31 protein-coding genes (1 of these 31 running past the window's edge) are annotated in these 57,671 nt (G+C 74.6%); 13 read left to right on the top strand and 18 right to left on the bottom strand.

Annotation, left to right across the window (positions count from 1 at the left end):
• Window positions 1-287: the final stretch of a DUF4360 domain-containing protein gene (locus ACGF12_RS15740; RefSeq protein WP_393029239.1), read on the top strand. Its footprint begins 355 nt before the window's first position; only the last 287 of its 642 coding nucleotides appear in the window; its start codon lies off the left edge, out of view; its stop codon occupies window positions 285-287.
• Between the two features lie 206 nt (window positions 288-493).
• Entirely contained in the window at window positions 494-2,125 is a 1,632-nt protein-coding gene (locus ACGF12_RS15735; protein WP_393029236.1) for a purple acid phosphatase family protein, read from the top strand.
• Window positions 2,126-2,171: 46 nt separating this feature from the next.
• Here ACGF12_RS15735 and ACGF12_RS15730 read toward each other — a convergent pair whose 3' ends face one another.
• The 5 genes from ACGF12_RS15730 to ACGF12_RS15710 form a co-directional block, all read right to left on the bottom strand.
• Complete coding sequence (locus ACGF12_RS15730) at window positions 2,172-3,638, bottom strand: cytochrome P450 (protein ID WP_393029233.1); 1,467 nt, start codon at window positions 3,636-3,638, stop codon at window positions 2,172-2,174.
• A 39-nt stretch (window positions 3,639-3,677) separates the two neighbouring features.
• The gene (locus ACGF12_RS15725) at window positions 3,678-4,295 is read right to left on the bottom strand and encodes an ATP/GTP-binding protein (RefSeq protein ID WP_393029231.1); all 618 of its coding nucleotides are present in this window, start codon (window positions 4,293-4,295) and stop codon (window positions 3,678-3,680) included.
• A complete protein-coding gene (locus ACGF12_RS15720) occupies window positions 4,276-4,635 on the bottom strand; it encodes a DUF742 domain-containing protein (protein ID WP_380616703.1) in 360 nt (119 codons plus the stop codon). The genes ACGF12_RS15725 and ACGF12_RS15720 overlap by 20 nt, the downstream gene beginning before the upstream one ends.
• Before the next feature lie 63 nt (window positions 4,636-4,698).
• On the bottom strand, window positions 4,699-5,085 hold the full coding sequence (locus ACGF12_RS15715) for a roadblock/LC7 domain-containing protein (RefSeq protein WP_393029226.1): 387 nt from the start codon (window positions 5,083-5,085) through the stop codon (window positions 4,699-4,701).
• Window positions 5,086-5,102: 17 nt separating this feature from the next.
• Complete coding sequence (locus tag ACGF12_RS15710) at window positions 5,103-6,761, bottom strand: ATP-binding protein (protein WP_393029223.1); 1,659 nt, start codon at window positions 6,759-6,761, stop codon at window positions 5,103-5,105.
• 438 nt (window positions 6,762-7,199) lie between these two features.
• Between ACGF12_RS15710 and ACGF12_RS15705 the strand changes: the two genes are divergently transcribed.
• The 8 genes from ACGF12_RS15705 to ACGF12_RS15670 all read left to right on the top strand — a co-directional run bounded on the left by ACGF12_RS15705 (window position 7,200) and on the right by ACGF12_RS15670 (window position 14,367).
• The gene (locus ACGF12_RS15705) at window positions 7,200-8,135 is read left to right on the top strand and encodes a class I SAM-dependent methyltransferase (RefSeq protein ID WP_393029220.1); all 936 of its coding nucleotides are present in this window, start codon (window positions 7,200-7,202) and stop codon (window positions 8,133-8,135) included.
• A gap of 4 nt (window positions 8,136-8,139) precedes the next feature.
• The gene (locus tag ACGF12_RS15700; RefSeq protein ID WP_393029218.1) at window positions 8,140-8,652 is read left to right on the top strand and encodes a GNAT family N-acetyltransferase; all 513 of its coding nucleotides are present in this window, start codon (window positions 8,140-8,142) and stop codon (window positions 8,650-8,652) included.
• 285 nt (window positions 8,653-8,937) lie between these two features.
• On the top strand, window positions 8,938-9,351 hold the full coding sequence (locus ACGF12_RS15695; protein ID WP_393029215.1) for a hypothetical protein: 414 nt from the start codon (window positions 8,938-8,940) through the stop codon (window positions 9,349-9,351).
• 15 nt (window positions 9,352-9,366) lie between these two features.
• Entirely contained in the window at window positions 9,367-10,542 is a 1,176-nt protein-coding gene (locus ACGF12_RS15690; RefSeq protein WP_393029212.1) for a sensor histidine kinase, read from the top strand.
• Window positions 10,539-11,147, top strand: coding sequence for a response regulator (locus tag ACGF12_RS15685; protein ID WP_393029209.1), 609 nt, complete (start codon window positions 10,539-10,541; stop codon window positions 11,145-11,147). Before ACGF12_RS15690 ends, ACGF12_RS15685 begins: the two co-directional genes overlap by 4 nt.
• A gap of 83 nt (window positions 11,148-11,230) precedes the next feature.
• Window positions 11,231-12,010, top strand: coding sequence for a class I SAM-dependent methyltransferase (locus tag ACGF12_RS15680; RefSeq protein ID WP_393029206.1), 780 nt, complete (start codon window positions 11,231-11,233; stop codon window positions 12,008-12,010).
• A 52-nt stretch (window positions 12,011-12,062) separates the two neighbouring features.
• Window positions 12,063-12,977, top strand: coding sequence for a hypothetical protein (locus tag ACGF12_RS15675; RefSeq protein WP_393029203.1), 915 nt, complete (start codon window positions 12,063-12,065; stop codon window positions 12,975-12,977).
• A gap of 67 nt (window positions 12,978-13,044) precedes the next feature.
• A complete protein-coding gene (locus ACGF12_RS15670; RefSeq protein ID WP_393029200.1) occupies window positions 13,045-14,367 on the top strand; it encodes a HEAT repeat domain-containing protein in 1,323 nt (440 codons plus the stop codon).
• Between the two features lie 82 nt (window positions 14,368-14,449).
• Here ACGF12_RS15670 and ACGF12_RS15665 read toward each other — a convergent pair whose 3' ends face one another.
• From ACGF12_RS15665 to ACGF12_RS15610, 12 genes are all read right to left on the bottom strand, one after another.
• Window positions 14,450-15,457 (bottom strand): NADP-dependent oxidoreductase, encoded by a 1,008-nt coding sequence (locus ACGF12_RS15665; protein WP_393029197.1) that lies wholly within the window; start codon window positions 15,455-15,457, stop codon window positions 14,450-14,452.
• A gap of 81 nt (window positions 15,458-15,538) precedes the next feature.
• Window positions 15,539-16,003, bottom strand: coding sequence for a cupin domain-containing protein (locus tag ACGF12_RS15660; RefSeq protein ID WP_393029194.1), 465 nt, complete (start codon window positions 16,001-16,003; stop codon window positions 15,539-15,541).
• Window positions 15,996-16,850: an NAD(P)H-binding protein gene (locus tag ACGF12_RS15655; protein ID WP_393029192.1), complete on the bottom strand. Its 855-nt coding sequence runs from the start codon at window positions 16,848-16,850 to the stop codon at window positions 15,996-15,998. The genes ACGF12_RS15660 and ACGF12_RS15655 overlap by 8 nt, the downstream gene beginning before the upstream one ends.
• A 17-nt stretch (window positions 16,851-16,867) precedes the next feature.
• Complete coding sequence (locus ACGF12_RS15650; protein ID WP_393029190.1) at window positions 16,868-17,404, bottom strand: PadR family transcriptional regulator; 537 nt, start codon at window positions 17,402-17,404, stop codon at window positions 16,868-16,870.
• A gap of 238 nt (window positions 17,405-17,642) precedes the next feature.
• A complete protein-coding gene (locus tag ACGF12_RS15645) occupies window positions 17,643-18,308 on the bottom strand; it encodes a hypothetical protein (protein ID WP_393029187.1) in 666 nt (221 codons plus the stop codon).
• A gap of 151 nt (window positions 18,309-18,459) precedes the next feature.
• Window positions 18,460-19,500, bottom strand: a complete 1,041-nt coding sequence (locus ACGF12_RS15640; protein ID WP_393029184.1) for an LLM class flavin-dependent oxidoreductase — start codon at window positions 19,498-19,500, stop codon at window positions 18,460-18,462.
• A gap of 224 nt (window positions 19,501-19,724) precedes the next feature.
• Complete coding sequence (locus tag ACGF12_RS15635) at window positions 19,725-20,114, bottom strand: SCO5389 family protein (protein WP_393029181.1); 390 nt, start codon at window positions 20,112-20,114, stop codon at window positions 19,725-19,727.
• A 319-nt stretch (window positions 20,115-20,433) separates the two neighbouring features.
• Window positions 20,434-21,318 (bottom strand): branched-chain amino acid aminotransferase, encoded by an 885-nt coding sequence (locus tag ACGF12_RS15630; RefSeq protein ID WP_393029178.1) that lies wholly within the window; start codon window positions 21,316-21,318, stop codon window positions 20,434-20,436.
• Window positions 21,315-22,598 (bottom strand): ATP-grasp domain-containing protein, encoded by a 1,284-nt coding sequence (locus ACGF12_RS15625; protein ID WP_393029175.1) that lies wholly within the window; start codon window positions 22,596-22,598, stop codon window positions 21,315-21,317. The genes ACGF12_RS15630 and ACGF12_RS15625 overlap by 4 nt, the downstream gene beginning before the upstream one ends.
• A 17-nt stretch (window positions 22,599-22,615) precedes the next feature.
• Window positions 22,616-23,593, bottom strand: a complete 978-nt coding sequence (locus ACGF12_RS15620; RefSeq protein WP_393029172.1) for an EamA family transporter — start codon at window positions 23,591-23,593, stop codon at window positions 22,616-22,618.
• A 38-nt stretch (window positions 23,594-23,631) separates the two neighbouring features.
• Complete coding sequence (locus ACGF12_RS15615) at window positions 23,632-24,924, bottom strand: DUF6421 family protein (protein ID WP_393029170.1); 1,293 nt, start codon at window positions 24,922-24,924, stop codon at window positions 23,632-23,634.
• A complete protein-coding gene (locus tag ACGF12_RS15610) occupies window positions 24,921-25,499 on the bottom strand; it encodes a bacilysin biosynthesis protein BacA (protein WP_393029167.1) in 579 nt (192 codons plus the stop codon). The genes ACGF12_RS15615 and ACGF12_RS15610 overlap by 4 nt, the downstream gene beginning before the upstream one ends.
• 402 nt (window positions 25,500-25,901) lie before the next feature.
• Between ACGF12_RS15610 and ACGF12_RS15605 the strand changes: the two genes are divergently transcribed.
• Window positions 25,902-26,939 carry a GDP-mannose 4,6-dehydratase gene (locus ACGF12_RS15605; protein ID WP_393029164.1) on the top strand — a complete coding sequence of 346 codons (1,038 nt, stop codon included), beginning with the start codon at window positions 25,902-25,904 and terminating at the stop codon, window positions 26,937-26,939.
• Between the two features lie 51 nt (window positions 26,940-26,990).
• Here the strand turns inward: ACGF12_RS15605 and ACGF12_RS15600 are convergent, their stop codons facing one another.
• Complete coding sequence (locus ACGF12_RS15600) at window positions 26,991-27,305, bottom strand: hypothetical protein (RefSeq protein ID WP_393029161.1); 315 nt, start codon at window positions 27,303-27,305, stop codon at window positions 26,991-26,993.
• A 272-nt stretch (window positions 27,306-27,577) separates the two neighbouring features.
• Here ACGF12_RS15600 and ACGF12_RS15595 point away from each other — a divergent pair, with 272 nt between their 5' ends.
• Together ACGF12_RS15595 and ACGF12_RS15590 are read left to right on the top strand one after the other, a co-directional pair.
• On the top strand, window positions 27,578-55,591 hold the full coding sequence (locus ACGF12_RS15595; protein WP_393029390.1) for a type I polyketide synthase: 28,014 nt from the start codon (window positions 27,578-27,580) through the stop codon (window positions 55,589-55,591).
• A gap of 10 nt (window positions 55,592-55,601) precedes the next feature.
• Window positions 55,602-57,671 (top strand): type I polyketide synthase (locus ACGF12_RS15590; RefSeq protein WP_393029158.1); only part of this gene is annotated, 2,070 nt, incomplete at its 3' end.

Genomic DNA, 57,671 nt, shown 5'->3' with positions numbered 1-57,671 from the left:
GCATCCAGCGGGCCGGCTACTACTTCCAGGGCGATCCCGGGACCACCTACCGGAGCCACCGCTTCGACGGCCCGACGGACGACAACTGGCAGGTGACCGACACCGTCGACGTCGCTGCCCTGGTCTTCGCCCCCTGCGGAGAGGAGCGCAACTTCAACGTCAACACCGAACTGCGCGTCGGCGCCGGCACCTCGGACCCGGCGCACACCACCAGCTTCATGACGATGGACTCGACGGACGGCAGCATCAACACCGTCTACCACCTCGCCTGGAAGCAGTGCCCCTGATCCCCGATCCCTGATTCCCCGACCCCTGAATCCCCGACCCATGGGCCCGTCCCGGCCCCGGCGGAGCCCCGGCCGCCGGGGCCGGGGCGTGTTCGCAACCGTGCTGCCGCCAGGACATGAGTATCCGTCAGAAAATCGATCGCCTTTGCATGCTCATGTCGCTAAAGTGCTGCGGTTCACAACCCCCACACGGCAGACGGAGCGCCATGACGATCGCGCGCAGGTCCATCCTCAAGGGCACGTCGGCGGCCGGAGCCGCGCTGGTCGCGGGCGCCGCGGCCGCCCAGCCGGCCGCGGCGGACGATCCGGCGCCGAGCCCCCTGCTGCAGACCACCCCGCACCGGGTCGGGGCGCCCAGCGTGAGCGGAGTGCACCTGCAGTTCGGCACGGACCCCTCCGCCGAGATGACCGTCTCCTGGATCACCCCGCAGTCCGTCCGCCGCCCGCTGGTCCGGCTGGGCTCGCCGGACGGCGGCCACGGCCGGGGCGTCGAGGCCGAGACCCGCACCTACCGGGACGCCCTCGGCAAGGACGAGGTGTACGTCCACCACGCACGGCTCACCGGACTGCGCCCGGCCACCACCTACCTGTACACCGCGGGCCACGACGGCGCGAGCCCCGAGAGCGGCAGCTTCACCACCGCCCCGCGCGGCCGGGCACCCTTCACCTTCACCAGCTTCGGCGACCAGGCCACCCCCAACCTCCGCCGCCAACTCGTCCTCCCCGACGGCATGCCCTCACCGCTCGGCAAGTACCCGGTGTACACGAGCAGCCAGATCGGCTCCCCGCACGCCGCCGACATCGTCGCCGCCGTCGAACGTGTCGGCCCGCTGTTCAACCTGATCAACGGGGACCTCTGCTACGCCTCCTACAGCGGCCGCCACGGCCAGAGCCGCACCGCCACGTGGGCCGACTGGTTCATCAACAACAGCCGCTCGACCCGGCTGCGCCCGTGGATGCCCTGCGCCGGGAACCACGAGAACGAGAGCGGCAACGGCCCGATCGGCGCCCTCGGCTACCAGACCTTCTTCGCTCTGCCCGACTCCGCCGCCGACCGCGACGAGGAGACCCGGGGCATGTGGTACGCCTTCACCGTCGGCTCGGTGCGCTTCATCAGCCTCGCCAACGACGATGTGGCCATCCAGAACTCCGGCGAGACCTATCTGCGCGGCTACTCGGGCGGCGCCCAACAGCGCTGGCTGGAGCGGGAGTTGCGCACCGCCAGGAGCAACCGGGCGATCGACTGGATCGTGGTCTGCATGCACCACCCGATGATCTCCAGCTCCAAGCACGGCTCCGGCAGCGACCTCGGCGTGCGCGAGGCCTGGGGGCCGCTGTTCGACGCCCACGGGGTCGACCTCGTGGTCAGCGGCCACGAGCACTACTACGAGCGCTCCCACCCCGTCCGCGGCACCCTGCCCAACGACACCCGCACCCCGGTGCCCACCGGCACCGACCCCCGCCTCGCCGACACCGGCCGGGGCACCGTCCACATGGTCATCGGCGCCGGCGGAAACGCGGCCACCACCCAGGACGACCTGTTCGACCGGCCCCAGGGCCGGGTGGTCGTCGGCCTGGAGGACAAGCCCGCCCCGGGCGCCCCCTACCGGCAGTCGATCTGGCTCACCGAGGACGCGCCGTGGGCCGCCTACCAGGACCGCGTCCACACCCACGGCTTCGCCGCCTTCGAGATCGACCCCGGCGACCGGCGCGGCGGCACCACCACGATGCGGGTCACCTACTACACCTTCGACGGCCCGCACGGGGACCTCACCCCGGTGGACACCTTCACCCTGCACCGCCGCCGCACCGACGGCGAGAGCGGCGACGAGGACTGAGCCCGGGCGGGCGGCGGCAGGGCGACCACCGCCCGCCCCGGCGGGTTCAGCGTCGGAAGAAGCCGGTCAGCGCGTCCCACCAGCTGCGTCGCTGCGCCGGAACGGCCGCCGCCGGCGGAGCCGATGCGGCGGCCGCCGCCCGCTCGGCGGCCTGGAGCTCCTCCTCCGCCCGGGCGGCCCGCTCCTCCGCCGCCCGCTCCGCCTCCGCCACCGACTCCGGGTCCGGCTCGATCTCACGCGGGGTGAACTCCACCGGCAGCGCCGTCAGATGGCGGGAGATCCAGGCCGAGCTCCAGGTCAACTCCTCCTCGGGGACGGCCAGTCGGAGATCCGGAAGCAGGGTGAGCAGGATGTCGATCCCGGCCTCGGCGACGTGCCGTCCGATGTCCTGCCCGGGGCACTCGTGCGGTCCGGCGCCGAAGGCCAGGTGCGAGCGGTTGCCGTACAGCGGGGTGGCCAGATCGGGCCGGACCACCGGGTCGACGTTGCCCGCCGCCAGGCCGAGCAGCAGGAAGTCCCCGGCCTTGATCTGCTGCCCGCCGAGCTCGGTGTCGGCGGTCGCGCAGCGCCCGGCCACCAGCGACATCGGCGGGGAGTCCCAGAGCACCTGGTCCAGCGCCTCGCCCAGGGTCATCTGGCCGCCGGACAGGTGGGCGCGGAAGCGCGGGTCGGTGAGCACCATCTTCAGCGAGTCGGCGATCAGGTTGACGGTCGTCTCGTTGGCCGCCAGCAGCACCACCCGCAGGTGTTCCATCACCTCGTCGTCGGTCAGCCCGGCCGGGTGCGCCAGCAGCCGACTGGTCAGGTCGTCGCCGGGGTGGTCGCGCTTGACCGCGATGGTCCGGCGCAGGCTCGCCACCACGTACTCGTTGCTGGCGATCGCCGTCTCGCTGCCCTTCATCAGGTCCCGCGCGGCGTCCACCAGTTGCGGCCCGTACTCGTCCGGCATGCCGATCAGCTTGGTCATCACCAGCATCGGCAGGTGCTCGGCGAACTGGGAGATCAGCTCGGCCCGGCCGGTGGTGCCGACCACCTGGACGAGGTCGGTGGTGAAGCGGCGGACGTGGCGGCGGACACCGCGCCGGTCGAAGCCGTTCAGGCCGTCCAGGACGGCGCCGCGCAGTCGGCGGTGCTCCTCGCCGTCCGCGAACACACAGATCGGCTGCCAGGCGACCACCGGCAGCAGTGGGGAGTCGGCCGGGACCTCGCCGTTGCGGAAGGCACTCCAGAGCCGGGAGTCGCGGGAGAACAGCGAGGGGGTGCGCATCGCGGTGATGTTGGCGCCGTGGCCGAGGATCAGCCAGACCCGGTGGTCGCCGTGCAGCAGCACCGGGGCGACCTCGCCGTACTCGGCGCGCAGCTTCTCGTAGAGGCCCGCCGGGTCGGCCTCGGCTTCCGGGCCGTACAGGCGCCGCAGGCCGCCGGGACCGATCGGCTCGATGCCCCGGCCGTGAGCCGGGCAGCCGGGCAGCGGGACGGGGGCGGCGGCGTCGCCGGGGAACGGGGTGGTCACAGGATCTCCGGTCACGAGGTAAGGAAGGGAGTGGGGGAGTCAGCCGACGCGCGGGGCGGCGAGTTCGTACAGGTAGCGCATCAGCGTCATCAGGGTGTCCCGGCTGGACCGGCGGCTGCGCGCGTCGCAGGCGACGATCGGCACGTCGGCCGGCAGGTCGAGCGCCTGGCGCAGCTCGTCGAGCGGGTAACTCGGCGCCTCCGGGAAGCCGTTGACGGCCACCACGAAGGGCACACCGCGGTCCTCCAGCCGCCCGATCACCTCGAAGCTGACCTCCAGCCGACGGGTGTCCACCAACACCACGGCGCCGAGAGCGCCTTCGAACAGGCCGTTCCAGAGGAACCAGAACCGCTCCTGCCCGGGGGTGCCGAAGACGTACAGCACGAGCTTGTCGCTGATGCTGATCCGGCCGAAGTCCATGGCCACCGTGGTCGAGGTCTTGCGTTCGACCCCGGTCGGGTCGTCCACGCCGACGCCGGCCTGGGTCATGGTCTCCTCGGTGGTCAGCGGGCGGATCTCGCTGATCGAGCCGACCAGGGTGGTCTTGCCGACGCCGAAGCCGCCGACGATCACCACCTTGACCGCCGTGGTGACGGTATCCGGCAGCAGGTCCGCGCTCGCCGGGCCGACGACCGTGTCAGAGCCGCTGAAGTCCATGGATCACCGCCTCCAACAGGGCACGGTCGGGGAGTTCCGCCGCCGGGACGGCGGCGCGGGCCTCGATCAGCCCGTCGTCGAGCAGGTCCGCCAGCAGGACGATGACCACGCTCGTGGGCAGTTCGAGGTAGGCGGAGACCTCCGCCACCGAGAGCGGGGAGCGGCACAGCCGCAGGATGGCCGCGTGCTCGGGCTGCATGGCGGGGGTCGGCTCCGCCCGGGAGACGATCAGGGTGACCAGGTCGAACACGCCCGGCCCGGAGGGGCCGCTGCGGCCCCGGGTGATCACGTAGAGGCGGTCGGGCTCGGGTCCGTCCCAGCCGCCCTGGTCGGCCGTCATGTCACCGCCTCACTGCGCTCGTTCATGTGTCCACCCCACCGCCGTACCGGGCCGGGGGCCGCTTCACGCGACCACCTCGGGGTTGCGCGGCGGCGTGGACAGGTGCTCGCCGATCCGGTCCACCAGGTCGCGCATCTGGTGGCTCACCAGCCCGGCGTCCACGCCCTCGTCGGCGAGCACCGCGAGGAAGGCGCGGTCGCCGGCCGACATCAGGTAGAAGTAGCCGCCGTCCACCTCGATGACGACCAGCCGCATCGAGCCGTTGCCGTGCGGGAACTCGTGCCCGACCGCGGCGGCCAGGCTCTGCAGCCCGGCGCAGGCGGCGGCGAGGCGGTCGGCGGTGTCCGGGTCGGCGCCGTACTGGGCGATCCGCAGGCCGTCGGCGGACAGCACGATGACGTGGCGCACGTACGGGACGCTGTGTGCGAGGTCGTTGAGGATCCAGTCCATGTTGCTGCGGTGCGGAATCACTGCTCGCCCTTCCCTGCCGTCTCTTCACTGGTCTGTCCGGCACTGCTCTGCTCGGCACCGCTCTGTCCGGCCGGACCCGCCGACGCGCCGGTGCCCTTGTAGCCGTCCATGAACGCCTCCAGCCACAGGCCGGGCTCCTTCTTGGCCGGGCGTGGTGCCTGGGCCGCCGGGCCCGCCGCCGGCCCCGCGGTGGGGCCGTTGGGCTGGGTGGTGCGCGGCGGGGGCGTGGCGAAGGCGGCCCGCCCGGTCGGCCGGCTGCGCCGGCGCTGCGGCAGGCCGTTGGCCGTCCGCTCGGTGACGATCACCTCGTCGACGATCACCTCGTCGTCCCCGGCCCCCGGGCCGGAGGGCCCCCACGGGTTGGTCGAGCCGTAGGACGGACCGACACCGGAGGACGGCGCGGCGTTCCGCGCGCCCCAGGGTCGGGAGGGGGCCGCGTGCCGGGGCGGGGTCGCCGGGAGCGGGCGCGGGCCGGAGAAGGCGCCGATGCCGTGCGCCCGCCCGGTCGGGGGAGCGGTGGTGAGCAGCTCCTGCGGTACGACCAGCACCGCGCGCACGCCGCCGTACGCGGAGCGGCGCAGCGACACCTGGAAGCCGTACGCCTGGCAGAGCCGGCCGAGGATGGCGAAGCCCAGCCGGGGGGACTCGGTGAGGTCGTCGAAGTCCTTGGAGACCATCGCCTCGCGCATCGAGCGTTCGGCGCGGACCCGGGCCTCGTCGGTGAGTCCGAGGCCGCCGTCCTCGACCTCGATCGCTATCCCGCTCTGCACCTCGGAGGCGCTCAGGTGGACGTGGGTGTGCGGCGGGGAGTAGCGGGTGGCGTTGTCGAGCAGCTCGGCCACCGCGTGGATCAGCGGTTCGACGGCCGGGCCGGTGACGGAGATCTGGGCCACCGGGTGGAGGTCGACCCGCTGGTACTCCAGGATCCGGGACATGCCGCCGCGCAGCACGCTGTAGAGCGCGATCGGCCGGGTCCACTGGCGGCCGGGCCGGGCGCCGGAGAGGACGGCGATGGAGTCGGCGAGGCGGCCGACCAGGGCGTTGCCGTGGTCCAGGCGCAGCAGGTCGTCGAAGACCGCCGGGTCGTTGCCGTGCCGGTCCTCCATCTCCCGCAGGTCCTTGGCCTGGCGGTGGATGATCGCCTGGACCCGGCGGGCCAGGTTGACGAAGGCGCGCTCGGCGGAGTCGCGCCGGCTGACCTCGTCGTCGACGGCCTGGGCGATGCCGCGCACCACCATCTCCATCGACCCGCGGAACTTCCGGGAGAGCAGTGGGTTCGGTCGCTCGAAGGGCTTGAGCAGTACGTCGATGGAGGAGCCGTACCGGGCGCCGCCGACCACCTTGCGCAGCTCGGCCGAGGCCAGCCGCTCGATCTCGTCCTCCTGGCCGGCCAGCTTGCGCTGCAACTCGTCGACCCGTCGGGTGTGTTCGTCGCGCAGTTCGGCGAGGGCCCGGCCCCGGCGGGCGGACTCGGCCGTCACCACGGCCACCAGCACGGTGGCGGTGGCCCCGCACCACAGCACCTCGGCCCGTGCCCCGACGGACACCACCACCGCGGCGGCCGCCACCGCCGCCGCCGTGACGGCGGCGGGCAGCAGCCAGCCGAGCAGAGGCGCGGGGCGCCGTCTGGTGGGTGACGATCCAGCTCGAAGCATTCGGCATCCTCAAACGATCGGAACAGAACGGGGACGGGCGACGACCGGCTCCGGAGGCGTGGTGCTGCAGCATAGCCAAGTTCAGGACAATCCTGACGGAAGCTCAAAAATACTGTCCGTCAACCGACTTGTGGCAACTTGCCGGACATGGCAGACATCTCGCACACCAGTCGCAGTCCGGGTCGACCACCGCCCGGCCACCAAGCTTCTCGCCTCGGCGCGCCCGCACCGGCAACCCGGCCGGGATTCGCTCATGCGAAGGGTTTCCGGCCCAAGTTGCCGCGCGTGGTGGTGAGTTCGTGCTAGGTGCAGCGCGCGGCGGTCCGCCGTCACTCGTGCGGGGGCCTCGGGCCTGCGCTCGGCGTGGCGCAACACTCGTTGCCTTCGAAGGCAATGGATGTTGACGGTTCGCATGCCCGGTGCCTACAGTGCGGGGCCATGAACACGGACGATCTTGGTCAGCGGGTGGCGGACGATGTGGCCGACGGGGGAGGACTGGACGGCCTGCGGCGGCTGTCAGGGGTGATCGCGGCCCTGGAGGAACGGCGCACCGGACTGGTCGAGGAGCTGCGGCGCGGAAAGGCGGCGACCTGGGAGGAGATCGGCCGGGCCTGCGGAATGACCCGCCAGGGCGCGACCCGGCGCTGGGCCGGGCGACTGCAGGCCCGCTCCTTCGGCGTCGCCGCCGACTCCTACCAGCACGGCCGCCCCGGCTACCCGCAGGCGCTGATCGGCTCGGCGGTGCCGCGCGAGGCCCGCAAGGTGCTCGATCTCGGCGCCGGGACGGGCAAGTTGACCCGGCTGCTGGTCGAAGCCGGCCTGGACGTGGTCGCGGTCGAACCCGACGAGGGCATGCGCGCCCGACTCGCCGCCGCCGTACCCAAGGCGGCCGTCCGGGCCGGATCGGCCGAACACATCCCGCTGCCGGACGGCAGCGTGGACACGGTGGTGGTCGCCCAGGCCTGGCACTGGTTCGACCAGGCGGCCGCCGTCCCCGAGATCGCCCGGGTACTCGCCCCCGGCGGAACACTCGCACTGGTGTGGAACGTCCGGGACGAGTCCCAGCCCTGGGCCGCCGAACTCGGCGCCCTGATGCACCGCTCCACCCGCCAGCAGATCGACACCGCACCGCTGCTCCCGGCCCCGTTCGGCACGCCCGAGCGACTGGAGATCCGCTGGGAGCACCCCACCACCCCCGCCGGGATCATCGACATGGTCGCCTCGCGCAGCTACGTCATCGCCCTGCCCGAGGCCGAGCGCGCCCGCCTGCTGGCCGACGTCGAGCAGCTGCTCGCCACCCACCCGGACCTGGCCGGCCGGGAGCGGATCGCCATGCCGTACGTGACGAGGTGCACCCGTGTCCGTCTCGGCTGAGCCCGTGACCGTTCGCCGCCTGGGCCGGGTGGACGCCGAACCGTACCGGGCCTTCCGGCTCACCGCCCTGCGGGAGGCGCCCAGCGCCTTCACCTCCAGTCACGCCGAGGAGAGCGCCAAGCCGCCGGCCGACACGCTCCAGCGCCTGGCCGAGGCCGAGGACGGGCCGGGCGCCCTGCTCGGCGCCTTCAGCGGCGACGGCACCCTGCTCGGCACCGCCGGACTGCGGGTCCACCGGCGCGACCAGGAACGGCACAAGGCCACCCTGTACGGCATGGCGGTGGCGCGCGCCGCCGGCGGGCGGGGGATCGGCCGCGCCCTGGTCGAGCGGGTGCTCGCGACGGCTGCCGAGGACGGGCGGCTGCGCCAGGTGCTGCTGACCGTCTCGAAGGGCAACGAACCGGCGCTGCGGCTCTACACCTCCTGCGGGTTCGAAGTGTGGGGTCGGGAGCCGCGGGCCGTCCTGGTGGACGGGCAGGCGGTGGCCAAGCTGCACATGGTGCGCCTGCTGGACTGACGCGAGGTCGATCCCGGCCATCCGGTTACGCCGGGTGGCCCGCCCGGCTTTGATCTCCCAGCATCGGGTGGGACATTGGGGGTCGCTCCCGGTCCCGCCCGCCGGCTCCGGGGATCCAGCGGAACATGCCTTCGAGCGGAGTCGTGATGTCTCTTCTCGTGTTCATTGAGGGCGACAGCGTCGTCCTCTGCCTCGGTGTGGGAGATCCTGGGCTGACAATTGTCATGGTGCGACGGTGTGCCGGCACACTGCCGGGCGGGCCGGCCCCGCGGCCACGATGAGGGCATGACCTCAACCGATCTGCACCACCCCGACACCCGTCGGGCCTTCCGCACCGTCCGGCGGTTCGTGACCGCCTACCTCGGCCTCAGCGTCCTGACGCTGGCGGCCGTCTTCGCCCTCCGCTCCCACCCCGACGTCGTGACCCCGGCGGTCTGGATCCGCGGGACCCTCGTCGTGGCCGGCGCCGCCGTTACCCTGCTGCTCGCCGTCCGCGCGGCCGGCGGCTCCCGCGGCGCCTTCCGGCGGCTGCGGATCGTCTCGGCCGTGATGATCGCCGCTATCGTCGCGATCATCGCCGTGCCGGGGACCTTCCCGGTCTGGATGAAGATCGAACAGGGCCTGTGCGGCGTCGCGCTGCTGGGTGTGGCCGTGGTGATCAACGGACGGCAGCTGCGTACGCTGTTCGCCACGCTCTGACAGGGGGACACGAGGGTGACCGACCTCGACCATGAGACCGCGCCGAGCCCCGCCCAGCAGTGGGCGGAGGGCTGGCGGCGGCTCCTGCTGGGCACCGGGATGCTGGTCTTCCCGGCGCTCACCGCCGTGGCCCTGGCCGGCGACGTCTCCGGGGCGGCCGCGGTCGCCGGGTACGCCGTGGTCGCCGCGTTCTGCCTCTGCTACGTGCTCACCGCACTCGCCCTCGGACGCGACCAACGGCAGTGGATCAAACCGCTGTTGGTGGTGATGACCGTCCTGTTCCTCGCCGCACTGCCGTTCGCCCACGGGGACGCCTTCTACCTCGCCACCGTGATCGTCTCGGAGATCGCGGTGCTCTGGCGGACGTACGCCGCCCGGGCGGTGACCATCGGCACACTGGCCGCGCTGCTGCTGCCCTGGGTTGTACCCGCCTGGCACACCGGGCCCGGCGGATTCCAGGCGCTGGCCCTGCTGTTCACCGCGCTCACCTGCGGCGCCTTCGCCGAGATCGCCGCCACCAACCAGGCCCTGGTCGCCGCCCGGGCCGAGGTCGCGCGGCTCGCCTCCGAGGCCGAACGCAACCGGATCGCCCGGGACCTGCACGACCTGCTCGGGCACTCGCTCACCGCGATCACCGTCAAGTCCCGGCTCGCCCAACGCCTGGCGGGCAAGGACCTGGAGCACGCGGTGGCGGAGATGGCGGCCGTCGAGACACTGTCCCGCCAGGCGCTCTCCGACGTGCGCGGCGCCGTCACCGGCTACCGCGAGGTGAGCCTGGCCGGCGAAGTGGCCCGCGGCCGCGAACTGCTGCGCGCCGCCGGGGTGGTGGCCGACCTGCCGCGGGCTGCGGACGCGGTCGGGCCGGAGCACCGCGAGCTGTTCGGCTGGGTGGTGCGCGAGGGCATCACCAACGTGGTCCGGCACGCCCGGGCGGCCCGCTGCTCGGTGGCCCTCACCGCCTCCTCGGTGGAGATCCGTGACGACGGTACGGGCGGTGGCGGAGCCGGGGTCGGTGTCGGGGGCGGCAACGGCCTGACCGGCCTGCGGGAACGGGTCGCGGCGGCGGGCGGTACGGTCGAGGCCGGCCCGCTCGACCCGCGCGGGTGGCGACTGCTGGTCACCGTCCCGCAGTCCGACACTGACACCGACTCCGGCCCCGGCCCCGGTTCCGCCTTCGAAGGGACGACATGACGATCCGCCTGCTGCTCGCCGAGGACCAGGAACTCGTCCGCACCGCGCTGCGCGCCCTGCTCGACCTGGAGGACGACTTCGAGGTGGTCGCCGCCGTCGGACGCGGCGACCAGGTCGCGGAGGCGGCCCGCGAGCACCACCCGGACGTCGCCCTGCTGGACATCGAGATGCCCGGACTGGACGGCCTGGCGGCCGCCGCCGTCCTCGCCCAGCAGGCCCCCGGCTGCCGGGTCGTCATCCTCACCACCTTCGGCCGCGCCGGCTACCTGCGCCGCGCCATGGAGGCGGGCGCGCTCGGCTTCGTGGTGAAGGACGCCCCGGCGGAGATGCTCGCCGACGCCATCCGCCGGGTCGCGGTGGGGGAGCGGGTGGTGGACCCGGAACTCGCCGCCGCCACCCTCGCGGCCGGCGCCTCCCCGCTCACCGCCCGCGAGCGCGACGTCCTCGACGCCTCCCGCTCGGGCGCGGGAGTCACCGAGATAGCCGGAATGCTCTACCTCTCGGAGGGCACGGTCCGCAACTACTTCTCCTCCGCCATCGCCAAGACCGGCACCCGCAACCGCACCGAGGCCCTGCGCGTCGCCGACGAGCGCGGCTGGCTCTAGCAGCCCGGCAGCACTGTCGGGTGCCGGCCGCCGAAATGGCGAATACGGTGACCGCCCGCCCGTCGCACGGTTAGCTTGACGGTGTGAGTCATGACGAACAGTTACTCCACGCCTCGTCGTTCGGTGCGGCGGCGGCCGCCTACGCCGAGCACCGTCCGGACTACGCGCAGGACGCGGTGCGCTGGGCGCTCGCACCCGCACCCGGCCCGCGCGTGCTCGATCTCGGTGCCGGAACCGGCAAGCTGACCGCCACGCTGATCGCGATGGGCGCCGAGGTCATCGCGGTCGAGCCCGACCCGGCGATGCTCACCGAGCTGCGCCGTTCGCTGCCGACCGTCCGCGGCCTGTCGGGCAGCGCCGAGTCGATCCCGCTGCCGGACGCCTCGGTCGACGCCGTACTGGTCGGCAACGCCATGCACTGGTTCGACATGGTCGTCGCGGGGCCGGAGATCGCCAGGGTCCTCGCACCCGGCGGCGTCCTGGCCGGCCTGTGGAACCTGATGGACGACCGGGTCGACTGGGTGGCCGGACTGGCGAAGGTCAGCGGTAGCGCGGCCGTCGGCCCGCGTGACACGCCCGCCAGTTGGCGCCTCCAGACGGCCGCAGCGCACCTTCCGAAGGACGGCGGGCCCGCCCGGTTCGGCTCGTCGGAGCAGGTCGAGTTCGCGCACGGGCAGCGCCGCACCGCCGACTCGCTGGTCGCGACCCTGGCGACCCGCGCGGGGGTGCTGGTCCTGCCGGAGCGGGAACGGGACGCCCTGCTGGGCCGGATCCGTGAGTTCCTCGCCGGTCGACCGGAGACCGCCCACGGCGAGTTCACCCTGCCGATGCTGACCGGAGTGCTGCGCACCCGGCGGCTGTGAGGCGTCGCATCGACGGCGGAGTCTGTCAGAGCCGGCTGTGAAGATCACGCCCATGGATCCCGCTGACACCCTCGCCGACCTCGACGCCCACCCCTGGGCCTCCGTCTCGCACGCCTACGGTCCCGCCGAGGACCTGCCCGACCTGCTGCGTGCCCTCGCCGAGGGCGGCGGGGACGCCGAGGAGGCGATCTCCGAGCTGTACTCGTGCATCCTCCACCAGGGCACGGTGTACGCCGCCAGCGCGGACGCCGTCCCGTACCTCGCCCGGATCGCCGCCGCCGCCGAGTACGGGGCGGCCGAAGTCCTCTGCCTGCTGGGCGGATTGGCCGAGAGCGAGGACGAGTGCGAGGTCGCGCCGGGCGCCGTCCGGGCCGCTGTGGCCGCTCAGATCCCCGTGCTGAAACCGCTGTTGGCGCACGAGGAGGCGGACGTCCGGTCGCTCGCGGGCGCCGAGCCGACCACCCCGCAGCTGGACCTCGACATCGCGATCGCCACCGCCCTCTGGCAGATCGTCGGCGAGGCCGAGGAAGCCGTCACGATCCTCGCCTCCGTCCTGGACCGTACGGCCGGCAGCCAGCTCTGGTATCGCTGGACCGTCGTCCGCACACTCCGCGCGATCAGGAACCTCGGCACGGCCGCCCGGCCCCTCGTCCCCCGTCTGGAGCAGCTACTCTCCGACCCCGAGAAGGCCCCGGCCGCCGTCCTCGCCCTGCTGGACGTCGCCGACCCCGATACCGTCGACCTCGACCGGCTCGCCGAGGCGGCCCTCCACTCCGCGGAGACCGGAGCGGACGTCGCGGGCGCCTGCGAGGCCCTCCAGGCCCTCGGCGCCGCCGCCCTGAGCACCCACCAGCGCCTGCGCGTCGCCGAACTCGCCGAGGGTGACCGGCGGATCGTCGGTTTCGGCCTCGCGAACAGCATCGTCCGCGAGGACGAGCGGCTGCGCGCCGTCCTGGCCGGCATCTGAACCGTGCGTCGGGGCGGTCGATTAATCGATCGCCGCCCCGGCCCGCTTCCGGATAGCGTGCTGCCGGATGGATCTGAACGAAGCTGTGATCGCCGGGGACGCTGCCGCCGTGCGCTCCCTGCTGGAGGACGGTGCCGACCCGAACGCCCTCGGTCCGGACGGTCTGCCGCTGCTGTGCGCCGCCGTGGCCGGGTTCGACCACGGGACGGCCGAGGTCCTGGTGGAGGCCGGTGCCGATGCCGACCGCGAACTGCCGGACGGTACGACCCCGCTGCTGCGGGCCGTCGACCTCGGTTCCCCGGCGCTGGTCGGGGCCCTGCTCGGCAGCGACCCGGGCGCCGGACTGCCGGAGACCTCCCGGCGACGGTTGCTCGACTCGGCCCGGCACTGGTGGGAGGTCGGCGAGGAGGAGGAACTGCGCCGCCGTACCGGGGCGTCCGGCCCGGCCGTCCGGCGATGGGTCGAGGACGAGTACACCGACGTCGAGGAGGTCTCGCTCGGCGACCTGGCCGTGCGGGTCGGCCACAGCGGCGTCCTCACCGCGCTGGAGCAGGCGTTCGGCATCGCGGCGCCGGTGACGGAGCTGGTCGCGCGGGCCGTCCCGTACCCGGAGGCGTGCCACGCCAACTGGTCCGCCGCCCGCTTCGCCCTCGGCGGGCGCTCAACCCCGCAGGACTGGTCGGAACTGGTCGTGCTGCGCCACCATCCCGATCCGGTCCACCGGCGGCTGCTCGCGGACGTTCTGGGGTGCCGTCACTTCTTCGCCGGCCACCGGGCCCGCCCGGACACGGACCACGATGTGGAGTTCCTGGCGGACTGGGTGCTCGACGAACCGGACGGCAGTGTCCTCGCTGTGGTGCTGGGGGTCTACACCGACTGGGGCCACGCCGGGCAGGAGGCGGTCGGACTCCGGTACGCGGACCACGCCGATCCGCGGGTGCGGAGCGAGGTGCCGTACTGCCTGAGCCGGGACGGGATTCCGCCGAGTGAGGCCGCCACGGCCGCCCTGCTGGCGTTGTCGTACGACCCCGACCCCGCTGTCCGGGCCGTGATCGCCCAAGTCCCGGGCCACCCCGGTGAGTTCACCCCGAACTTCCGGGCAGCGCTGCTCAGGCTCATCCAGGACCCCGACCCCGGTGTCCGTGTCCGGTCCGCCGAGACCCTCTCCGCGTCCCCCGACCGTACGCCCGAAGTCACCGAGGCCCTCGCCGCTCTCCTGGACGAGGAGGACCAGCTCATGCGCCTGGAGGGCGCGTGCGCCCTGGCCCGCCGTGACGACCCGCGCACCGAGGAGGCGTACGAGCGGGTCGGCCCGCTCGGTCCCGGGTTCGGGATTGACCACCGGGTGAACGCCCTCTGGCACTACCGCTCCCGCAGCCGGCTCTCCTGACCGTCCGGATCGTCGAGCCGGGCCGCCGTTTTGATCGGGTCTCGGGCGGCCGCACGGGGGTGGCGGCCGCCCGAGGAGTCCGTCACGCCAGGCGCAGCACCAGCTTGCCGGTGTTCTCGCCGCGGAACAGCATGCCGAGGGTCTCCGGGAAGTCGTCCACGGTGCCCTCGACCACGTGCTCCTTGACCTTGATCCGGCCGTCGCCGATCCAGCCCGCGAGCTCGGCGGCCGCCTCCGCGTAGCGGCGGGCGTAGTCGAAGACCACGAAGCCCTCCATGCGGGCCCGCCGCACCAGCAGCGACAGGTAGTTGGACGGGCCCTGCACGGCGTTCTCGTTGTTGTACTGGCTGATCGCGCCGCAGATCACCACGCGGGCGTGCATCGCCAGCCGGGTCAGCGCGGCGTCCAGGATCGGGCCGCCGACGTTGTCGAAGTAGACGTCGATGCCGTCCGGGGCGTGGGTGCGCAGCGCCTTGCGGACGTCCTCGGCGTGGTAGTCGATCGCCGCGTCGAAGCCGAGCTCGTCGGTGAGCAGCGCGCACTTCTCCGGACCGCCCGCGATCCCGACCACCCGGCAGCCCTTGATCTTGGCGATCTGCCCGACCAGGCTGCCGACGGCCCCGGCGGCGCCGGAGACCACCACGGTCTCGCCCTCCTTGAGCGCCCCGACCTCCAGCAGTCCGAAGTAGGCCGTCATCCCGGGCATTCCGAGCGCCCCGAGGTACGTCGACAGCGGCGCGAGCGCGGGATCCACGGTGAGTGCTCCCTTGCCGTCGGACACCGCGTACTCCTGGACCCCGAAGGTGCCCACCACGTGGTCGCCGACCTGGAATTTCGGGTGGTTGGACGCGATGACCTCGACCACCGACCCGGCCCGCATGACCTCGCCCAGGCCCACCGGCGGCAGGTACGAGGGCCGGTCGTCCAGCCAGCCGCGCATGGCCGGGTCGAGCGAGATGTACCGGGTCCGCCCCAGGAACTCGCCGTCGCCCGCCACGCCCACGGGCTCCTCGCCGTGCGCCCAGTCCTCCGCCCGGACCTCCCCGACCGGTCGGCGGGCGAGGCGGATCTGGCGGTTCACTCCGGTCATGGCATCTCCTGGGGCGTGCTCGGGTTCAGCAGGGCAGGGACATGAGTGTAAGCAAGCGCTTAGTCATCTGGTCAGGGCTGGTCAGGGTTCCCCGTTGACCAGCTCCTGGTCGTAGGTGGCGAGGATCGACTCCATCAGTCGGCGGTCCGGGCGCCCGGAGGCGGCGAGGGTGGCCGCCTGGATGAAGAAGTGCTCGAATCCGGCCGGGGTCAGGGTCACCAGAATAGTGGCCGGGGTGTCGCCGATCGCGGTGAAGGAGTGCGGACGGGTGCGCGGGACGTGCATGAACCCGCCCGGGCCCGCCTCGATGACCCGGTCGTCGCAGCGCAGCCGGAAGGCGCCGCTGACCACGTGGAAGATCTCGTCGTGGCCGCGGTGCAGGTGCAGCGGAGCGCCCTCGCCGTGCTGGAACGTGGACTCCAGCACGGCCAGCGAGCCGCCGGTCTGCTCACCCGCCAGCTTGATCACGTACGGGCCGCCCGGTACGTGGAAGCGGCCGCCGCACCCGGGCGGCAGGATGACCGGTTCGCGGCGCGCCTCAGCCATGGCCGAACTCCTTCCGGTGGCGCTCGGCCCAGGCCCGGAACGTCGCCGCCGGACGGCCGGTCAGCTGTTCCACCGTCGGGGTGACGGTCGCGGCGAACGGCTCAAGCGAGGCGGCGCGCAGCGCCGTGATCGCGTCCGCCATCTCGGGGGAGACGCCGCGCCCGAGGATCGCCTCCCGGGCGGCCGCCGGTGACACCTCGGTGAAGGCCAGCGGCAGGCCCAGCACCTCGGCCAGCGTCGCGACCATCTCACCGGGCGAGAGCGCCTGCGGGCCGGTCAGCAGATGGGCCCGGCCGTCGTGCCCGTCCTCGGTCAGGGCGCGGGCGGCGACGGCGGCGATGTCCGCCGGGTCGATGACGGCGACCCGTCCGGCGGCGAACGGCGCCTCGACGGTGGCGGTCGCGCGGATCGGCCCGGCCCAGGCGAGGGCGTTGGACATGAAGCCCATCGGCCGCAGGAACGTCCACGCCGATCCGGCGTCCAGGACGGCCTGTTCACCCGCCCGGTGCCAGCGCGGGACGGGATCGGCGGCGCTCGGATCGGCGACCCGGCCGGAGGACAGCTTCACGACGGCGTCGACGCCGGCCCGGGCGGCCGCGCGGGCGAGGTTGGCGTCATGGCGAGGGATGTCCGGCCCGTCGGAGAGCAGGAACACCCTCCGGACGCCGCGGAGTGCGGCGGCCAGCGAGTCCGGCTCGCCCAGGTCCGCGTAGACGACGTCCACGCCCTCGGGCAGTGCGGCCCGGTCGGGGTGGCGGGTGGCGGCGCGCACGGGCGCGCCGAGGGCGGTCAGCTGGTCGACGAGGGCGCGGCCGACCGTGCCGGTCGCGCCGGTGACGAGTATCACGGGGTCCTCCGGGAGTTTCACTCGTTCCGTTCAAGGGAGTTGAGCAGGTCGTCATGCCAGGCGAGGTCGGCCCGCAGCCGGGCCAGGCAGTGCTCGAAGATCCACGGTTCGAGGCCGGTCAGATCCGGCTTGGCGGCCTCGAACTCCGCCTCGAACAGAGTGATCTGACCGGCCACCGCCTCTCGGCGCGCGGCGACCGCCTCGACCAGTTCCGCGCCCGAGAGGTCCGAGGTGTACTGCAACGCCAGGTCCACCAGGTCGGGCAGCAGCCGCACCCTGCGCAGCGCCGCGTCCCGCAGGGCGGCCAGCTCCTGCCGCCCCCGCTCGGTGATCGCATAGACGGTCCGCTCCGGCGGATTGCCCACCTTCTCACTGCGGACCACCTCGACCAGCCCGTCCCCGGCCATCCGGTGCAGAACGCTGTAGAGCGACCCGGGCTTGACGTCCGTCCACAGCTCGGTGCGGTCCAGCTGCGCCGCCTGTCGGATCTGGTAGCCGTGCATCGGGCCGCCCCGGGCGAGGGCGCTGAGTGCGAAGAGTCGAGAAGTGCTCACGCAGTTAGTCGAACACGACCACGGATTCGTAGTCAAACGCGACTATGGAGGGGTCGGGCCCCGCCCCGGCATGACAGATCGGGCCGCGGACGCGCGAGAGGGGCATGCCGGCCGGCTCCGGCGATCTCGACCTGCCGGGTACGGCGAACTTCTACGGGGGCCGCACCCGTTCGGTGTTCCGGTGCGGCTCCCCGAGCCCTTCCCGCTGGACCTTGACACTGCCGAGTTCTGAACCGCCTCAGGCCCGGAACCGGTCCAGCAGGTGTCCGTACCCTCCCGCTGTCCAGACGCGGTGGCGGAACTCCAAGAGGCTGAGCGCGCCCGCGCCCTGGCCTGCTGCGGGTGGGAAGTGGACGGTCCCGCAGCGGGCGCAGTACCAGGCCTGGGACCAGAGGCGCTCGGCCTTGGGTCGGTCGGCGAGTTCGCGGGCTGCCGCGGCGCGCAGCAGGCCGCCCGTCAGGAGAAGGGCGAGGGCGGCGACCAGTGCGGCGGTGGAGAGGCCGTGGAGGAAGTCGACGTCGGGGAAGGAGTCGGACCACGCGGGATCGGGCTCGGTCGTGAATCGGCCCCGGCCCGAATGGAAGCGCTCCTCGCTGTTGGCGACGAAGAACGCGGCGGCGGCCCCGACCAGGGCGAACACGCCCAGGGTGAGCGGAATGCGTCCGGGCTGCCGGTCCGGGGCGGGGGCCAGCGCCCGGGCGAGGTCGCTGACGACCACGCGGGTCTCGGTGCGGCGGCCGTCCCGTCGGGACCGGACGGTCACGGTGGTTCGCCCGGCTCGGTAGACGGCCGGGACGCTGCGGACCTGGTCGGCGAGCCCGCAGTGCGGGCAGGGCTGCAGCGGTGGCTGCGGTGGCTGCGCTGGCGGTGGTGGTGGTGTGGGTGTGGCGTCGTGCGGTCCCATCGTGTCGTCCCCCCGGGTCGGCGCCCGGCCGGTCGGCCGTTCGTACCGGCTTGGGACGCCGCCCGGCTGGGTCTGGTTGCGGCTCAACTCGCCGAGATCGACGTGGTGTTGGTGGGGACGATGGGGTGCATGCCCGCGACGGGTCGGCCGCTCAGCCCTGCCCGGGAGTCGACGGCGTCCACCCGAGGGCGGGCCCGAGCCGGGTGGCGAGGTCGGTGAGGATCTGCACGTAGTCCTCGTGCTCGAAGCTGAACGGTAGTGCGACGGCCACCTCGTCCACCTCGCGGAATCCGGCGTGGGCGTGCAGTCGTTCGACGAGCTCCGCGGAGCTGCCGACCAGGTCGGGTGCGAAGAGCAGCCGGTTGGGACCCTGCGGGGTGAGGGTGCGCGGGGTGCGGTCGAGGGCGTAGGCCTCGTACTTGGCGCGCTGTTCGGGGGTCGCGCTGTCGGTGGGGATGATCACCAGGCCCTGGGAGACCCGGGCCCGCTCGCGGTCGGGGTGCAGGGCGCGGAACGTGCGGATCTGCTCGGCCTGGACCTCGGCGAAGTCCGGTACGGAATCCGTCTGTTCGGGCTTGACCACGCTGCTGGTGAGCAGGTTGAGCCCGTGTTCGCCGGCCCACCGCGCCGAGCGCAGACTGCCGGCGCCGTACCAGAGCCGGTCGGCCAGGCCGGGGGAGTGCGGCTGGACACGGCGCGAGTACACCTCGATGCCCTCGGTGCCGGCGAAGTCGGAGGCGTCCTCGCCGCGGATCAGGGCGAGCAGCCGTTCGGCCCGGAGGTAGCCGAAGTCCTCGTCCTCGCCGGTGTCGGGGTAGAGCGCGCCGCGCACCTGCTCGTAGTGGACGGGCGGGCCGACGCTGAAGCCGGGGTTGAGCCGGCCGCCGGAGAGCAGGTCGACGGTGGCGAGGTCCTCGGCGAGCCGCAGCGGGTTCTCCCAGCCGAGCGGGGTGACGGCGGTGCCGAGCTGGATGCGGCTGGTGCGCTGGGTGGCGGCGGCGAGGACGGCGACGGGGGAGGAGATCCCGTACTGGAGGTGGCGGTGGCGCAACCAGGCGCTGTCGAGGCCGAGCTGCTCGCCGAGGGTGATCAGTTCCAGGGTGGTCTCGTGGCCGCGGCGCGGGTCGGCCTCGTCGAAGAGCCCGATGGTCAGGAAGCCGAGTTTCCGCAGCGGGCGGGGGGAGGGCGGCATGGTGGCGGCTCCGCGTGGGATCGGGCGGCCCCGGGAGGGCCGGTCGGGGGTGGTGCCCGTCGACGGTACGCAGACGGCGCGCGGTGCCACAAGATCGACGCGCGATCCGGCCATCGGACCGCAATGGTCCGCAATCGACCGCAACAGGGCGTAACAGCCGGCCGGCCGCGCACGCGGCGGGCCCCCGCCCGGTGGAGCGGGGGCCCGCCGTGACCGCCTCGGGTTCAGCAGCTGCGCAGCTCCGGGCTCTGGTTGCGGATCTGGTTGTGCAGCGAGGTGAACTCGAGGTACGCCTCGCTGTCCTCGGCGCCGGGCCGGAAGGCGCCGACGCGGTGGCAGTTGACGAAGGCGAGCTTCACGCCGAAGTGGTCCTCCAGGCTGCCCCGGATGGCGTTGCTGGCCAGCGCGCGCAGCAGCTGGGCGCGCTGCTCGTCGCTGGGGGTGGTGTTGTCGGTGGTGAACTCGGCGTCGGTGGCGGAGAGTTCGGTGCTCAGCCCGGCGACGACCTGGTAGGCGTACGGGAGCGAGCTGCGGACGGTGTCGAGGAAGTCGGCCTCGTCCACGCGGCCGTTGCGGGCCTGGTCGAGGAGGGCGGGGGAGACGTCGAGCGACATGGGTGTCCTCTTTCGCGGGGCGCGCGGGTACGCGGTCGGGGATAGTTGGCGAAGATGAAAACCATTTGCGTAAAGGACTGTCCTGGACACCCCGACGATCTGTCAAGTACCGCCCCCCGAAGGCGCACCCCCGAGGGGGCCTGGCGAGGCGGCGCCACCCGCTATGACGGGACTCCCGCGAGCCACCTCGCCAGCCTCCACCTTCACGGCGCAATGATCTGGACCAAAGACCCCACCGGAGCCACCGCTTGATCACGACCACATCCGTGCCCTGATGCCACGTAGATCTTGCCCGGCTGCGAGTCACCGGGCGCCACGGCTACCGCACCATGGCGGAACGAGTCAGACCGGTGTACGCCTTGGACAACATCGTGGTGACGCTGCCGAGCTCGAAGGAATGACCGTCTACGGCACGCACCGGCTGCACTTCGTAGGCCGTGCCGGTGAGAAAGACCTCGTCGGCATGTTGCAGTTCCTCGGGCTGGATGTGCCTTTCGTGGACGGAAATCCCCAGCTCCTGGGCGAGGGCCAGGACCGTCTGCCGGGTGATGCCGTTGAGGAAGGTGTCCGCGGTCGGCGTGTGCAGGGCTCCGTCGATCACCAGGAAGAGATTGGCTCCGGTGGCCTCTGCCAGGTATCCGCGGAAGTCCAGGAGAAGGGCGTCGTCGCAGCCGGCCGCCTCCGCCTCGTCGCGGGCGAGGGTGCAGATGTTGTACAGCGACGCCGCTTTCGCCCGTACCGGCGCAGTGTCAGGAGAAGGACGCCGCCATCGGGACGTGTGCAGCCGAATACCACGGCTGTGCGCGTCGCCGGAGAACACGTACGGCCACTCCCACGCGGCGATCGCGACGTGGACGGATGTCCCCGCCCCGGACACGCTGATCTGCTCGCTGCCCCGCCAGGCCACGGGCCTGACGTATCCGTCGACGATTCCCTGGTGCCGGATGGTCTCCCGCATGGCGGCGTCCAGTTCCGTGGGACTGAAAGGGATGCGGAAATTCAGTTCCCGTGCCGAGGTGTGGAGACGCTGGAAGTGCTCGACGGCCTTGAACGGCCGGCCGTCGTACACGCGAATGCCCTCGAAGATGCCGCCGCCGTAGTGCAGGCCATGGGAGAGGACGTGCAGGTGGGCGTCGCGCCACGGCACGAACGCTCCGTCCAGCCAGATCACGCCGTCACGGTCGTCGAACGGAACGGAGGTCACGCCTGCCCCTTGTGGTCGGTGTCGTCTGCGTAGTCGATGCGGATGGACTGTTCGAGGAACCGGTGGAACTCCTCGGCCTCGGCGATGTTTGCGTGACGGGACAGGACGAACGCCGGATAGCCGGTGAAGTCCGGATAGGGCCGCACGACGTCTCCGGGGAAGAGCATCTGCACGACGTGATCGACCCTGGGGTCGTCGCCCAGTTCGGCCAGGCCGTGGATCGTGGTGATCCGTCCGGAACCGCCGCAGGGGACGATGTAGTTGGCTGCGGCCGCCAAGGGCGTCGGCAACGGGCCGGAGCCCAGGGATTCGGTGGCGGCCCCGGCTGCGATCCGCAGTGCCTGCGCGGCGAAGTCGATACCGGTCACCCCGGAGGTGATGTAGTGGGACACCCCGGAGCCCCCGATCCGGGCCCCCATCTCCAGCAGGTACGGCGTCACGCCACCGCGCAGGCGCAGTTCCGTGTGGGTGGGCCCGTCCGTGATGCCGAGGGCTCGGTGCGCGGCGACTACCTCGCGCCGGATGTCCTCCTGAACAGCCTCGGGCAGAGCGGCCGGTGCGCGGTAGACGCCCTCCTCGAAGTGGGGCCCCTGGGGGTCGCCCTTGTAGCCGATGGCCAGGACCCGGACGTCGCCGCCGTGGGCGAGGGACTCGACGGCGAACTCGGGGCCGTCCAGGTACTCCTCGACCACCAGGCCGTCCGTGCGGCCGAGCTTGCTCGCAGAGGTCTGCCACACCTCGTCCACGACGCTCTTCAGGTTCTGCGGGGACTCCGCTTTGGTGACGCCGAGGCTGGAGAAACCGTGTGCCGGCTTCACCACGACGGGAAAGGCCAGGCGCGCCGCCTTCTCCCAGTCGGCCGGGTCGTCCAGCCGGACGAACCCCGGCACGTTGAGGCCCGCCTCGGCCAGACGCTCCCTCATGACGCGCTTGTCCTGCGCGCCGAGCGCCACGTCGCGGCCGATACCGGGAAGTCCGAGCAGTTCGGCGACCTCGGCGACGAATGGCACGGCAGGGTCGTAGAGGGTGACGATGCCCTGGAAGGCGTTCTCCTCGTAGCGTCGCCGCAGGGCGTCCAGCGCGCCGGCCCGGTCGGCTTCGACGTCCAGCCGCAGTACGTCCACCACGGCGGGCGGCAACCGGTCCTCGGACACCGCTTCGTCGGGCCGGGGCACCAGCACGAGGTCGATCCCGGCTCGTTCGGCACTCTCGAAGACCCAGGGGAGCGAGGTGCGCTGGTAGACCAGTACGAGGGTGGGTTTGGGGCTGTTCGCTGTCATCACGAGGTCCTTTGCCGTCACGATGTTCCTTGCTGGGTGTGAACTTCGGGTCCCTTCCTGGTGTGCCTCTCGTCCGAAGCCGCCTCGACCGCGGCGCGCCCGGCAGGGCGGGCACCGCCGATGGTGAGCCACACACCGACCCCGCACAGCAGGAGCAGCAGGAGCACGAGCGGTCGAGGCGCGGCCTCCCGGCCCATGGCCCACTCCCCCAGGCGCACCAGGAACGGCACCACGAGTGCGAGCGCGGAGGTGAACAACGGCCCCTTGCGCAGGATGAGTTCGTGCGAGATGAGGAAGACCGGGGCGGTGAGGACCGCGCCGAGAACCGCGATGCCGCCCCAGTCGGCCAGGGAGACGCCGCCGAGCGGGACGAACAGGACGACCGTCAGCCCCAGCATGACCGTGCCCGCCCCGGTGACGGCGGGCAGCGCCGCGACCGGAGTCAGGTCCGCCATGCGTCGCCGGTAGACGTAGCCGTACACCGCGTACGTGAAGGTGCCGCCGAGTGCCAGCAGCCCTCCGCCCACCAGGGCGCCCCCACCGGCCCCGGAGCCTGCGCCGCCGGCCGCGGAGGCGTCGGCCAGGGCGTACCCGCAGGCCGCGACCACGGCCAGCACCGTGCCCAGGACCTTGCGAAGTGTGGAGGGCTCGCGGAAGGCGGCGACTCCGATCACGAAGGTGATACAGGGCAGCAGGGAGACGATCAGGCCGACCCGGGAGGCTCCGATGAAGCCGGTCCCGAGCAGCGTTCCTGAGTAGTACGCGAAGAAGCCGAGGAAGGCCAGCAGCGCGACACTTCCGCCGCGGGCGGTCGCGGCCCGGACGTCGGACCGCGACCGCGGGTACAGCAGGGCGATGACGGTGATGACCACGAAACTGGCCGCTGTCCGCCCGGCCGCCACCGCCAGCGGGGGAACGCCGTCGACCAGACGCCCGGCGAGCAGCCAGCCGGCGGCCAGCAGGGCGATCATCAGTGCCGAGAGGGCGGGCACCACGAGGTGCCCGCCCCGGCGGGGGCGCGGGGGTGCGTCCCTCACCATTCCGCCCGCTCGAACTCCAACGCGGGCATCCGGTCCAGCCCCTGCTTGGCGCGCAGCAGGACCCGCTGGTCCTCGGTGAAGGCGTACCGCTGCCGTGCCGTACCGGCAGCGGCGGGCTCGGGAGCCGGAAGGTACCTGCGGACCAGTTGCTTGGCCGCCGAGCGGTACTCGTCGTCGGTCGTGACGTTCGCCTCCAGCTTTTCGACCGTGGCGACGAACTCCCGTAGCGCGTCGAGAGCCTTGTCCCGGTCGAAGCGCAGCAGTTCGCCGTCGGCCGGGGAGCCGGCCAGCGCACCGTGCTCGCGCAGCCAGGAGTAGAGGAGGACCCCGGTGCCCGAGTCGAAGTTGCGGGTGGCGTCATCCGCCTGCGGGTAGCGGAAGACCCGCTCCAGCAGGATCATGTCGACCTGTTCCGCCGCGAACGGGACGACACCGCTGTCCGCACAGGCCAGAACGGTCTTGGCGTCGACCTTGATCTCCTCCAGCAGGCCGACGAACCAGTTCATCTTGAGCGAGATGTGCTGGTCGAACGGCCAGAGCCCCTGGTAGTGCATCGAGTCGTGCAGATAGCCCCAGATGGCGCGGGCCTCGAAGCACACGTCGGCGTCCAGGCCCGTGGACGCACGGGGCAGGGACTCCGGAGTCAGGACGGCCGCCGCACCGGGAAGCGCGTAGGTCTCGTGGATCTTCCGCATCTTGTTGTAGAAGAACATGGCGTACGGCTGCTCGGTGATCTTGTCGTGAGCGGCCACGTTCTCCGGGAAGAACACCAGGCAGTTGCCCTGCCTGAAACCTGCGCTGCCGGTGATCAGAACGAGCGACTGGCAGTTGTTCTTGGGATGCGGGTACGACACGGCCAGCTCCGGCAGCGCGGCAGGCTCCTTGCGCAGTGCGAAGAAGCAGTCCAGTCGCTTGCCGACGGGCGGCGCGCTGTTCGTGCTCTGCAGCGGTGCGAGGAAGAAGACGGCCGAGCCGTCCTCGGGTACGCGCAGGGCGTCTCGCGAGCGTGCGAAGTGCGGCAGTGTGTCGAGGCCGGCCGCGAGCCAGCCGTCGACATCGGCGGCCAGCGCGGCCGCCTGGCCGTCCCGTCCACGCCGCGCGTACCAGGCACACGCCTCGTCGCGGATACGGCCGAGCAGCGCCCGGTCCTCTTCGGTCGCTCCGGGAACGGTGCCGTCGTCTGCCTGACGCTCCCGGAAGCGGTCGACCTTCGGGATGAGAGACCCGGCCAGTTCGTCGGCATCGGAGAGCAGGTCTGCGTGGACCGGAGCGGTCGCGATGGTCACAGGGCGGCTCCCACCGGGAGCCGCTGCTCGTCCTCGGCGCCGACCGCCAGAACCTGATGGACGGTGAACACCATGGGCACGGCGCCGAAGTCCCGTACCACGCGCAGTCCGTGGTTCTCGGCCGCGACGATGGTGGTGATGCAGCCCTCGACGCGACCTTCGGCACACTCGATGGCCGCCCGGGAGTTGCTCAGGACCTCCTGGATCTCCGTGCCGACGGGCACAAGACCCGTGGGCGCCGGGTGCGAGGCGACCGCGGCGGGCATGTCGACCCCATTGGTGGCGAGCACCATGTTGTGCGTCGGCATGATGAAACTGTCGACCATGTGCAGGCGGTGCAGGTTCCCGAACACTAAGGTGTGCAGCTCCGGATAGACCGCGCAGGCGACCAGCGCATGCTGTCCGTCGTCCGGAACGGCGTCGAGCGCGGACTCGATGGAGGAGTGCAGCTCCACCGTTCCCCGGACTCCCCGCCGGCGCAGCCATTCGTGGGACGCGGCTTCCAGATTGGTGCCGTGCGGGCCAAGCGTGTGCAGGTGCCGGACGCCGTCCGCCCCGATTTTCGTATGCCTCATCGGCTCTCCCTCCCCCAATGAAAGATCAAAGCGACCGTGCCAGGTGGTTCCTGGAGGTCTTGGACAGGAGAACATGCCCGATGAAAGTGATCAAGTGAGTGCAGACGTGATCTCGGATGATGGCCCCGGGTGATAGGGAACACAACCGTTCATTGCGGATGTGCAGGTGCTTCCCGGGGCATGATGGTCAATCAGTTCGAAATCATGCCATCGGGGCCGGGTGCCGTGGTGGGTGTTGCGAAGCTCGCTCTCCCGCATCGCTGTCGCCGGAGCGACGACCTGCCCGCGGACAGGGGCGTTCAGGGGCGGCGTGCGTCGGAAGTCTCGCAAATTCCTTAGCCTCACCTCTGGTTCGCTGGCCGTGCCGAGAGCGCTCCGCGAGCAGTGGCTGAAGGGGAACGGATGTCCAAGCGTGCACTGATCACCGGGGTGACCGGTCAGGACGGGTCGTACCTGGCCGAGCACCTGATCTCCCTGGGATACGAGGTCTGGGGCCTGACCAGGGGGCAGGCCAACCCGAGGAAGGGCCGGGTCAGCAGGTTGATCCCGGACCTGCGGTTCGTCGACGGCGACCTGATGGACCAGAGCAGTCTGGTCTCCGCGGTCGACACCATCCAGCCCGACGAGGTGTACAACCTCGGGGCGATCTCCTTCGTGCCGATGTCCTGGCGCCAGCCGGAACTCGTCACCGAGGTCAACGGCACCGGCGTGCTGCGGGTGCTGGAGGCGATCCGGATGGTCAGCGGGATCAACAAGCCGGCCGGTGCCGCCGGCGGTCCCGGGCGGATCCGGTTCTACCAGGCCTCCAGCTCCGAGATGTTCGGCATGGTGGCGGAGACCCCGCAGAACGAGCGGACCACCTTCCACCCGCGCAGCCCGTACGGCGTGGTGAAGACCTACGGTCACTACATCACCCGCAACTACCGTGAGTCCTACGGGATGTACGGTGTCTCGGGGATCCTGTTCAACCACGAGTCGCCGCGCCGCGGGGCCGAGTTCGTGACCCGGAAGATCTCCCTCGCGGTCGCGCAGATCAAGCTCGGCCTGCAGGACCGGCTGCTGCTCGGCAACCTCGACGCGGTCCGCGACTGGGGCTTCGCCGGGGACTACGTCCGGGCGATGCACCTGATGCTCCAGCAGGACGAGCCGGGCGACTACGTCATCGGCACCGGGCGGATGCACTCGGTGCGGGACGCGGCCCGGATCGCCTTCGAGTGCGTCGGGCTCGACTGGGAGCGGTACGTCGAGGTCGACCCGGGGCTCGTGCGGCCCGCCGAGGTGGAGACGCTCTGCGCCGACGCCGGCAACGCGCGGGAGACGCTGGGCTGGGAGCCGAAGGTCGACTTCCCCGAGCTCATGCGGATGATGGTCGAGTCCGACCTGGCACAGGCGCGCGTGGCCCGCGACTACGACGAGGTGCTGGCCGGCGCCCGCTGGTGACACCGGCCGGGCACAACGGAAGGGCGGTGGGGACGCGAAATCCCCACCGCCCTACCGTTGTTCGACGGCCCGCCCGCTCGGCGGCCGGGAGAGCTCCAGGATCGCCAGCGCGATCCCGGCGCCCTGGTCGCCGAGCCGGGCGGCGTAGCGGCGCAGCATCGCGTTCTCCTGCGCGAGGCTGGTGGTCGGCAATCCGGCGGCGCGGCGGCTGAGTTGGTGGCCGCGGGCCAGCCGGATACGGTGGACCAGCTGGGCGATCAGCTGCTCGTCGAGCTCGCTCAGCTCGGCCGCGGCCGGGTCCGTGGAGCCCTCGGTGGAGGGCAGCGGCACTCTCGGTGCGTCGCCGTGCGGGAAGGGTTCGGGCATGGCGGTGATCCTCGTCGACGTCGGGGCGCTCGGCCCGGTCGGGCCGCACCCATGGCTCGCGCAACTGACGATCCAGCCGAACGGCCCGGCAAATCCCTAGAGTCCGGCGGCCGTTCGGACATGATCGACAGACCCTAGGGAAATTCGGCGCGGCCCCGATCGAGACTGGGCGCTGGAGTGCGGGAATGCGAGCGCCGCGCGTGCCGGGCACGCGGGCCGTCCTCAAGCGGATCCCTGCCGTTCGCCGGTCTTCCAGATGGGTTGCGTCGATGATGGACAAGGAACAGAAGCTCCGGGACTACCTCAAGCGGGCCAGCGCGGACCTCCAGCGCTCCCGGCAGCGGGTGGACGAGCTGGAGGCGGCCGCCCGGGAGCCGATCGCCATCGTGGGGATGAGCTGCCGCTTCCCCGGCGGGGTCGCGGCTCCCGAGGACCTCTGGGCGATGCTCGTCGCCGGCGAGGACGGCATCACCGGCCTGCCCGCCGACCGCGGCTGGGAGCTCGACCCGGCGGACGGGCCGGTCGACGTCCGGGGCGGGTTCCTGCAGGGCGCCGCCGACTTCGACCCGGGCTTCTTCGGCATCTCGCCACGCGAGGCGCTGTCCATGGACCCGCAGCAGCGCGTCCTGCTGGAGGCGTCCTGGGAGGCCATCGAGCGCGCGGGCATCGACCCGAGCAGCGTCCGCGGCACCCGCACCGGCGTCTTCGTCGGCGCGATGCCGCAGGACTACCGCACCGGGCCGGACGACGACGTCCAGGGCTTCGTGCTGACCGGCAACGCGACCAGCGTGATCTCCGGCCGCCTCTCCTACGTCCTCGGCGCCGTCGGCCCGGCCGTCACCGTCGACACCGCGTGCTCGTCGTCGCTCGTCGCGCTCCACCTGGCCGCGCAGTCGCTGCGCGCGGGGGAGTGCGGCATGGCGCTCGCCGCGGGCGTCACCGTCATGTCGACCCCCACCACCTTCGTCGAGTTCGCCCGCCAGGGCGGCCTGGCCTCGGACGGCCGCTGCCGCTCCTTCGCCGACTCCGCGGACGGCACCGGGTGGGCCGAGGGCGTCGGCGTGCTCGTCCTGGAGCGGCTGTCGGTGGCCCGGCGCAACGGGCACCGGGTGCTGGCCGTCGTGCGCGGCACCGCCGTCAACCAGGACGGCGCCTCCAACGGGCTCACCGCGCCCAACGGGCCGTCCCAGCAGCGCGTCATCGAGCAGGCGCTGCGCAACGCGCGGCTCTCCGCCGACCAGGTGGACGCGGTCGAGGCACACGGCACCGGTACCGTCCTCGGCGACCCGGTCGAGGCCCAGGCGCTGCTCGCCACCTACGGGCGCGGGCGGGACCCGCAGCGCCCGCTGCTGCTCGGCTCGGTGAAGTCGAACCTGAGCCACACCCAGGCCGCGGCGGGCATGGCCGGGGTGATCAAGACGGTGCTGGCGCTGCGGCACGAGCTGCTGCCACGCACCCTGCACGTGGACGAGCCGTCGACGCACGTCGACTGGGAGTCCGGCGCCGTCCGGCTGCTGACCGAGGCGACACCGTGGCCGCAGGGCGCCGAGCCGCGCCGGGCGGGCGTCTCGTCCTTCGGCCTCAGCGGCACCAACGCGCACGCCATCATCGAGGAGGCGCCGGCGGCGGAGGAGGCGCCCGCGTCCGAGGCCGTCGAGGCCGGGATGCTGCCCTGGCTGGTCTCCGGCCGCACCCCCGAGGCGCTGCGCGCCCAGGCCCAGCGGCTGGTCGCGTTCCTGGCGACGGACGCCGAGGGCCCCGACGCCGACCTCGCCCACGCGCTCGCCACCACCCGCGCCGCCCTGGAGCACCGCGCCGTCGTCACCTCGGCCGGCCGCGCCGAGGCCGTCGCGGCGCTCACCGCGCTCGCGGAGGGCGAGGGCGACGGCCGGGCGGTGCTCGGCACCACCCAGGGCCGGGGCAAGCTCGCCTTCCTGTTCGCCGGCCAGGGCTCGCAGCGCCTCGGCATGGGCCGCGAACTGGCCGCCCGCTTCCCGGTGTTCGCCGCCGCGCTGGACGAGGTGCTCGCCGGGCTCGACGTCCGGCTCGAAGGCCGGCCGGGCGGGCAGCTGCGCGAGGTGATCTGGGGTTCCGACGAGGACGCCCTGAACCACACCGGTCACGCGCAGCCCGCGCTGTTCGCCGTCGAGGTCGCGCTGTACCGGCTGCTGGAGTCCTGGGGCGTGCGCCCGGACTTCCTGGCCGGCCACTCCGTCGGCGAGATCGCCGCCGCGCACGTCGCCGGGGTGTTCACCCTCGCCGACGCATGCGTCCTGGTCGCCGCCCGGGCCCGCCTGATGCAGGCCCTGCCGGCCGGCGGCGCCATGGTCGCGGTGCAGGCGAGCGAGGACGAGGTCCTCCCGCTGCTCGGCGACGGGGTGTCGCTGGCCGCCGTCAACGGGCCGCAGAGCGTGGTCGTCGCGGGCGAGACCGCGGCGGCCGAGGCCGTCGGTGCGCACTTCGCCGAACTCGGCCGCAAGGTACGGCGGTTGCGCGTCTCGCACGCCTTCCACTCGCCGCTCATGGACCCGATGCTCGACGAGTTCCGCGCCGTCGTCGCCGGGCTGGACCCGCAGGCGCCCGCGATCCCGGTCGTCTCGACGCTCACCGGCACGCTCGCCACCGTCCAGCAGCTCACCTCCGCCGACTACTGGGCCGACCAAGCCCGCCAGGCCGTCCGCTTCGCCGACGCCGTCGGCTGGCTCGGCGGCCACGGCACCGGGCAGTTCCTCGAACTCGGCCCGGACGGTGCCCTCGCCGCGCTCGCCCAGGGCGTCCTCGACGAGGCGGCCGGCGAAGGCTGCACCGCCCTCGCCGCGCTGCGCCCCGGCCGCGACGAGACCGAGGCGCTCACCGAGGCCCTCGCCGGGCTGCACGTGCGCGGTGTCCCGGTGCGCTGGGACGCCTACTTCGAGGGCACCGGCGCCCGCCGTGCCGACCTGCCCACCTACGCCTTCCAGCACAAGCGCTACTGGCCGAAGAGCGCGCTCTCGCGCACCGGCGACGTCCGCGCCGCCGGGCTCGGCTCGGCCAACCACCCGCTGCTCGCCGCCGCCGTCTCGCTCGCCAACACCGACGGCCTGCTGCTGACCGGCCGGCTCTCGCTGCGCACCCATCCGTGGCTGGCCGACCACGCCGTCGACGGCACCGTGCTGCTGCCCGGCACGGCCTTCCTGGAGCTCGCCGTGCGCGCGGGCGACGAGGTCGGCTGCGAGCGCGTCGAGGAGCTGACGCTCACCGCGCCGCTGCCGCTGCCCGACCAGGGCGGCGTGCAGGTGCAGGTGTGGGCCGGACGGGCCGACGCGAGCGGGCGGCGCACCGTCGGCGTCTACGCCCGCCCCGAGGGCGATGAGGACGCCCCGTGGACCCAGCACGCCGACGGCATCCTCGCGCCGGGCGACTCGGCGGGTGAACAGCGGGTCATCGCGGAGGAGTTCACGCAGTGGCCGCCGGCCGGCGCCGAGGCCCTGGACCTGGAGGGCCTGGACGAGCGCCTCGCCGGTGCGGGCTTCCGCTACGGCCCGGCCTTCCGCGGGCTGCGCGCGGCCTGGCGGCGCGGCGAGGACGTATTCGCCGAGGTCACCCTGGACGAGGGCGCGAGCGGCGAGGCCGGCGCGTTCGGGATCCACCCGGCGCTGCTGGACGCGGCGCTGCACGCTACGGCGTTCCTGGGGCTCGGCGGGGTGCCGTTCTCCTGGCAGGACGTCAGCCTGCACGCCGCGGGCGCCTCGGTGGTGCGGGTGCGGCTGTCCGCGACCGGCGACGACTCGGTCGCCGTCGAGGTCGCCGACGAGGCGGGCGGCCCGGTCGTCTCGGTCGGCTCGCTGCTGCTGCGGGCGCTCCCGGCGCTGGCCGGTGCGGGCGCCGGGCCGGTCCGGGACGCGATGTTCGAGCTGCGCTGGTCCCGGCCGCGCGGCGGCGCGCAGGCGCCCGCCTCGGTGGCCGTCCCGGACACGGACCCGCTCGGCCTCGGCGTGCTGCCGACGGCGGGCGAGGACCCGGCCGAGGTGGTGCTCGTGCCGCTCGCGGGCGACCCGGCCGACCCGGTCGGCTCGGCCCACGCGTTGACGGCTCTGGCGCTGGCCCGGCTCCAGCAGTGGCTCGCGGAGGACACGGCCGGCCGGCTGGTCTTCGTGACCCGGGGCGCCGTCGCCACCACGGCGGACGAGGAGGTCACCGACCCGGCCGCGGCCGCCGTGTGGGGCCTGGTGCGGTCCGCGCAGGCCGAACACCCGGGCCGCTTCGGCCTGGTCGACCTGGACCCGGCCGGCGGCCCGCTGCCCGAGCGCGCCCTGGGCGGCGACGAGCCGCAGCTGGCCGTGCGCGGCGGCGCCGTGCTCGCGGCCCGGCTGGCCCGCGCGGGCGCGGTGGCCGTGACCGGCGCCGCATGGAACCCGGACGGGACCGTCCTGATCACCGGTGGCACCGGAGGCCTCGGCGCCGTCCTCGCCCGGCACCTGGTGGCCGAGCACGGCGTCCGTCGCCTCGTGCTCGCGAGCCGCCGGGGAGCCGCGGCCGAAGGCGCCGCCGACCTGGCCGCGCGGCTCACCGAGGCGGGCGCCGAGGTCGCCGTCGAGGCGTGCGACCTCACCGACCGCGCCGCCGTCGAGCGCCTGATCGCGGGCGTGCCGGCCGGACACCCGCTGACCGCCGTGGTGCACGCCGCCGGCGTGCTCGACGACGGCGTCGTCGAGCAGCTCACCCCCGAGCGGCTCGCCGCCGTCCTGCGGCCCAAGGCCGACGCCCTGTGGCACCTCCACCAGGCCACCCGCGCCCTGGACCTCGCCGCGTTCGTCGTCTTCTCGTCCTTCTCCGGCACCGTCGGCGCGGCCGGGCAGGCCAACTACGCCGCGGGCAACGCCTTCGCGGACGCGCTCGTGCGCACCCGCCGGGCCGCCGGACTGCCCGCACACTCGCTCGGCTGGGGCCCCTGGGCCCCCGTCGGCGGAATGACCGGAGGGCTCACCGACGCGGACCTCGACCGGCTCGCCCGGCTCGGCACCCCGGCGCTCTCCGAGGCCAACGGCACCGCGCTGTTCGACGCCGCCCTCGCCCGCCCCGAGGCCGTCCTGCTGCCCGTCCGCCTCGACCTCCCGGCGCTGCGCGCCCGGGGCGAGGTGCCGCCGCTCCTGCGCGGCCTGATCCGCACCCCCGCACGGCGCGCGGCCGTGACCGCCACCGAGGCGGCCGGTGCCCTCACCCGCCAGCTCGCCGGGCTGGACGAGCGCGCCCGCACCGAGGCCGTCGTCGACCTGGTCCGTGCCCAGGTCGCGGCCGTGCTGCGGCACGCCGACGCGTCCGAGGTCGACCCGCACCGCCCGTTCCAGGACCTCGGCTTCGACTCGCTGACCGCCGTCGAGCTGCGCAACCGCCTGAGCGCCGCCACCGGCCTGCGCACCTCCGCGACCGTCGTCTTCGACTACCCGACCGTCACCGCCCTCGCCGGGCACGTCCTGGACGGCCTGACGGGCGCCCAGGCGCCCGCCGCCGCGGCCCCCGTGCGCGCGGCGGCCGACGACGAGCCGATCGTCATCGTCGGCATGAGCTGCCGCTACCCCGGCGGCGTCGCCTCGCCCGAGGACCTGTGGCGCCTGCTGCGCGAGGGCACCGACGCGATCTCCGGCCTGCCTACCGACCGCGGCTGGGACGTCGAGTCGCTCTACCACCCGGACCCGGACCACCTCGGCACCAGCTACACCCGCTTCGGCGGCTTCCTGCACGAGGCCGCCGACTTCGATCCGGGCTTCTTCGGCATGAGCCCGCGCGAGGCGCTGGCCACCGACGCCCAGCAGCGCCTGCTGCTGGAGGCCTGCTGGGAGGCGGTCGAGCGGGCCGGGATCGACCCGGTGTCGCTGCGCGGCAGCCGCACCGGCGTGTTCGCCGGCGTGATGTACAACGACTACTCCGCGCTGCTCGCGGGCGGCCGCTTCGAGGGCCACCAGGGCAGCGGTACGTCGCCCAGCATCGCCTCCGGCCGCGTCTCCTACACGCTCGGCCTGGAGGGCCCGGCCGTCACCGTCGACACCGCGTGCTCGTCGTCGCTCGTCGCCATGCACTGGGCCATGCAGGCCCTGCGCGCCGGCGAGTGCACGCTGGCCCTGGCCGGCGGCGTCACCGTGATGTCCACCCCGACCTCGCTGATCGAGTTCTCCCGCCAGCGCGGCCTCGCCCCGGACGGGCGCTGCAAGGCGTTCTCCGACCGGGCCGACGGTGTCGGCTGGTCCGAGGGTGTCGGTGTGATCGCCCTGGAGCGCCTGTCCGACGCGCGCCGCAACGGGCACCCCGTCCTCGCCGTCGTGCGCGGCTCCGCCGTCAACCAGGACGGCGCCTCCAACGGGCTCACCGCCCCGAACGGGCCCTCCCAGCAGCGCGTGATCCGCCAGGCCCTGGCCACCGCCGGGCTCGCCACGGCCGACGTCGACGTCGTCGAGGCGCACGGCACCGGCACCTCCCTGGGCGACCCGATCGAGGCCCAGGCGCTGCTGGCCACCTACGGCCAGGACCGCGAACTCCCGCTGCTTCTCGGCTCGGTGAAGTCCAACCTCGGCCACACCCAGGCCGCCGCGGGCGTCGCGGGCGTGATCAAGATGGTGCTGGCGATGCGACACGGCGTCGTGCCCCGCACCCTGCACGCCGCCGAGCCGTCCTCCCACGTGGACTGGGACGAGGGCGCGGTGGAGCTGCTGACCGAGGAGGCGGACTGGCCGGAGACCGGCCGCCCGCGCCGGGCCGGCGTGTCCTCCTTCGGCTTCAGCGGCACCAACGCCCACGTCATCCTCGAACAGGCCCCCGTCGTCGTCCCGCGGGATGCCACCCCGGCCGTCGCGGAGCCCGTCCTGCTGTGGCCGCTGGCCGGCCGCAGCCCGGCCGCGCTGCGCGACCAGGCCGCCCGCCTGCGGGCCTTCGCCACCGCGGACCCGGCCGCGAGCCCGGCCGACCTCGGCCTCTCGCTCGCCACCACCCGCTCCGGCTTCGACCACCGCGCCGTCGCCGTCGGTGGCGACCGCGACGAGCTGCTCGCCGCCCTGAGTGCCCTCGCCGCGGGCGAGTCCGCCGCCGGGCTGGTCGCGGGCGAGAGCGGCGCCGGCAAACTCGCCGTGCTGTTCGCCGGCCAGGGCGCACAACGCCTCGGCGCCGGACGCGAACTCGCCGGGCGCTTCCCGGTGTTCGCCGAGGCACTGGACGAGGTGCTGCGCGAGTTCGGCCCCCGGCTGGAGCGCCCGCTGCGCGACGTGCTGTGGGGCGAGGACGAGGAGCTGCTGAACCGCACCGGCTGGGCCCAGCCCGCGATCTTCGCCGTCGAGGTCGCGCTGTTCCGCCTGGTCGTCTCGCTCGGAGTGCGGTCCGACGTGCTGCTCGGCCACTCCGTCGGCGAGATCGCGGCCGCGCACTGCGCCGGGGTGCTCCCGCTCGCCGACGCGTGCGCGCTCGTCGCCGCGCGGGCCCGGCTGATGGACGCGCTGCCCGAAGGCGGCGCCATGGTCTCCGTCGAGGCCACCGAGGACGAGGTGCTGCCGCGCCTGGTGCCCGGCGTCTCCGTCGCGGCCGTCAACGGGCCGCGGGCCGTGGTGATCTCCGGCCTGGAGGACGAAGTCCTGCGCATCGCCGGGGAGTTCGCGACCGAGGGCCGCCGCACCAAGCGGCTGCGGGTCTCGCACGCCTTCCACTCGCCGCTGATGGAGCCGATGCTGGAGGAGTTCCGGCGCACCGTCGTGGAGCTGGACTTCCGCGCGCCGGTCATCCCGCTGGTCTCCGACACCACCGGCGAGCTCGCCACCGAGGCGCAGCTGTGCTCGCCCGAGTACTGGGTCGAGCACGTACGCCGGGCCGTCCGCTTCGCCGACGGCGTCCGCGCCGCCCGCGCGGCCGGCGCCGCCACCTTCCTCGAACTCGGCCCGGACGGCGTGCTTTCCGCGCTCACCGAGGAGATCCTGGCCGACACTGTTCCGGCCGGTCATGGCGCAGTGACGGCCGTCCCGCTGCTGCGCGCCGGGCGCCCCGAGGAGCGGACCGCCGCCCTCGCGCTGTCGGTGCTCCATGTGCGCGGCCACGCCCTGGACTGGGCCGCGCTGTACGCGGGCACCGGCGCCGGCCGCACCGACCTGCCCACCTACGCGTTCCAGCACGAGCGCTACTGGCCCGAGGCCGAGCCCGGCACCGCCGCCCAGGCCGCCGACCCCGCCGACTCCGCCCTGTGGGGCGCAGTCGAGCGCGGCAGCGCCGCCGAACTCGCCGGCCTGCTCGGCCTGCGCGACGAACAGCACGCCGGCCTCTACGCCCTCCTGCCCGCCCTCGCCGACTGGCGCCGCACCCGGCACGAGAAGGCCCAGCTCGACGCCGCCCGCTACCGCGTCCACTGGCGGCCGGTCCGTCCGGCGGCCGCGCCCGTGCTGGACGGCACCTGGCTGGTCGTCACCACCGACGCCGTCGACGACGCCCAGCTCTTCGATGTCCAGCTCCTCGACGCGCTGCGCGGCCACGGAGCCCGTCTCGAACGGCTGGTGCTCGACGAGGACTGCCGCGACCGCGCCGAACTCGGCCGCCGGATAGCGGACTTCGGCGAGTTGAGCGGCATCCTGTCGCTCGTCCCGCTGGCCGACCGGCCCACCCCCGGGCCCGGCCTGCCGGAGGGTGTCGCGCTCGGCGTCGTCCTCGCCCAGGCCCTCGGCGACCTGCGCTCCGCCACGCCGTTGTGGACCGTCACCCGCGGCGCCGTCTCCACCGGTCCCGCCGACCCGCTCACCAACCCCGTCCAGGCCGCCGCGTGGGGCCTCGGCCGGGTCGCCGCCCTGGAGCGCCCGCAGGCGCCGGGCGGGCTGGTCGACCTGCCGCCGGTGCTCGACGCGCCGACCGTGCAGGGCCTGGTCGGCGTCCTCGCGGGCGGTGGGCGCGGGGGAGAGGACCAGATCGCGCTGCGCGGCAGCGCCGCCTACGGCCGCCGCCTGATGCGGCACGCCGTCGACGAGCTGCCCCGCGCCGAGGAGTTCACCGCCGACGGCACCGTCCTCGTCACCGGCGGCACCGGCGCGCTCGGCGCCGAGGTCGCCCGCTGGCTGGCCCGCAGCGGCGCCCGGCACCTCGTGCTCACCGGCCGACGCGGCCCGGACGCCCCCGGCGCCGCCGAACTCGTCGCCGAACTCGCCGAACTCGGTGCCACCGCGGCCGTCGTCGCCTGCGACGTCGCCGACCGCGACGCGCTCGCCGCCGTCCTCGCCGCGGTTGCGGCCGAGCACCCGCTGACCGGCGTCGTGCACGCCGCCGGCGTCGGCCAGGCCGCCCCGCTCTCGGACACCCCGGTCGCCGAGGTCGCCGCGCTCACCGCCGCCAAGCTCCACGGCGCCGCCCACCTCGACGCCCTCCTCGCCGACCACGAACTGGACTTCTTCGTCCTGTTCTCCTCCGTCGCCGGCATCTGGGGCAGCGCCGGGCAGAGCGCCTACGCCGCCGCCAACGCCTACCTCGACGCCCTCGCGGAGAACCGCCGCGCCCGCGGCCTGACCGCCACCTCGATCGCCTGGGGCCCGTGGGCCGGCGCCGGCATGGCCGCCCACGAGGCCGTCTCCGACGGCCTGCGCCGCCAGGGCCTGCGCTTCCTCGCCCCGGAGACCGCGCTCACCGAGCTGCGCCGCGCGATCGTGCACGAGGACGTCGCCGTGACCGTCGCGGACGTCGACTGGGAGCGCTACGCCCCCGTCTTCACCGCCGCCCGGCCGAGTGTCCTGTTCGACGAGCTGCCCGAAGTCCGCGCCCTCGCCCGCGGCGCCGCGGCCGACACCGGGGCCGCCTCCGACCTCGTCCGCCGCCTGCGCGGCCTCTCCGAGGCCGAGCGCGACCGCCTGCTCGTCGACCTGGTGCGCCGCGAGGCCGCCGCCGTCCTCGGTCACGGCTCCGTCGACGGCGTGCCCGAGAAGCGGGCCTTCCGCGACGCCGGCTTCGACTCGCTGACCGCCGTCGAGCTGCGCAAGCGCCTGGCCGCGCTCACCGGGCTGCCACTGCCCAGCACCATGGCCTTCGACCACCCGACGCCGGTCGCGCTCGCCGCCTTCCTGCGCGGCGAACTGCTCGACGGAGCGCAGGACGTGACGGCGCCGCCGGTCGCCGCCGCCGACCCGGATGAGCCGATCGCCATCGTCGGCATGGGCTGCCGCTTCCCCGGCGGCGCCGGAAGCCCCGACCGGCTGTGGCGGCTCGTCGCCGAGGGCACCGACGCCATCTCCGAGTTCCCGGAGAACCGCGGCTGGGACACCGGCCTCTACGACCCGGACCCGGACACCCCCGGCCGCACCTACTCCACCCAGGGCGGCTTCCTGCACGAGGCCGGCGAGTTCGACGCCGCGTTCTTCGGCATCTCCCCGCGCGAGGCCCTCGCCATGGACCCCCAGCAGCGCCTACTGCTGGAGACCACCTGGGAGGCCCTCGAATCCGCGGGCATCGACCCGACCTCCGTGCACGGCAGTGCGACCGGCACCTTCATCGGGTCCACGTACCAGGAGTACGGGCTCGGCATGGACGACAGCTCCGCCGGGCACGCCGTCACCGGCACCAGCCCGAGCGTGCTCTCCGGCCGCCTCGCCTACCTGTTCGGCCTGGAGGGCCCGGCCGTCACCGTCGACACCGCGTGCTCCTCCTCGCTCGTCGCGCTGCACCTGGCCTGCCAGTCGCTGCGCGGTGGCGAGAGCTCCCTCGCGCTCGCCGGCGGCGCCACCGTCATGACCAACCCGAACGCCTTCATCGCCTTCAGCCGCCAGCGCGCGCTCGCCGCCGACGGCCGGTGCAAGGCCTTCTCCGAGGCCGCCGACGGCATGACCCTCGCCGAGGGCGTCGGCGTCGTCGTCCTGGAGCGGCTCTCCGACGCCGAGCGCAACGGGCACGAGGTGCTCGCCGTCATCCGCGGCTCCGCGATCAACCAGGACGGCGCCTCCAACGGGCTCACCGCGCCCAACGGGCCGTCCCAGCAGCGCGTCATCCGCCAGGCCCTGCACAACGCGGGCCTCACCCCGGGCGACGTCGACGCCGTCGAGGCGCACGGCACCGGCACCGCCCTCGGCGACCCGATCGAGGCCCAGGCCCTCCAGGCCGCGTACGGGCGCGACCGGGACCCGCAGCGCCCGCTGCTGCTCGGCTCGGTCAAGTCCAACATCGGCCACACCCAGTCGGCGGCCGGCGTCGCGGGCGTGATCAAGATGGTCCAGGCGCTGCGCCACGGCGTGCTGCCGGCCACCCTGCACGCCGACGAGCCGTCCTCGCACATCGACTGGACGCCGGGCACCGTCACCCTGCTCAACGAGGCCGTGCCGTGGCCGGCCGGCGAGCGGACCCGCCGCTGCGCGGTCTCCTCCTTCGGCATCAGCGGCACCAACGCGCACGTCGTGCTGGAGGAGGCGCCCGCCGCCCTTCCGGCCGACCGTGCCGAGGTGTCCGACGGCGTCGTGCCGTGGGTGCTCTCCGCCCGCACCCCCGCCGCCCTGCGCGCCCAGGCCGCGCGCCTGGCCGACCACCTCGACGTCGAGCCGGACCCGCGCCCGAACGACGTCGCCCACACCCTGCTGACCACTCGCGCCCTCTTCGAGCACCGTGCCGTCGTGCTCGGCGCCGACACCGCCGAACTGCGCGAGGGCCTCGCCGCGCTCGCCACCGGGGCCTCCGCGCCGAACGCTGTCCGCGGCCTCGCCGAGGACGGCGGCCGCACGGTCTTCGTCTTCCCCGGCCAGGGCTCCCAGTGGGTCGGCATGGGCGCCCGGCTGCTGGACGAGTCGCCGGTGTTCGCCGAGCGGATCGCCGAGTGCGCGGCGGCCCTGTCCACGCACGTCGACTGGTCGCTGCTCGACGTGCTGCGCCAGGCCGAGGGCGCGCCCGCGCTGGACCGCGTCGACGTGGTCCAGCCGGCGACCTTCGCCGTCATGGTGGCCCTCGCCGAACTGTGGCGCGCCCACGGCATCCACCCGGACGCCGTGGTCGGCCACTCCCAGGGCGAGATCGCCGCCGCCGTCGTCGCCGGGGCGCTCTCCCTGGAGGACGGCGCCCGGGTGGCCGCGCTGCGCAGCCGGCTGATCGGCCGCGTCCTGGCGGGCTCCGGCGGGATGGTCTCCGTGTCACTGCCGGCCGACGAGGCCGAGGAGCGGTTGCGCTCGCGCGGCGGTGGGCTCGCCGTCGCCGCCGTGAACGGGCCGCGGACCGTCGTCGTGGCCGGCCCGGCCGGCGAGCTCGACGAGCTGATGGCCGAGTTCGAGGCCGAGGGCCTGCGCGCTCGGCGGATCAGCGTCGACTACGGCTCGCACTCCGCCCAGGTGGAACTCCTCCGGGACGACCTGCTGACGGACCTCGCCCCCGTGCGCCCGCGCGTCGCCGAGGTACCGTTCTTCTCCACCGTCACCGGCGACTGGCTCGACACCACCGCCATGGACGCCGGCTACTGGTACCGCAACCTGCGCAACCCGGTGCGCTTCGACCCGGCCGTGCGGGAGCTGATGGCCCAGGGCCACGGCCTGTTCGTCGAGGTCAGCCCGCACACCGTGCTCACCATGGCGATCGAGGCCACCGCCGAGGACAGCGGCGGCCGCGCCACCGCCGTCGGCACCCTGCGCCGCGACAAGGGCGGCACCGACCGCTTCCTCGCCTCGCTCGCCGAGGCCTTCGTCCGCGGCGGACGGGCCGACTGGTCCGCCCGCACGGCCGGCGGGCGCCGCGTGCCGCTGCCCACCTACGCCTTCCAGCACGAGCACCTGTGGGCCGTCGCGCCGCGCCCCGGAGGGGAGCCGGAGGACGGCGAGTTCTGGAGCGCCGTCGAGGAGGCCGACGTCGAGGCACTGGCCGCCCGGCTGCGCGTCGACAGCGGCGCGCTCGCGCCGGTGCTGCCCGCGCTGACCGACTGGCACCGCCGCCGGCGTGAGCGCTCGACGCTCGACTCCTGGCGCTACCGGGCGACGTGGAAGCCGCTGACCGTCGCGTCCGCCCGCCTGGACGGCACCTGGCTGCTCGTCACCGCCCGGGAAGGCGAGGGCGAGGACGTCGCCGAGGCGCTGACCGCGCACGGCGCGACCGTCGAGCGGCTCGTCCTGGACGACACCTGCACCGACCGGCAGCGGCTCGCCACGCTCCTGGAGCCCGCCGACCTCACCGGCATCGTCTCCCTGCTCGCCACCGCCGAGCGGCCGAGCGAGCGCCACCCCGCCCTGCCCGAGGGCGTCGCGCTCACCCTCGCCCTGATCCAGGCCCTCGGCGACGCCGGGCAGGAGGCGCCGCTGTGGTGCCTCACCCGCGGCGCCGTCGCCGCCGGGCGCACCGACACGGTCGCCAACCCGGTGCAGGCACAGGTCCACGGCCTCGGCTGGACGGCCGCCCTGGAGCACCCGCAGCGCTTCGGCGGCGTCGTCGACCTGCCCGACGCGCTCGACCGGCGCGGCGGCGAGCGGCTGGCCGCCGTACTGGCCGCCCGCGACGAGGACCAGGTGGCGATCCGCCCCTCCGGCGCCTACGCCCGCCGCATCGTGCGCGCCGAGGCCGCCGCCCGCCGGGAGGTCCGGCCGCTGCGAGGCACCGTCCTGATCACCGGCGGCACCGGCACCCTCGCCCCGCACCTGGCGCGCCGGCTCGCCGCGGAGGGCGCCGAGCGGATCGTGCTCACCAGCCGCCGCGGCGCCACCGCGCCGGGCGCCGCCGAGCTGCTCGCCGAACTCGCCGCCGCGGGCTGCGCGGCCGAGATGGCGGCCTGCGACCTCACCGACCGCGACGCCGTCGCGGCGATGCTCGCCGACCTCGCCGCGGCCGGCCACGAGGTGCGCACCGTCGTGCACACCGCCGCCGTCATCGAGCTGCTGTCGATCGAGGAGACCACCCACGAGGCCTTCGCCAAGGTCCTGCACGCCAAGACCGCCGGCGCCCGCCACCTCGACGAGCTCCTGCCCGACGACCAGCTCGACGCCTTCGTGCTGTACTCCTCCACCGCCGGTATGTGGGGCAGCGGCCGGCATGCCGCCTACGTCGCGGGCAACGCCTACCTCAACGCCCTCGCCGAGCACCGCCGCGCCCGCGGCGGCCGGGCCACCGCGATCTCCTGGGGCATCTGGGCCGACGACCTGAAGCTCGGCCGCGTCGACCCCGGCCAGATCCGGCGCAGCGGCCTGGTCTTCATGGACCCCTCGCTCGCTCTGGACGGGCTGCGCCAGGCCCTGGACACCGACGAGCAGGTGCTCGCGATCGCCGACGTCGACTGGGAGCGCTACCACCCGGTCTTCACCTCCGGCCGCCCGACCGCCCTGTTCGAGGACGTCCCCGAGGTGCGCCGGCTCACCGAGGCCGCCGAACGCCCGGCCGGGGACGGCGAGTTCGCCGCCAAGCTGCGCGCCCTGCCGGTCGCCGAGCAGGAGCGCCGGCTGCTGGACCTGGTCCGCGCCGAGGCGGCGACCACGCTCGGCCACGCCTCGCCCGACGTGCTGTCCGAGCAGCGGGCCTTCCGTGACGTCGGCTTCGACTCGCTGACCGCCGTCGACCTGCGCAACCGGCTGGCCGCCGCTACCGGGCTCACGCTGCCCAGCACCCTCGTGTTCGACCACCCGAACCCGCTCGCCCTGGTGCGCTTCCTGCGCGAGAAGATCGCCGGCGCCGCCGCCGACGGCCCCGCCGCCACGGTGGCGGGCGCCGCGCTGGACGAGCCGATCGCCATCATCGGCATGAGCTGCCGCTACCCCGGCGGGATCGCCTCGCCCGAGGACCTGTGGCGGCTCGTCACCTCGGGCGGCGACGCCATCACCGAGTTCCCGGCGGACCGCGGCTGGGACACCGAGGGGCTGTACGACCCGGACCCGGACGTGCCCGGCCGCACCTACTCGGTGCGCGGCGGCTTCCTGCGGGACGTCGCCGACTTCGACGCCGCGTTCTTCGGCATCTCCCCGCGCGAGGCCCTCGCCATGGACCCGCAGCAGCGCCTCCTCCTGGAGACGGCCTGGGAGGCCATGGAGCGCGCCGGCCTCGACCCGTCCGCCCTGCGCGGCAGTCTCACCGGCACCTTCATCGGCGCCAGCTACCAGGACTACAGCCCCGGCGACTCCGCCCAGGACGGCGCCGAGGGCCACCTCGTCACCGGCACCATCCCGAGCGTCCTGTCCGGCCGGCTCTCCTACACCTTCGGCTTCGAGGGCCCGGCCGTCACGCTCGACACCGCGTGCTCCTCCTCGCTCGTCGCCCTGCACCTGGCCTGCCAGTCGCTGCGCAACGGGGAGAGCTCCCTCGCCCTCGCCGGCGGCGTCAGCGTGATGGCCACGCCCAACGCGTTCGTCGGCTTCAGCCGCCAGCGCGCGATGGCCGTGGACGGCCGCTGCAAGGCCTACGCCGAGGCCGCCGACGGCATGAGCCTCGCCGAGGGCGTCGGCCTCGTCCTGGTCGAGCGCCTCTCCGACGCCGAGCGGCTCGGCCACCCGGTGCTCGCCGTCCTGCGTGGCTCCGCCGTCAACCAGGACGGCGCCTCCAACGGCCTCACCGCGCCCAACGGGCCCGCGCAGCAGCGCGTGATCCGTGCCGCGCTCGCCGGCGCACGGCTCGCCCCGGGCGAGGTCGACGCGGTCGAGGGCCACGGCACCGGCACCAGGCTCGGCGACCCGATCGAGGCCCAGGCGCTCCTCGCGACCTACGGCCAGGACCGCGAACTGCCGCTGCTGCTCGGCTCGGTGAAGTCCAACATCGGCCACACCCAGATGGCCTCCGGCGTGGCCGGCGTCATCAAGACCGTGCTCGCGCTGCGCAGCGGCGTGCTCCCGGCCAGCCTGCACATCGACCGGCCGTCCACGCACGTCGACTGGACGGAGGGCGCCATCGAGCTCCTCGCCGAGGCGCGCGACTGGCCGGAGACCGGGCGTCCGCGCCGGGCCGCCGTCTCCTCCTTCGGGCTGAGCGGCACCAACGCGCACGTGATCCTCGAACAGGCACCGGCCGCCGTCGTGGCGGCTGCGCCGGCGGACGGCGACACCGTGCCCTTCACGCTGTCCGCCCGTACCGACGCGGCGCTGCGCGCCCAGGCCGGTCAGGTGCTCACCGCGCTCGACGAGCAGCCCGAACTGCCGCTCGCCGACCTGGCGTTCTCCCTCGCCACCACCCGCACCGCGCTCGACCGCCGTGCCGCCGTCACCACCGGCGACCGCGCCGAGCTCCGGCGCGCGCTCGCCGCCCTGCGTGACGGCCTGCCGGACGCCGCCCTCGTCACCGGCCGGGCGGCCGTCGGCGGCCTGGCGTTCCTGTTCACCGGCCAGGGCAGCCAGTACCCGGCCATGTGCAGGGAGCTGTACGACCGGTACCCGGTGTACGCGGAGGCGCTGGACGCCGTCCTCGCCCGCTTCGACCTCGCCTACGAACGGCCCGTCCGGGACGTCCTGTTCGCGGCGGAGGGTTCGGCGGAGGCTGAGCTGCTGGATGACACGGGGTATGCGCAGCCGGCGTTGTTCGCGCTGGAGGTGGCGCTGTTCCGGCTGGTGGAGTCGTGGGGTCTGCGGCCCGATTTCGTGGTGGGGCACTCGATCGGTGAGATCGCGGCGGCGCATGTGGCGGGGGTGTTCTCGTTGGAGGACGCCTGCACGCTGGTCGCGGCTCGGGCCCGGCTGATGTCCGAACTCCCCGGTGGGGGAGCGATGGTGTCGGTCGAGGCGACGGAGGAGGAGGTGCTGCCGCTGTTGACGGACGGCGTCTCGATCGCCGCCGTCAACGGGCCCAGGTCGGTGGTGCTCGCGGGCGACGAGGACGAAGTCCTCCGTGTTGCGGGCGAGTTCGTCGGGCGGCGCACCAAGCGCCTGCGCGTCTCGCACGCCTTCCACTCCCCGCACATGGAGCCGATGCTCGACGCCTACACCCGCGTCGCCGCCACGCTCACCTACGACGCCCCGGCGATCCCGCTGATCTCCACCGTCACGGGCGCACCCGCCACCGCCGACGAACTCGCCGCGCCCGCGTACTGGGCCCGGCAGGTGCGCGGCACGGTCCGCTTCGCCGACGCCGTCCAGGCCCTCGCGGGCCACGGCGCCACCGCCTTCCTCGAACTCGGCCCGGACGGCGTCCTCACCGCGGCCGCCCGCGACACCCTCGGCGACGGCGCCCGCCTCACCGGCGTGCCCGCGCTGCGCCGCGGCCGGCCCGGCGTCCCGGCCCTCACGGCCGCGCTCGCCCGGCTTGCCGTCGGCGGCCTGCGCCCGGACTGGGCGGCCGTCTTCGCCGGCACCGGCGCCCGCCGCGCCGACCTGCCCACCTACCCGTTCCAGCGGGAGCGCTACTGGCCGGAGGGCCGGTCCGTCCCGGCGGTGGGATCCGACCCCGTGGACGCCGAGTTCTGGGCCGCCGTCGACCGCGGCGACCTCGGGGCGCTCGGCACCGGCCTGGACCTCGACCGCGACACCGTGACCGCCCTCTCCACCTGGCGCCGCGCCCGGCGCGAGTGCTCCACCGTCGACGCCTGGCGCTACCGCGCCTCCTGGACGCCGCTCGATGCCACGGGCGCCGCGGCCCGGCCGTCCGGCCGCTGGCTGGTGCTCGCGTCGGACGACGCACCGTGGGTGGACGGGCTCGTCGACGGGGTGACCCTCCGGGTCTCCGGCGACCGGGCCGCGCTCGCCTCCCAGCTGCGCGAGGCCGCCGTCGGGGAGATCACCGGCGTCCTGTCCCTGCTCGCACTCGGTGACGACGCGCTCGCGGCCACCGTCACCGCCGTCCAGGCCCTCGGCGACGCGGACCTCACCGCCCCGCTGTGGTGCCTCACCCGCGGCGCCGTCGCCACCGGCCGCTCCGACCGCTCCGCCGACCCCCGGCAGGCCGCCGTCTGGGGCCTCGGCCGCTCCGCCGCCCTCGAACTGCCCACCCGCTGGGGCGGGCTGATCGACCTGCCGGAGCAGCTCGACGACACCGCGCTGCGCCGCCTGGCCGCCGCGCTCGCCCGCACCGACGGCGAGGACCAGCTCGCCGTCCGCGCCTCCGGCACCTTCGCCCGGCGCCTCGTGCGCCACCCGCTGCGTCAGCCGCTGGGCGAGCGCCCGGCCGCCCGGCCGTACGCGCCCGCCGGCACCGTCCTGATCACCGGCGGCACCGGCGGCCTCGGCGGGCAGCTCGCCCGCCGCCTCGCCGCCCAGGGCGCCGAGCACCTGCTGCTGGTCAGCCGTCGCGGCCCGGACGCCCCCGGCGCCGAGCAGCTGCGCGCCGACCTCGCCGCCCTCGGCGCCGACGTCACCCTGGCCGCCTGCGACGCCGCCGACCGGGAGGCCCTCGCGGCCGTCCTCGCCGCCGTCCCCGCCGGCCGGCCGCTCACCGCCGTCTTCCACACCGCCGGCGTCGTCGCCGACGGCACCCTCGACACCCTGACGGCCGAACACTTCGCCGAGGTGTACCGCCCCAAGGTCGACGCCGCGCACCACCTCGACGAGCTGACCCGCGACACCGACCTCGCCGCCTTCGTCCTCTTCACCTCCACCGCCGGCACCATCGGCGCCGCCGGACAGGCCAACTACGCCGCCGCCAACGCCCACCTCGACGCCCTCGCCGAGCAGCGCCGCGCCGACGGCCGCCCGGCGACCGCGATCGCCTGGGGCCCGTGGGCCGGCGACGGCATGGCCGGGGCCGGCGTCGAACAGCGGGTGCGCCGCGGCGGCTACGGCCCGATGGCGCCCGAGCGCGCCCTGACCGCCCTCGGACACGCCCTCGACCACGACGACACCGCGCTCACCGTCGCCGACATCGACTGGCAGCGCTTCGCCGCCGTCTTCACCGCGCAGCGGCCCGTCCCGCTGATCGCCACGCTGATCGCCACGCTGGCCGGACCGGCCGGCCGCCCGGCCGCCGCCGCCCAGGAATCCGGGCTGCGACAGCGCCTCGCCGAGCTGTCCGAGCAGGCCAGGGAGCGGTTCGTCCTCGACTTCGTGCGCACCCGCGTCGCGGCCGTCCTCGGCCACGCGGGCGGCGAGCGCGTCGGCGCGGACCAGCCCTTCACCGACCTCGGCATGGACTCCCTCACCACCGTCGAACTGCGCAACGCCCTCACCGCCGCCACCGGCCTGACCCTGCCCGCCACCCTGGTCTACGACCACCCGACCCCGGCGGACCTGGCCGCCCACCTGCTCGCCGAACTCCTCGGCACCCTGCCCGAACCCGACCGGGCCCCGGTCCTGCGGGACGTCACGGACGACCCGGTCGTGATCGTCGGCATGGCCTGCCGCTTCCCCGGCGGCATCGAGTCGCCGGAGGACCTCTGGCGGCTGCTCGGCGACGGCGCCGACGCCGTCCGCCCGTTCCCCACCGACCGCGGCTGGGACCTCGACGCCCTCGGCCGCGGCGGCTCCGCCACCCTCCACGGCGGCTTCCTCGACGGCGTCGGCCGCTTCGACGCCCGCTTCTTCGGCATCTCGCCGCGCGAAGCCCTCGCCATGGACCCCCAGCAGCGCCTCCTCCTGGAGACCTCCTGGGAGGCCCTGGAGCGCTCCGGCATCGCCCCCGACCGGCTGCGCGGCAGCGACACCGGCGTCTTCGTCGGCACCAACGGCCAGGACTACCTGACCGTGCTGCGCCGCGGCACCGCCGACGTCCGAGGTCACGCCGCCACCGGCAACACCGCGAGCGTCCTGTCCGGCAGGCTCTCCTACACCCTCGGGCTGGAGGGCCCGGCCGTCACCGTCGACACCGCGTGCTCCTCCGCCCTCGTCTCGCTCCACCTGGCCGCCCGCGCGCTGCGCGCCGGGGAGTGCTCGCTGGCCCTGGCCGGCGGCGCCTCGGTGATGTCCAGCCCGGACGCCTTCGTCGAGTTCACCGCGCAGGGCGGATTGGCCTCGGACGGCCGCTGCAAGCCCTTCGCCGACGCCGCAGACGGCACCGCGTGGTCCGAGGGCGCGGGCGTGCTCGTCCTGGAGCGGCTCTCCGACGCGCGGCGCAACGGGCACCCGGTGCTCGCGGTCGTGCGCGGCTCCGCCGTCAACCAGGACGGCGCCTCGAACGGGCTGACGGCCCCCAACGGCCGGGCCCAGCAGCGGGTGATCCGCGCGGCCCTCGCCGACGCGGGCCTGACCGCCGCCGAGGTCGACGCCGTCGAGGCGCACGGCACCGGCACCGCCCTCGGCGACCCGATCGAGGCGCACGCCCTGCTGGCCGCCTACGGGCGGGAGCGCGAACTGCCGCTCCTGCTCGGTTCGGTGAAGTCCAACCTCGGCCACACCCAGGCCGCCGCCGGCGCCGCCGGTGTGATCAAGACGGTGCTCGCGATGCGGCACGGTCTGCTGCCGAAGTCGCTGCACGTCGACGCGCCCTCCCGGCACGTCGACTGGACGGCCGGCGCCGTGGAGCTCCTGACGGAGGCCCGGGACTGGCCGGAGACCGGCCGCCCGCGCCGGGCCGGCGTCTCCGCCTTCGGCGTCAGCGGCACCAACGCGCACGTCCTGCTGGAGCAGGCGCCTGCCACCGTGGAGCCGGCCGGTCCGGTGGTGACCGCGGGCGCGGCGCCGTGGGTGGTCTCCGCCAAGTCGGAGGCCGCGCTGGACGCTTCGCTCGCGCGCCTCGCCGAGGTGGACGGGCCGTCCGCGCTGGACGTCGCCCACTCGCTTTCCGTCGGCCGGGCCTCGCTCGGGCACCGGGCGGTGCTGCTGGACGGCGCCGAGGTCGCCCGCGGCGTCGCCGCCGAGCGCTCGACGGCGTTCCTGTTCTCCGGGCAGGGCTCGCAACGGATCGGCATGGGGCGGGAGTTGTACGCCCGCTTCCCGGTGTTCGCCGAGGCCTTCGACGGCGTCTGCGCACGGCTGGACCAGCTTCTGGACCGGCCGCTGCGGGACGTGGTGTGGGGCGAGGACGCGGAGCCGCTGAACCGGACGGAGTACGCCCAGGCCGGGTTGTTCGCGGTCGAGGTGGCGCTGTTCCGGCTGGTCGAATCCCTGGGCGTGCGGCCGGAGTTCGTGGCCGGGCACTCGATCGGTGAGATCGCCGCGGCGCATGTGGCCGGGGTGTTCTCCCTGGAGGACGCGTGCACGCTGGTGGCGGCGCGCGGCCGGCTGATGCAGGCGCTCCCGGAGGGCGGCGCGATGCTCGCCGTCGAGGCTTCGGAGGACGAAGTCCTGCCGCTGCTGGACGAGTCGGTGTCGATCGCCGCGGTGAACGGGCCGACGTCGGTGGTGGTCTCGGGTGCCGCCGAAGCCGTCGCGGCGATCGAGGCGCACTTCGCCGACCGGCGGACCACGCGCCTGCGGGTCTCGCACGCCTTCCACTCGCCGCTGATGGAGCCGATGCTCGACGAGTTCCGGGCCGTCCTCGACGGGCTCGCCTACGAGGCTCCTTCGATCCCGCTGGTCTCCAACCTGACGGGTGACACGAGCGCGGATCCGTGCACCCCCGAGTACTGGGTGCGCCACGTCCGCGAGACCGTCCGCTTCGCCGACGGCGTCCAGGCGCTGGAGGAGGCGGGAGCCACCGCCTTCCTGGAGCTGGGCCCGGACGGCGTCCTCGCCGCCCTCGCCGAGCGGGGGCTCGGCGCGGAGAGCGTGACCGCCTCCACCCTCCGCCGTGACCGGCCGGAGGAACACACCCTGGTCACCGCCCTCGCCCGCCTGCACGTCGCGGGTGTCCCGGTCGACTGGGCGCGGCTGTTCGACGGCACCGGCGCCCGCCGGGTCGACCTGCCCACCTACCCGTTCCGGCGCGACCTGTACTGGCCCGAGCGCGCACCCGAGGCCGTCGCCGCTGCCGACCCGGCAGACGCCGCGTTCTGGGCCGCCGTCGAGCGCGCCGACACCGCCGCCCTCGGCACGACCCTCGGCCTCGACGACGACACGTCGCTCAGCGCCCTGCTCCCCGCCCTCTCGGCGTGGCGCCGCCGCCGGAGCGAGCGGACGGACGCCGACCGGCTGCGCTACCGCGCGGTCTGGAAGCCGTACGCCGCCCCCACCGGCCCGGACGCCCTGCCGGGCACCTGGCTGGCCCTCGTCCCGGCCGACCGGGACGACGACGCCTGGACGTCCGCGGTGCTCGCGGCCCTCGGCGCGGACGTCGTGCGGGTGGCGGTCGACGGGGACGACGTTGTGGACCCGGCCCCGCTCGCCGGGCCGATCACCGGCGTGGTGTCCCTGCTCGCCGCCTCCGGCGGCGTGCCCACCGGGCTCGCCCGGCCGGACGCCCTGCTCGGTGCCCTCGGCGAGGCGGGCGTCCAGGCCCCGCTGTGGTGCCTCACCCGGGGCGCCGTCGCCGTCGGCGACACCGAGGCCCCGCAGGACGCCGCGCAGGCGGCCGCCTGGGGCGTCGGCCGGGTGGCCGCCCTCGAACACCCGCAGCGCTGGGGCGGGTTGATCGACCTCCCCGAGGCCCCCGACGCCCGCACGGCGGCCCGCCTGCGCGCCCTGCTGACGGCCGGGGACGGCGAGGACCAGCTGGCGCTGCGCCCTGCCGGAGCCTTCGCCCGCCGCCTCGGGCGCGCCACGACGTCCGACTCGGCGCGCCCGTGGACCCCGCGCGGCACCGTTCTGGTGGTCGGCGACCCGGAGGGCCACGCGGCCCCCGCCGCCCGCTGGCTCGCCCACGCGGGCGCCCGGCAGGTGGTGCTGCTCGCCGCGGACACCGCCGTCGCCGGCGAGACCGTCGACCGGCTGTGCGCCGAGCTCGCCGAGTACGGCGCCGAGCTGACGCTCGTCACCGGCACGCCCGGCGACCCGGAGGCCGTCGCCGCCGTCCTCGGGCTGCCGGACCTCTCGGCCGTCCTCTACACGGGCCGGACCGGAGAGCCCGCCGACCAGCCCGCCGACCAGCTCGCCGGGCTGCTCGCCGATCTCGACGCGCTCGACCAGGCGTTCGCGGACCGGGAGCTCGACGCCTACGTGCTGTTCGGGTCGATCACCGGCACCTGGGGTGTGAAGGGCCGGGCCGACGAGGCCGCCGCCAGCGCCCTCCTCGACGCCGTCGCCCAGGGGCGCCGCACCGCCGGGCGGCCCGCCACCGCCGTCGCGTGGGGCGCCTGGGCGGGCAGCACGCCCGACTCCCTGGCCGCACACCTGCGGGCCAACGGGCTGCCGCCCGTCGCTCCCGACCGCGCCCTGACGGCCCTCGCCGCCGCCCTCGACGGCCCCGCCGTCACCGTCGCCGACGTGGCGTGGGAGCGCTTCGCGCCCGCCTTCGCCGAGGCCCGGCCGACGCGGCTCTTCGCCGACCTGCCCGAGGCCCGCGTCGCCGCGGAGCCGGCGGAGGCAAGCGCCTCCTCCGGCAAGGCCGACGCGCTGCGCGCCGGGCTGCGCGAGCGGTCGGCGGCCGAGCGCACCGAGGCGCTGCTGGCGATCGTCCGGGCCGAGTCGGCCGCCGTGCTCGGCCACGCCGACGCCGACGACGTGCCGTCCGGGCACCCGTTCAAGGACCTCGGCTTCGACTCGCTGACCGCCGTCGACCTGCGCAACCGGCTCAACACCGCGACCGGCCTGCGCCTGCCGGCCACCCTCGTGTTCGACTACCCGACCCCGACGGCCCTCGCCGCCCACCTCCGCTCCGAACTCTTCGACGAGGCGCAGGAGGTGGAGCGCTCGGCCGTCGCCGCCGACACCGACGACCCGATCGTGATCGTCGGCATGGGCTGCCGCTACCCGGGTGGCGTCCGTTCGCCCGAGGACCTGTGGCGGCTGCTGCGGGAGGGCGCCGACGCGATCGGCCCGTTCCCGGCGGACCGCGGCTGGGACCTCGACCGGCTCGCCCACGGCGACCGCGACGGGCGCGGGCGCAGCGTCACCCAGCAGGGCGGGTTCCTGTACGACGCGGCCGAGTTCGACGCCGCCTTCTTCGGGGTCTCCCCGCGCGAGGCGATGGTCGTCGACCCCCAGCAGCGGCTCGTCCTGGAGACCGCGTGGGAGGCGCTGGAGCGCGCCGGGATCGACCCGGCGGGCCTGCGCGGCGGCGACACCGGCGTCTTCATCGGCGGCGGCAGCGGCGACTACCGGCCGGCCATCGGCCAGCTCGGCCACGTCGAGACCGCGCAGTCCGCGAGCCTGCTCTCCGGCCGGCTCTCCTACACCCTCGGGCTGGAGGGGCCCTCGGTCAGTGTGGACACCGCGTGCTCGTCCTCGCTGGTGGCCCTGCACCTGGCCGCCCAGGCCCTGCGGTCCGGCGAGTGCTCGCTGGCCCTGGCGGGCGGTGTGACGGTGATGTCGAGCCCGGTCGGTTTCGTCGAGTTCGGCGAGATGGGGGCGCTCTCCCCGGACGGGCGCTGCCGCACCTTCTCCGACGCCGCCGAGGGCACCGCGTGGTCCGAGGGCGTCGGCGTCCTGGTGGTCGAGCGGCTCTCGGACGCCGAGCGCCGGGGCCACCGCGTGCTGGCCGTCCTGCGCGGCTCCGCGATCAACCAGGACGGCGCGTCGAACGGCATCACCGCGCCCAACGGCCCGTCCCAGCAGCGCGTCATCCGGCGCGCCCTGGCCAACGCGGGCCTGGCGCCCGCGGAGGTCGACGCCGTCGAGGCACACGGCACCGGCACCAGGCTCGGCGACCCGATCGAGGCGCAGGCGCTCCTCGCCACCTACGGCCAGGACCGCGAACGGCCCGTCCTGATCGGCGCGCTGAAGTCGAACCTGGGCCACACCCAGGCCGCCTCCGGCGTGGCCGGCGTGATCAAGATGGTGCTGGCCATGCAGCACGGCCTGCTGCCGCGCACGCTGCACGTCGGCACACCGTCCTCGCACGTCGACTGGACGGCCGGCGCCGCCGAGCTCCTCACCGAGGAGACCGCGTGGCCGGCCACCGGCCACCCGCGCCGGGCGGGCGTCTCCGCCTTCGGCGCGAGCGGCACCAACGCCCACGTGATCGTCGAGGCGCCGCCCGCGGCCGAGCCGGCCGAGGAGCGCCCGGACGACCGGCCGCTGCCCGTACCGCTCTCCGCCGCGACGCCCGCCGCGCTGCGCGAGCAGGCCGCCCTGCTGCTCGGCCACCTCGCCGCGCACCCGGAGCTGACCGTCCGCGACCTCGGCCACTCGCTCGCCACCACCCGCACGCTGCTCGACCACCGGGCCGCCGTGCTCGCCGCCGACCGCGCCGAGCTGACGCAGGGCCTGCACGCCCTCGTCGACGGCCAGGCCGCGACGCAGCTCGTCCAGGGTTCGGCCCTGGGCGGGAAGACCGCCTTCCTCTTCCCCGGCCAGGGCTCGCAGCGCCCCGGCGCCGGGCGGGAGCTGTACGCCGCCCACCCGGTGTTCGCCGACGCGCTGGACGCGGTCCTCGCCGGCTTCGAGGGACGGCTGGCCGGGCCGCTGCGCCCGGTGCTGTTCGCGGCGGAGGGTTCGGCGGAGGCTGAGCTGCTGGATGACACGGGGTATGCGCAGCCGGCGTTGTTCGCGCTGGAGGTGGCGCTGTTCCGGCTGGTGGAGTCGTGGGGTCTGCGGCCCGATTTCGTGGTGGGGCACTCGATCGGTGAGATCGCGGCGGCGCATGTGGCGGGGGTGTTCTCGTTGGAGGACGCCTGCACGCTGGTCGCGGCTCGGGCCCGGCTGATGTCCGAACTCCCCGGTGGGGGAGCGATGGTGTCGGTCGAGGCGACGGAGGAGGAGGTGCTGCCGCTGTTGACGGACGGCGTCTCGATCGCCGCCGTCAACGGGCCCACGTCGGTGGTGCTCTCCGGAGACGCGGACGCCGTCGAACGCATCGCCGCCGGATTCGCCGCCGACGGACGCAGGACTAGGCGTTTGCGGGTGAGTCATGCGTTTCACTCCGTACACATGGACGCCATGCTCGACGACTTCGAACGGACCGCCCGGGGCATCGCCTACGCCGCCCCGCGCATCCCGCTCGTGTCCAACCTGACCGGCGACGTCGTCACCGGCGACACCGGGGCGGAGTACTGGGTGCGCCACGTCCGCGAGGCCGTCCGCTTCGCCGACGGCGTCGCCGCCCTGACCGCCCGCGGCGTGCGCCGCCACCTCGAACTCGGCCCGGACGGTGTGCTGTCCGCGCTCGTCCAGGCCAACACGGCGGCGGACGCCGACCCGGCCCGCCCGGTGGTCACCGCCACCGCGCTGCGCCACGGCCGCGACGAGCGCACGACCCTGCTCACCGCCGTCGCCCGCCTGCACACCGACGGGCTCGCGCCGAACTGGTCCGCGCTCTTCACCGGCACCGGCGCCCGCCGGGTCGACCTGCCCACCTACCCGTTCCAGCGGCAGCGCTACTGGCCCGAGCAGTCGTTCGGCCCGGCGGCGTCCCCGACCGCGTCGCCGGACGGGGAGTTCTGGACGGCGCTGCGCTCCGCGTCCTTCGACGCGCTCGCCGGCACCCTGGACGTCGACGGCGACGCCCTCGCCCAGGTGCTCCCGGCGCTGCGCGACTGGCACGACCGGCGCGAGGAGCAGGCCGCCGTGGACGCCCGCCGCCGGCGGATCGTCTGGAAGCCGCTCGACCGGCCGCGCGCCGCGGCCCCGGCCGGCACCTGGCTCGCCGTCGTGCCCGCCGGCCACGGCGACCCGGCCTGGACGGACGCCGTCCTCGCCGCACTCGGCGCGGACGCGGTCCGGCTGACCGTCGAGGCCGACGCCGACCGCGCCGGACTCGCCAAGCAGCTCGCCGAACTCCCGTACGCGGCCGAGGAGATCACCGCCGTGGTGTCCCTCCTGGCGCTCGACGAGTCCGTGCTCGACGAGTCCGCGGACGGCGGCGTCCCCGCCGGGCTTGCCCGCACCGCCGCCCTGGTGCAGGCGCTCGGCGACGCCCGGATCGGCGCCCCCCTGTGGTGCCTCACCCGGGACGCCGTCGCGGCCGCCCCCGGCGACCGCGTCACCGGACTGGCCCAGGCCGCCGTCTGGGGCCTCGGCCGGGTCGCCGCGCTCGAACTCCCGCAGCGCTGGGGCGGCCTGATCGACCTGCCCGCGAGCCTCGACCGGCGCACCGGCGCCCTGCTGGCCGCAGTCCTCGCCGACCCGGACGGGGAGGACCAGCTGGCCGTCCGGCCCACCGGGATCCTCGGCCGGCGCCTGGCCGCCACGCCCGGCGGGTCCGTGAGCGATCCGGCGGACTGGGACCCGACCGGCACCGTCCTGATCACCGGCGGCATCGGCGCGCTCGGCGCCGAGGTCGCCCGCGGCCTCGCCGCCGCCGGGGCCCGGCACCTCGTGCTGCTCAGCCGCCGCGGCCCGGACGCCCCCGGCGCGGCCGAGCTCCGCGAGGAACTCGCCGCCACCGGCGCCGCCGTCACCGTCGCGGCCTGCGACGCGGCCGACCGGGAGGCGCTCGTCGCCGTCCTGGCCGCCGTGCCCGCCGAGCACCCGCTCACCGCCGTCGTCCACGCCGCCGGCGTGCTCGACGACGGCGTCATCGACGGCCTCACCTCCGACCGCTTCAAGGACGTCTACCGCGCCAAGGCCACCTCGGCCCTCCTGCTCGACGAGCTGACCAGGGACCACGACCTCGCCGTCTTCGCCCTGTTCTCCTCCGCCTCCGCGGCCGTCGGCAACCCCGGCCAGGGCAACTACGCGGCGGCCAACGCCGTCCTCGACGCCCTCGCCGAACGCCGCCGCGCCGACGGTCTCGCCGCCACCTCCCTCTCCTGGGGCGCCTGGGCCGGCGGCGGCATGGCCGCCGACGCCCGGGCCGGCGAGGCCGCCCGCCGTACCGGCATCCGGCCGCTCGATCCGGCCGTCGCGGTCGCCGCGCTGCGCCGGGCCGTCCTCGACACCGCGCCGACCACGCTGGTCGCCGACGTCGACCCGGAGCGCTTCGTCCGCGCCTTCACCGCCGTCCGCCCGAGCCGACTGCTCGCCGAACTCCCCGGCTACGCGGACCCGCAGGGCCCCGGCGGGGACAACGCCGACGGCCGCGAGCTGCGCGCCGAACTGGCCGCGCTCAGCCCGGCCCGCCGCTCCGCCGCCCTCCTCGGGCTGGTGCGCGGCCGCGCGGCCGAGGTGCTCGGACTGCCCGGCATCGAGGCCGTCGGCCCCGAGAAGGCCTTCCGCGACCTCGGGTTCGACTCGCTCGGCGCGATCGAGCTGCGCAACCGGCTCGGCGCCGCCACCGGCCTGGACCTGTCCCCGACGCTGGTCTTCGACCACCCGAGCCCGACCGAACTCGCCGAGCACCTGCTCGGCCTGCTCTTCGAGGGCGACAGCGGGGCCGGAACGGACGGCGCGGACCCCGAGCGCGCCCGCCTGCGGGCGCTCGTCGAGTCCGTCCCGCTGGACCGCCTGCGGCGCAGCGGCGTCCTGGACGCACTGCTGAGGCTCGCCGACGACGCGCCCGCCCAGGAGACCGAGGACACCGACGCGATCGACGCGATGGACCTGGACGACCTGGTGCAGGCCGCCCTGCGCAACGACCCCGACCACGCCCAGGACTGACGGAGCAGCCATGACCACGCCCCACGACAAGGTAGTCGCCGCTCTCCGGTCCTCGATGAAGGAGACCGAACGGCTGCGCAAGCAGAACCGCCAGCTCCTGGCCGCAGCCGCCGAACCCGTCGCCGTCATCGGCATGGGCTGCCGCTACCCCGGCGGCGTCGCCTCGCCCGAGGACCTCTGGGACCTCGTGGCCGGCGGCACCGATGCCACCGGCGGCTACCCGGACGACCGCGGCTGGGACCTCGGCGCCCTGGCGGACGCCGGCGTCGACGAGCGCGGCACCCGCGTCTCGCGGCGTGGCGGCTTCCTCGACTCGGTGTCCGGCTTCGACGCCGACTTCTTCGGCATCTCGCCGCGCGAGGCCGTCTCCACCGACCCCCAGCAGCGCCTGCTGCTGGAAACCTCGTGGGAGGCCTTCGAACGGGCCGGCCTCGACCCGGCGGGCCTGCGCGGCAGCCGCACCGGCGTCTTCCTCGGCACCAACGGCCAGGACTACGCGTACCTGCTGGTGCGCTCCCTGGCCGATGCCACCGGCGACATCGGCACCGGCATCGCGGCCTCGGCCCTCTCCGGCCGCCTCTCCTACACCCTCGGGCTGGAAGGCCCGGCGGTGACGGTCGACACCGCCTGCTCGTCCTCGCTGGTCGCCCTGCACTGGGCGGTCCAGGCACTGCGGGCGGGCGAGTGCACGCTGGCCGTCGCGGGCGGCGTCAACGTGATGGCGACGCCCGGCTCGCTGATGGAGTTCTCCCGGCAGGGCGGACTGGCCTCGGACGGGCGCTGCAAGGCGTTCGCCGACGGGGCCGACGGGACGGGCTGGGCCGAGGGCGTCGGCGTGCTGGTGCTGGAGCGCCTGTCGGACGCCCGCCGCAACGGGCACCGCGTCCTCGCGGTCGTGCGGGGCTCGGCGGTGAACCAGGACGGCGCGTCCAACGGCTTCACCGCGCCCAACGGCCCCTCGCAGCAGCGGGTGATCCGCCAGGCGCTCGCCAACGCCGGGCTGACGGCCGCCGAGGTCGACGCCGTCGAGGGCCACGGGACGGGCACGCCGCTCGGCGACCCGATCGAGGCCCAGGCCCTGCTCGCCACCTACGGGCAGGGACGGGAGGACGGCCGGCCACTGTGGTTGGGCTCGGTCAAGTCCAACTTCGGCCACGCCCAGGCGGCCGCCGGGGTTGCGGGCGTGATCAAGATGGTGCAGGCGATGCGGGCGGGCGTGCTGCCGAAGACGCTGCACGCTGACACGCCGTCCTCCCGCGTGGACTGGTCGGCGGGCGCCGTGCGGCTGTTGGCGGAGGCGCGCGAGTGGCCGGGGGGCGAGCGGCCGCGACGGGCCGGGGTGTCCTCGTTCGGGATCAGCGGTACGAACGCGCACGTGATCGTCGAGGAGGCGCCGGCGGAGGATGTGCCGGAGGCGGCTTCGTCGGTGGTGCCCGGCGTGGTGCCGTGGGTGGTCTCGGCGAAGTCGGAGGAGGCGCTCGACGCACAGGTGGAGCGGCTCGCCGGGGTCGGGGGCTCGCCGGTGGACGTCGGGCTGTCGCTGGCGGGGCGCTCGCGGCTCGGGCACCGGGCGGTGCTGGTGGACGGGGCCGAGGTTGCCCGCGGGGTGGCGGGGGAGCGGTCGACGGCGTTCCTGTTCTCGGGGCAGGGGTCGCAGCGATTGGGGATGGGGCGGGAGTTGTATGCCCGGTTCCCGGTGTTCGCGGCGGCGTTCGATGCGGTGTGTGCCGAGTTCGACTCGGGCTTGCGTGAGGTGGTGTGGGGCGACGATGCGGAGTTGCTGAACCGGACGGAGTTCGCCCAGGCGGGGTTGTTCGCGGTCGAGGTGGCGCTGTTCCGGCTGCTGGAATCCCTGGGTGTGGAGCCGGAGTTCGTGGCCGGGCACTCGATCGGTGAGATCGCCGCGGCGCATGTGGCCGGGGTGTTCTCGCTGGCGGACGCGTGCACGCTGGTGAGTGCTCGTGGCCGGCTGATGCAGGCACTGCCTGAGGGCGGTGCGATGCTGGCGGTGCAGGCGGCGGAGGACGAAGTCCTGCCGTTGCTGGGTGAGTTCGTGTCGATCGCCGCCGTCAACGGCCCG

It is taken from the genome of Kitasatospora sp. NPDC048296, assembly GCF_043201815.1.
GTDB lineage: Bacteria > Actinomycetota > Actinomycetes > Streptomycetales > Streptomycetaceae > Kitasatospora.
This window is presented reverse-complemented; position numbering and strand designations above follow the sequence as displayed.

What these genes read in the sequence shown, in the direction of transcription:
- ACGF12_RS15735 (WP_393029236.1), top strand. Translation starts at nt 494, where the DNA reads ATGACGATCGCGCGCAGGTCCATCCTCAAGGGCACGTCGGCGGCCGGA.
- ACGF12_RS15725 (WP_393029231.1), bottom strand. Translation starts at nt 4,295, where the DNA reads ATGGACTTCAGCGGCTCTGACACGGTCGTCGGCCCGGCGAGCGCGGAC.
- ACGF12_RS15720 (WP_380616703.1), bottom strand. Translation starts at nt 4,635, where the DNA reads ATGACGGCCGACCAGGGCGGCTGGGACGGACCCGAGCCCGACCGCCTC.
- ACGF12_RS15715 (WP_393029226.1), bottom strand. Translation starts at nt 5,085, where the DNA reads ATGGACTGGATCCTCAACGACCTCGCACACAGCGTCCCGTACGTGCGC.
- ACGF12_RS15710 (WP_393029223.1), bottom strand. Translation starts at nt 6,761, where the DNA reads ATGCTTCGAGCTGGATCGTCACCCACCAGACGGCGCCCCGCGCCTCTG.
- ACGF12_RS15705 (WP_393029220.1), top strand. Translation starts at nt 7,200, where the DNA reads ATGAACACGGACGATCTTGGTCAGCGGGTGGCGGACGATGTGGCCGAC.
- ACGF12_RS15695 (WP_393029215.1), top strand. Translation starts at nt 8,938, where the DNA reads ATGACCTCAACCGATCTGCACCACCCCGACACCCGTCGGGCCTTCCGC.
- ACGF12_RS15685 (WP_393029209.1), top strand. Translation starts at nt 10,539, where the DNA reads ATGACGATCCGCCTGCTGCTCGCCGAGGACCAGGAACTCGTCCGCACC.
- ACGF12_RS15675 (WP_393029203.1), top strand. Translation starts at nt 12,063, where the DNA reads ATGGATCCCGCTGACACCCTCGCCGACCTCGACGCCCACCCCTGGGCC.
- ACGF12_RS15670 (WP_393029200.1), top strand. Translation starts at nt 13,045, where the DNA reads ATGGATCTGAACGAAGCTGTGATCGCCGGGGACGCTGCCGCCGTGCGC.
- ACGF12_RS15665 (WP_393029197.1), bottom strand. Translation starts at nt 15,457, where the DNA reads ATGACCGGAGTGAACCGCCAGATCCGCCTCGCCCGCCGACCGGTCGGG.
- ACGF12_RS15660 (WP_393029194.1), bottom strand. Translation starts at nt 16,003, where the DNA reads ATGGCTGAGGCGCGCCGCGAACCGGTCATCCTGCCGCCCGGGTGCGGC.
- ACGF12_RS15645 (WP_393029187.1), bottom strand. Translation starts at nt 18,308, where the DNA reads ATGGGACCGCACGACGCCACACCCACACCACCACCACCGCCAGCGCAG.
- ACGF12_RS15640 (WP_393029184.1), bottom strand. Translation starts at nt 19,500, where the DNA reads ATGCCGCCCTCCCCCCGCCCGCTGCGGAAACTCGGCTTCCTGACCATC.
- ACGF12_RS15635 (WP_393029181.1), bottom strand. Translation starts at nt 20,114, where the DNA reads ATGTCGCTCGACGTCTCCCCCGCCCTCCTCGACCAGGCCCGCAACGGC.
- ACGF12_RS15625 (WP_393029175.1), bottom strand. Translation starts at nt 22,598, where the DNA reads ATGACAGCGAACAGCCCCAAACCCACCCTCGTACTGGTCTACCAGCGC.
- ACGF12_RS15610 (WP_393029167.1), bottom strand. Translation starts at nt 25,499, where the DNA reads ATGAGGCATACGAAAATCGGGGCGGACGGCGTCCGGCACCTGCACACG.
- ACGF12_RS15605 (WP_393029164.1), top strand. Translation starts at nt 25,902, where the DNA reads ATGTCCAAGCGTGCACTGATCACCGGGGTGACCGGTCAGGACGGGTCG.
- ACGF12_RS15600 (WP_393029161.1), bottom strand. Translation starts at nt 27,305, where the DNA reads ATGCCCGAACCCTTCCCGCACGGCGACGCACCGAGAGTGCCGCTGCCC.
- ACGF12_RS15595 (WP_393029390.1), top strand. Translation starts at nt 27,578, where the DNA reads ATGGACAAGGAACAGAAGCTCCGGGACTACCTCAAGCGGGCCAGCGCG.